Genomic DNA, 57671 nt, shown 5'->3' with positions numbered 1-57671 from the left:
CCGACTTCGGGCTCGCACGTCTGAAGGGTGAGAGCACCTTGACCGCGACCGGGGCGCTGGTCGGGACGCTTCGGTATCTGAGCCCCGAGCAGGCCCTCGGACGTCGCAAGGTGGTCGACGAGCGTGCCGACGTCTATTCACTCGGAGTGACGTTGTATGAGCTCATGGCCTTGCAGCCGGCGTTCGCGGCCGAGGATCGGCAGGAGCTGATCCGCGAGATCGCCCTCGAGGACCCCACACCGCTCCGCCGAATCGACCCGGCGACACCGCGTGCGCTCGAGATCATCCTCAACAAGTCGATGGCCAAGGACCCGAAAGACCGTTACGGGCAGGCGTCAGAGCTCGCCGAGGATCTGACTCGGTTCCTCGAGGACCGCCCGATCCTGGCCCGACGTCCCGGCCCCCTCGCCCGTCTCGCGCTCTGGGCGCGAAGACGTCCGACCCTGGCGACGTCCCTCGTCCTGTTGCTCGTCGTCGCAGCCCTTGCGTCCACCACGGTTGCCGTCTTACTTGGTCGCGAGCGGATCAAGACCGACACCCAACGCCAAGTGGCCCTCAAAAACCTTGGCCTGGCCGATCAACGGGCGGACGCCCTCGGGTGGGAGCTCTACGTCAGCCGAGTCAACCTGGCCTATGGTGAGTGGGTGAACAACAACGTCGCCCTCGCAAGTCGCCTGCTCGAGGAATGCCCCGAAAGCCGTCGGGACTGGGAATGGCGGCTCTGTTGGCGGCTCTGCCACTTCGAACGGCTCACCTTGCGCAATCATCGGGGGCGAATCACAGGAGTCGCCATCAGTCCGGACGGAGCCTACGTAGCCACCTGTGCCCGCGCCTTGAACGGAATTGCGTCCGAGCTCAACGTCTGGGACGCGAAGACCGGCCGAGAAATCACCGCGCTGCGAACGTCCCCGGCCGACCCGAACTTCAACGCGGCCGGGGTCGCCTACAGCCACGATAGTTCCCTTTTGGCCTCCTACGATAGCTTCGGCAATGTGCAGTTCCGGACTCCGACCGGGGAACGTCTCGTCCGCTCGTTCAGCTCTCCATCGTTCATTTATCGGAGCATGCTCTTGAGCCCTGATTTTCGGAAGCTCGTCGCAACCTACGATCGTTGGGGGCCGCAGACCCCGGTGGGTGATGGGGCTCCCGGGGTCTTCCGCGTCTGGGACGTCGCAAGCGAGCAACCCCGGGACGTCCCCAAGGCCGCGGCCGCCCCCGCCGCGCTATCCAACGTTGAGCGGAGCACCTTCGATGCGCTCGACGTGGCCTTCAGTCCCGACGGCCGACGCCTTGCCACGGCGAGTCGGGATGGGACGATCCGAGTCTGGGACCCGACGAGCCACGCCGGGCTGCTGGCGATGCGCGGGCACCGTGGCCAGGCTCATGCGGTCGCGTTCAGCCCCGACGGGAGCGTCCTGGCCTCGGGCGGCATGGACGCAACGGTCCGCGTCTGGGACGCGGCGACCGGGAGCCCCCTCGATAAACTCATGGGCCACATGTCGTTCGTCAACGACGTCCAGTTCATGCCTGATGGGAACCGGATCGTCAGCGCCGGGGACGACAATACGATCCGCGTCTGGGACCGCACGCAGGGTCGCGAGCTCTTCCGGCTCCCCGGCCACTCGAACCGGGTCGAGTACCTGGCGGTCGCGGGCGACGGACACACCATCGTCTCCGGGGGACAACTCGAGGCGAAAGTCTGGGACGCGGAGAGCGACCCCGCATCCTTGACTCTTCCGCATCCAAGTTGGGTCAACCACCTGGCGTTCAGCCCCGACGGTCGGCAACTCGTCACCGCGGGCCAGGACGGCAAGGCCAGGACCTGGGAGTCGGCGACCGGCCGTCCTCTTAAGGTCTTTCCCGCCCACACGGACGCCTGCTCCTCGGTGGCCTTTCGCCCCGACGGCAAGGAGATCCTCTCCGCGGGGATGGACAATACACTGCGGCTCTGGGACGTCGAGGACGCCACACCGTCTCGGATCCTGTTTGAGGCTCCGAAAAACCCCGCCTTCAGCACGTTCGCCGCCGCGTACAGTCTCGACGGTCGTCGCGTCGTCTCGGCCGGTCGTTTTGCGCCCGTCCGGCTGATCGATGCGGTGTCGGGGAAGGTCGAGAGGACGTTTCCCTTCGGGGGCCGGTACGTCGTCAGCGTCGCCTTCCGACCTGGCCATACCTCCTTCGCGACTGCGGAATCCTTCCAGGCTCCCACGGGACAGTTCGTCCGCCTTTGGAACATGGAGGACGGTCGCGAGCTGTCCTCGTCCCCTTTCGGGGTCGATGAGGACAACTATTCGAGAAAAGTCGGTTCGCTCGCCTTCAGTCCGGACGGCCGAAAGCTTGCCGTCGGCCTGGAAATGGACGGCCTAACTGGGGGAGTCATCGCCGTCTACGATGTGGAGACCGGCCGGACCCTCATGACCCTCCGCGATCACACGTCGGCCGTGACCTCGGTCAGCTTCAGCCCCGACGCGAGACGAATCGCCACCGCGAGCCTCGACAAGACCGTGAAGATCTGGGATCTCGCCCACGGCCGAGTAGTCTTCACCCTCCGCGGCCATTCCGCGGGCGTGGTGAGCGTCGCCTTCAGCCCAGACGGCCGGCGACTTGCCACCGGGAGCCTCGATAAAACCGCGAAGATCTGGGACGCCCCGAATCCCCGATGATCTGGGATCCATTCGGATCTCGTTGGAGGCCTCTTCCGTCGCCGCCATCGGCCAACCGAGGTCGATACTCTCGATTTCACTGAATCCCTCATGACTTGCGTCGTCGGAATTGGCCCGATTCGTCGCGAACCATCGCGATCATGCCGATCAATTAAGGTGTTGGATTGGGTTAATTTGCTGTGTAGTGTTCGCTCGGAACTTTCCTTATAATCTACACGTGGCGATATGTCGTCGTGGCAAGTGGGTGGGTCTTCCGTGTTTAATTGGGCGGCCGGGACGCCGAGAGAGTTCTTGATCGTGTCGTCCCGCGCCTTTGCTGCATATCGTCCGGAAAGCACGGGAGGACCATTCGTGATCACATCTTGGCTCGGCGGGAGTGCTCCAGGGCTCACCGATCCAGGTCGACCAGATCGCGAACACCGCGTCGACCGTGCCGAGTTTCCCGGCCGTCGCCATGAATGCGTCCGGCGCCTTCGACGTCGTGTGGGTCGACCCGTCGAACAACGGAGTCGTCGATGCTCGACAATACAACGCCTCGGGTGTTCCTCTGGGCAACGTCTTCCAAGTCAGTGGGACAGGGACTCGAGTCGATCAGGAGTTCCGCCCGGCGGATGTCGCCATCGACGCCGGCGGCAACTTCGTCGTCACGTGGTCGGCCCTGCCGAACCTGACGGCCACCAGCCACACGATTTATATGAGCTTGTTCAATTCGAGCGGGGTCCTGGTCAACACCCTCGTGGTCAACACAGACGTCAATGACGACGACGTCAAACCCGCCGTCGCCATGGACGGCTCCCACAGGTTCGAGATCATCTGGGAAAGCATCAATCAGGACGTTGATCCGGCGCCTTACGGGAACTCGCCCGGAATTTACGGCCAGGCCTATCACTTCTGATCGGGAATCCAACGGATCGCTGTTCGATCGGGCGAGCCTCTTGCGAGTCTCGGCCGATCGGACGGGTCACGGCTGTTTTGACCCCCACCTGATCTTTCCGCCGACCCCTTCTCGCAGGAGTCGGCAAGTTCGGCCACGGATGGCGCAGATCAACGTAGATGGAATGTCAAAAATCGTTGATTGGATCTGCGCCCTCTTCGGTTGGTTTCAGCACCCTGTTTTGGCCCGGAGACGGCTCGCGGTTTCCGGAAGGCCCCATAATGGAGAGAGATGATCTCTCCCGTTGGGGCCTTTCGACCATGCTGAGCGAGGAAACCCGAGAAACCCCGGCCTTCGCATGCTGTTCCGCAGGGATCGGCCGATGGTTCTGGATCGCGTGGGAGAGCGAGGCCGATGCGCGAGCCTCGTCGCCCCCCTTGGCTTCCGGATACGAAAAATCCGCCGATCGTGCCGAGGCGAAGGCCATCGAGCAGCTCGGTGACGGAATGACGCGCCTCCCCACGAAGTGGGCCTCGGCCTACCTCCGTGGCGGCAAGGTCAAGTCCCGCACACCTGAGACGGGTCGAGGGAGCGACGACACGCGTGAGGATCGTCCCCGGTCCCGGTTCGGCCGGGGGCCCGTTCCGCCCAAGCGGAGCGAGGCCGCGCCCCGACTCGCATTTCTTTATAGCGCGGCCATGCGAGAGCCGCCCGATTCGCTCGGCCATGTCGCCGTCACCCGACATCGGATCGTCAAGCAAAACGCCCGGAAAATCTACGTCGAGTGCAATCCGTTCGACGAGGACGAGTGGGCCCGCCGATCGGAACTCGACGAGGGCTCGACCGAGGAAGGGCCCAAAACACGGACACTGACCGTCGATCGCACCACTCTGAGGAAAGAGGGGCGTTTCCAATCCGGCCGCACGCATCAGTGGAAGACCTTCTACGCCAGCGAGGATGACGGGATCCGCGACGTCGAGGCCGCCTTGACGGCGAAGTACGCCTGGTGCGCCGAGCTCGGGGTGCGATTCCCCTGCTCGGTCGACACCATCAAAGCCGCCTACCGAAGGCTGGCCAGGGGCTCGCATCCCGACGCCGGTGGCAACGCCGAGGATTTCCGCACGCTCGAACAAGCCTACCGCGAAGCCCTCGCCTACTTCTCGCAAGGCGAGGGCACCAGCGTGTGATGCCTGTTCGAGCGAATCCTCGGCGTTCGGGGAATTCGATCCCGGGGATTGACTTGGCGATTCGGTGTCGCCATCATGGCGACATCCTGTAGCCGTTGGAGCGTTGAAATGAGTCTGCCCGAGGAATCCTTGTCGCCGGCCCAGCAGGAGATCATGGAGCTCATCTGGGAGCGGGGCGAGGTCGCGGCCGTCGAGGTCCGGCAACTCCTGGCGGGTGGCCGCGAACTCGCGAGAGAGACCGTACGCACCACGCTCGAGAGGATGGAAAACAAGGGGTGGCTCAAACACCGAGTGGTGGGGCGAACCTTCTTCTATTCAGCGGCCGTCCCGCGCGGGGCCACGGCGGGTCAGAAGGTCATCGAACTGATCGACAACGTCTGCGGCGGCTCGCCGGAACGGCTGATGACGGCCCTACTCGAATATCGGGGACTGTCGGATGACGAAGCGACTCGAATCGAGGCCTTGATCCAGCAAGCGAGAGACAAGAAACCAGGCCGGCGGAGCTGAGCGCCATGCCGACACTGACCGGAATCGGACTCGCGATCGCGGTTGATGTGCTGCTGCGGATCAGCGTCATCCTGATCGTCGCACTCCTGCTCGCCTTCGCCGCGAGACGGAGTGCCGCGATGAGGCACGCGGTCCTGGTCGCCGGGCTCGCCGCGGCCTATCTCATGCCGATGGCTGTGCTGCTCGTGCCGATGCTGCCTGTGTCTCGACGACCGTTCGAGTGGTTCGGCCGAGTGGGAACCGGAGGTCCAACCCCAATCGACTTGCGATCGGTGAACAGGCCGCAACAACACCCAACGGTCCTCGACCTCCCTGCCCCCGCGTTCATTCATTCGGGAGTGCGCGAGGGCGAGGTCATTGCAAAGCCCGGTGCCTCTTCGCAGCGGGTTGAGTCGTCCCTCGAAGGTCGCCGCGAAGGTTGGTTGGACGGGTCCCAAGGACGTATGACGGCTCTGGGACTGGTCTCGATCTGGATGTTCGGGGCGCTCGTCAGGTTGGCCGGGCTCGGGATCTCGTTGGTGCGTCTGCGTCGGATCGTGGCGCGGGCCCACCCCGTCGCCGGCGATCAACTCCTCTCGATGCTCCCGTGGGTCCAACGACGAATCCAGATGCGCGAAGCGCCTCGATTGTTGGAGAGTGCCGAGGTCGATGCCCCCGTCGCAACGGGCGTCGTCGGAAACGCGGTCCTTCTGCCAAAAGGATGGGCCGGGCGGTCAGGCCTCGACGAGACGTTGGCGATCCTCTGCCACGAATCCGCGCACCTCGCGAGACGTGATCATCGCGTGGTGATCCTCCAGGAGACTCTCGCGAGCGTCCTCTGGTTCCACCCGCTCTTGCTTCTGTTCAATCGTGTGTTGAATCGAGCGAGAGAAGAGGTGTGCGACAACTATGCGATCGCGGTGGTCGACCGTGCCTCCTATTGCGAAACCCTCCTGCTCCTCGCCCTCGGCGGCCAAGGCGATCCTCTCCGAGGCGCCACCTCGATGTGGTCACCTCGATGGTCCCTCGAGGACCGAGTCCGGGGGATCCTCGACGAGCATCGCCCGACGAGCACCGAGATTTCGACGGGCGCCCGCTGGCTGATCGCAATGGGATCGCTGGTGATCTGCGGCCTCGTGGCCATGCCTCGCTCGGCTGCAACGGCGTCCTCCCCTCCACCCTCGCGCGTCGGTCGCGTCGCCAGCGTCTCGACGAGAATGATCCACAAATCCTTTCCGATCGATGGGAGAGAGTGGCTCCGCGTCGAGAATCTCGCGGGGCGTGTCGAACTCGTCCCGGGGAAAGGTCCGGAGGTCGAGGTCGAAGCGATCGTCCGCGTGAGCGAACTGCCAGTGCAAGATGCGAGACGCCTGATCGACGACATTCGATGGGTCGAGGCGCCGGCCGGAGGTAGCGGATCCCGATGGGGCTTGGCCCTCCCGGAAGGCCGATACGCGATGGTCCGATACCCCGTCTCGGGGGAGTCGCCGCCCGGTATTGCGACCGTCGACCACCTTGGCCGCAGGGTCCTCCTCTCGGACCGGCCGGGCGAGTCGATCCCGGCCGTGGAATTCGACCTTCGCATCGCCGTCCCACCTCGGGCACGGTTGGCGATCGACAATGCGGTCGGACCCGTCGTCGGCGCGGATCTCGAGGCGTCGATGCGGGTGACGACTCACGCCGGGAGCCTTCAACTTCGGAACGTCCGGGCACCCGTCAACGCCGCTTCAGATCTCGGCCCCATCATGATCACGGACCTCGAGAGCGACGCCACCCTCCGCGCCGGCAGCGGGGGCATCGAGCTCACGCGGATGACGAGTGGTCGTGCGGATCTCGTCTCGCGTTCCGGCGGTTGCCGAATCGTGCAGCCGGCGAATCTTGCATTCACCTTGAAGAATCGCGGCAAACATCCGGTCATCGATTTCGCCCAAGGCATGCGGCGGGATCGAACCCCCTCCGATGGTCAACGACTTGAGTCGCTCTCTCGCGGATCGGGCGGACCGGTCATCACCGTCGATGCGGGCTTGGGCGAATGTGTCATCGAATCTGATTTTCAATAAAATAAGCTTTAATAAATAAGTCGATGTCCCGAAACCTGTTTTCTTCTTGGAAAACGGGTTTCTGATGCATTCGACGTCGACAACCCCTCGTGGGGTCTCGTTGTGGCCCGCACAGAAACCCGTTTCTAAGAAGAAAACAGATTGCGAAACGAGTTATGAAGTGGGCTTTGCATCTCCTTCCGGCACCATCACAGGAGGCAATCTCATGCAAGCGTTGCACCGGTCCGGCCGCAGAGCGGCTCGAGTCATTCTCTTTTGCCTGGTTTCGGCAGGTTCGTCGGCAATACCTGCCGGTGCCGATGCTCAGGAAGCGAAGTCGACTCCGAAGGGGACGCTCCTTCGGGCCGCGCGCCTGTTGGACGTGAAAGCGGGCAAGGTCGTCACGGATCGCGGAGTCTGGATCGAGGGAGATCGCATCAAAGAGGTCGGTCCGATCGAGGAATTACGCCGGCATGCGCCGAAAGACGTGAAAGACGTCGATCTGGGTGATGCAACGATCCTGCCCGGCCTGATCGATTGTCATACCCACCTGCTCATGAATTACTCGAAGCAGATGGGGGACGACGTCAGCATGCTGGTGACGGTCGCCCAACTCGGGACGACTCGTCGCGTCCTGCTCGGCGTGGCGATGGCACGCGAGGATCTGGAGGCGGGCTTCACGACGGTGCGCGACCTCGGCAATTCGGGCATCAACGGCGACATTGCCCTTCGCGAAGCGATCCAGGCCGGTTGGGTCGTCGGACCGAGGATTGTCGCGTCGACTCGGGCCCTGTCGCCCCCCGGGGGGCAGTTCGGCGACCTCACGACCGAGGCCCAGAAGCTCATCGAGCAGGAATACGTGGCGATCAGCGGCGTCGAGGAAGCCCGACGCGCCGTGCGGCAGGCCATCTACGACGGTGCGGATTGTATCAAGGTCATCGTCGACACAGGCCCTCGGATGCTTTCGCTGCCGGAACTGGTGGTGATCGTCGAGGAGGCCCACCGCGTCAAGAAGAAGGTTGCCGCACACGTCGCCAGCGAGCAGGCCGCGAAAATCGCTGCCGAGGCGGGCGTCGACTCGCTCGAGCACGCCTACGGCGTGCCCGACGACGTTTTGAAGATCATGGCGGAGAAGCACATCTTCCTCGTCCCCACCGATTTCCCGACCGTCGAAAGCTATACGACTCCCCCCGTCCCAGCTGAGGTGGCCCAAGGCATTCAGCACTTCATCGACGGCAACCACGACCGACTCAGGCGGGCGATCAAGCTGGGCGTCCCGATCGCCACCGGGTCCGACACCTACTTCCAAACGCCTGGGAAGACGCGCGGTCAGGCGAGCCTCGCGATGCTCCGTTCCCATCACGCGGCCGGCATGACCGCCGCCCAGGTCCTCCGAGCGGCCACCGCCGACGCCGCCGAGTTACTCGGCCTGGCCGACCGGATCGGCTCGATCGAGCCCGGGAAGCTCGCCGACCTGATTGCCGTCCCCGGCAATCCCCTCGAGGATGTGACCGCGATCGAGCGTGTGACATTCGTGATGAAGGGGGGCGTCGTCGTACCACGTCCTTGAGTCGAATTCGGTCCAACTCTCGAGGTGTGCACCCGCCCTCGGGGATCGGGATCAGGACGGTCCTGGATCGAGTGGTGGGTCCGAAATCCTTGGTTTTCGCAGGGAATCGTGCTTGGTTGACCGGATTCTTCACGCCGGGGTGAGCCACGCATAGCAATACTTCTGGGCACTCCGGGTGCCACTGCCGGTCCCGTCAGCCGAGGGAATGGCAAGGACCAAAGGGCGGCGCTATCGCCGAGACTGTTGTCAAATCCTAGATTATTGGTCGATCCGCTTGCGGCCTTTATGGTGAAGATATTGTGAAAATTTAGACCATTTTGGTATCCGTATATCTCCCGGATCGTCGGTTCTTTGAAAAAATCGAAAAGTAACGCTTTCGACGCTTGCGTTACCCCGCTTTCCACGATAACCTATCGAATTCGCGGGATTAAGCCGCATCAGACATCTGGATTTGCCATAAACGTCATATTTCCCGGGCAAGCCCCTTGCTCGAGGAGTCTACGGAAGCCAAAGGGAGGTGTCTGGTCAACTCCTCCGACCACCTTGGCGGGCATGGCAAGCTCCTTTGAAGCACGGACTTACAACAATGAGGAATATCGGCGTGGTCATCGTAGCCCCGCAGGACTTGGGACTTCCGGAGGTCGCCGTCGACCATCCCCCCCCGTCCTCGTCGATTCACCCGTAGCGAGGTTCGGGACCGAATCCCCGACGCGTCACGAATCGTCTCGCCAACCGTACTTCATCGCCTTGCCACATCCCTTCGACCGCGGTGGGGATGGAGTCGTGCAGGACGCCTAGCGTCCTCGGCAAGCGAAGGTCGGTCGGGACTCCACCTCTCGGAAGGAACGCATGCCGGCCCTTCCGGGCAGCGGGCAGTTTTGCCGAGGAGCCTCGTAACCGACAGGCGTTCTTCACCCCCCCGGATGCGATTTGGTCAGTCCTCGTGACGCATGAAGAATCCATGCGGCGATGGACTTGCGTATATCGGTGACGAGCATCCGAAGAACAAGGACCTACCCGATGCACCAGTTTGGCTGGCTCAAGAGCCTGAGATCCGTCTTGGCCGCAGGTCGCGTGTCCTCTCTCGGGAGGACGCCGGGTCGGTTGCGCGGCTCGCAACGGACCGCTCGACGATTGGCGACGCTGGAGTCCCTCGAACAGCGCCTCGTGATGAGCGCCTCCGCGGGAGACAACCGATACTTCGGTGCCATCGCGACGTCCGGCCAGATCAATACCTATACCTTCACCCTCGCGGCACCGACGCCGGTCTGGTTCGACAGCCTCACGTCGTCGAACCGGTTGACCTGGAGCGTTTCCGGGCCGCTGGGGTCGTCCGACACCCGGACGTTCGATTCGGGCGACGCGTATTTGGGGTTGGAACCCGCGGGGACCTATACGGTCACCGTCGCCGGTAAGGGTGATTCGACGGGGTCCTTTGCCTTCCGCGTGCTGGACATGTCCGCGACCGCGACGTCGCTAACGCCGGGGACGGCCACCACATCCGCTTTGAGCCCCTCCAACTCGGCGAATCTCTACAAGTTCTCGGGGACCGCCGGGTCGACGATCTTCCTCGACAATACGGCGTTCACGACGACCGATCCCGGCGGAGTCTCGGGGAATTGGACGCTCGTCGACCCGTTCGGCGCCGTGGTCTTCAGCGACACCATGAAGACCGATTCGGGGCGGTTAACCCTCGCCTCGACGGGCAACTATACGCTCGTCGTGGCGGGTGACATCGCCGCCACCGGGACGGCGAGCGATAGCTTTAACGTCCGCCCCGTCGCCGACACGACGGCCGCGCTGAGCCTGGGCACGACCGTCTCGGGCAACGTCGCTGCGGTGGGGCAGGTCAAGAACTACACGTTCACGCTCGCGGCGCCGACGCGGGTGTGGTTCGACAGTCAGACGAGCGACAGCCGGCTCTCCTGGACATTGAAGGGGCCGCAAGGGACGCTCGCCAAGTCGATCCCCTTCTCCTCGGGTGATCAGAACCCGGGCCTGCTGCCGGCGGCCACGTACACGCTCAGCGTCGCCGGCACCGGCGACTACACGGGGGGCTTCTCGTTCAACCTGCTCGACCTCGCGAGCGCGACGTCGATCACCGCGGGCACGTCGTCAGTCCCGACTGGCGCCACGGTCGCGGGGACGCTGCCCGCGTCGGTCCCGACGAAGCTGTACAAGTTCAATGCGTCGGCGGGCGATAAGCTGTCGTTCCACAACGTCGGCTACGCGGGAGACCCTGCGACCTGGCAACTGCTCGACCCGTTCAACAAGGTCCTGTTCAAGTCGGGGATGGGGAGCGACGTCGCCAACTTGGCGATCGGCGCGTCAGGGGCCTACACGCTCGTCTTGTACGCCCCGCTCGGTACCTCGGTCACGCCGACCTACAGCTTCCAGGTGAACTGGCAATCCAACACGGCCCCGGCCCCGATCACGGGTACGGCGCTGACGCTCGGCAACCGTGTGGCGACGACCGTTGGGGTGAGTGGCGTCGACTCGTACAAGTTCACGTTGGGGTCGCCGAGCCGGCTCTGGTTCGACAGCCAGACGAATCAGAGCGTGTCCTGGACGCTGGTCGGCCCGCAGGGGACTGTTGTCAATATCCGGCCGTTCGCTTCCGACGACCTGAATCTCGGCCTGCTGCCGGCGGGGACGTACTCGCTCAAAGTGAGCGGCGGTAGCGGGACGGATTATTCGTTCAACCTGCTCGACTTCGCGGCCGCGACCCCCGTCACGACGGGGGCCGACGTCTCGGACACGCTCAATCTCGTCGGCCTCACGAAGCTCTACTCGTTCTCGGGGACGGCAGGGTCGAAGATCTTCCTCGACAATACGTTCTACCACAATACCCAGTTCTTCCCCGACGCGGCATCCTGGACGCTCATCGACCCATTCGGCGCGACGGCCTACTCCAACGGCCTGGCCAAGGATTCGGGTCGACTGACCCTCGGCACGACGGGCACGTACACGCTCGTCGTCCAGGGCCGTCTCACGGACCCCGGCGCGACGAGCTATACCTTCAACGTCCGCCCCGTCTCCGACACGACGGCCGGCTTGACCGTCGGCACGCCGGTCACCGGCACCCTCGCGAATCCAGGGCAGGTCAACAACTACACCTTCACGCTCGCCACCCCGACCCACCTCTGGTTCGACAGCCGGACGTCGGGCGGCAAACTCCTCTGGACGTTGAAGGGGGCGCAGGGGACGATCGTCAAAGGGACCTCACTCCCTTCCGGTGACCTGGATGTGGGACTTCTCCCGGCCGGCAGCTACACGCTCACCGTCCTCGGCTCGGGCGACTACACGGGCAATTACGACTTCAACCTGATCGACTTCGCGACCGCGACGGCGACGACCATCGGTACCGACGTTTCAGGGACGTTGGACCCTGCCAATTCCGCGAACCTGTACCGGTTCTCGGGGGCGGCCGGATCGACGATCTATCTCGACAGCTTCGACTTCTCCACGAGCGATCCCTCGGGGTTCGCGGGGACCTGGACGCTGATCGACCCGTTCGGAAACGTGGTCTTCAACAACAGCTTCAAGACCGACTCGAGCCGGATCACCTTCGAGACGTCGGGCACGTACACTCTCATCGTCCAAGGGCATGACGACTCGACGGGGACCGGGGGCTTTGCGTTCAACGTCCGGCCCGTCACGGAGACGTCGACCGCATTGACCATCGGCACGGCCGCGACTGGGAGCATCACCAGCCCCGGTCAGAGCAACAACTTCACCTTCACCCTCGCCACGCCGACGCGGCTCTGGTTCGACAGCCAGACGTACGACAGCAACCTGATCTGGACCTTGAAGGGGCCGCAGGGGACGGTCGTCTTTTACAGGGCCTTCTCCTGGAACGACTCGGTCGTCGGGTTGCTGCCGGCCGGCAGCTATACGCTCTCGGTCTACGGCGTGGGCGACTACACGAAGAGTTATGCTTTCAATCTGCTCGACATCGCGGCCGCGACGCCCATCACCCCGGGGACGTCGAACTCGGGGACGCTGAATCCCGGGACCTCGACCAGGCTGTACCAGTTCTCGGCGACCGCCGGGTCCACGATCCTCGTCGACTTCACCGCCTTCTCCACGACCGACCCGATCGGATATTCCGGGCGCTGGGCCCTCTACGACTCGTTCGACAACTTGGTTGTCGAGAACGTCTTGACTGACGACTCGGGGCGATGGACCGTCCCCAGGACGGGCACTTATACACTTGCGGTTCAGGGAGAAATCTACTCGAGTGGCAACGCGAGCTATACGTTCAACGTCCGGCCGGTCACCGACACGACGAACGCGTTGACCCTCGGCACGGCCGTCAACGGTAACATCGGCAGCCCCGGTCAGGGCAACGACTACACGTTCACGCTCGCGACCCCGACCCGGCTCTGGCTCGACAGCCGGACGAACGACGGTAGCATGACCTGGGCCTTGAAGGGGCCGCAGGGGATCCTCGTCTACGCGACGTCGCTTGCTCAGGACGACCAGAACCTCGGGCTGCTCCCGGCCGGCTCGTACACGTTCAGCATCCGCGGCATCGGCGAACATCTCGGCAACTACTCATTCAATATCCTCGACCTGGCGAGTGCGACGTCCATCACGGCCGGGACGGCCTCGGTGCCGACCGGGGCGACGGTCTCGGGAACGCTGGGCGCGTCGAGCCCGACGAAGCTGTACAAGTTCACGGCGTCGGCGGGCGACACGATGGCGTTCCACTCGCTCAGCTACACGGGGGACGCCGCGACCTGGCTACTGCTCGACCCGTACAACAAGCTGCTGTTCCAGTACGGCATGGGTAACGACATCGGCGTGGGGCAGTTCGCTTCCTCGGGGACGTACACGCTGGTGCTCTTCGCGAAGCTCAGTGATACGGTGGCCCCGAGCTACAGCTTCCAGGTGAACTTGCAATCCCACACGGACCCGGCCCCGATCACGGGTACGGCGCTGACGCTCGGCAACCGCGTGGCGACGACGGTGGGGGCGAGTGGCGTCGACTCGTACAAGTTCACGCTGGCGTCGCCGACCCGGCTCTGGTTCGACAGCCAGTTGGGCGCGAGCGTGACGCTGACGTTGGTCGGGCCACAAGGGGCGGTCGTCACGAATCGTTACTTCTATTACGACGACCAGGACCTCGGGATGCTGCCGGCCGGGACCTATTCGCTTAAGGTGAGCGGGTCGGCCGGGGTGGCTTATGCCTTCAATGTGCTCGACTTCGCCGCCGCCACCGCGGTCACGCAGGGGACTGCCGTCTCGGACTCGCTCAACCCCGCGAATTCAGCCAAGATCTACCGATTCTCGGGGACCGTCGGATCTACGGTCTTCATCGACAACACCTCCCTTTCCTCCAGCGATCCCAACAACCCCGTTGGTAGTTGGAGTCTCTTCGACCCGTTCGGCGCCCAGGTCTTCGACAACGCCTTGAATGTCGATTCGGGTCGGATCACGCTCGGTGCGACGGGCACTTATACCCTCGTCGTCCGAGGGTATCTCAACGCCTCGGGTTCGGTGAACTATGGCTTCAACGTCCGACCCGTCAACGATACGACGTCCACGTTGACGATCGGGACGCCCGTCACCGGCAACGTCGCCAGCCCCGCGCAGAACAACAACTACACGTTCACGCTCGCCGCCCCGACCCGGCTCTGGTTCGACAGCCGGACGAACGACGGCAGCCTGAGCTGGTATCTGTCAGGACCGCAGGGGACGGTGCTCGGCGGGGGCGCCTTCTCGTACGATGACCAGAGCCTCGGCTTGCTGCCGGCCGGTAGCTATACGCTCACCGTCCCGGGCGGGGGCGACTACACGGGCGGTTACACCTTCAACCTGCTCAACCTCGCGACCGCGACGGCAATTACCCCGGGCACCTCGGTCTCTGGGACATTGAACCCGGCAAACTCGACGAACCTGTACCAGTTCTCGGGGACCGCCGGGTCCACGATCTTCCTGCAGAACACGGCCTTCTCCACGACCGACCCCAGCGGTTTCGGGGGTGTCTGGAGCCTCCTCGACCCGTTCGGCTATCAGGTGTTTAATAGCTCGATCGGTAACGACTCGGGTCGGATCACCCTCGGCGCCACGGGGACCTATACCCTCGTTCTCCAAGGGGCGGTGAAGGCGACCGGGACCGAGAGCTACACCTTCAACGTGATCCCGGTCACCGACGACCTCCTCCAACTCTGGGGGACCACCGGCGACGACAACATCACGGTGCAATACCTCGACGCCACGACCCGGGATGTGTACCTGAATGGGTATCTCCAGGGGACTCTCACTGGGACGGCCCCGCTCACCATCAACAGCCGATCGGGCAACGACACGGTGACGATCATCGGCACGAGCGCCGCGGATACGTTCACCGTGACGCCCAATTCGGTGTCCCTCGGCGGTGCCGCGATCGTGTTCGCGAACAACCCGAATCGGATCGTGGACGGCTCCGGGGGTGATGACGTCTTCAACTACAGCGGCGTCAACTCCAAGCTCCAACTCCTGGGGGGTGCTGGTCTGGACACGTTCAAGGCCGCCGACGGAGCAAGCGTCCTACGGATCGATGGAGGTGCGAATGGTGGGATCCTGGACGAGTCGTCGAGCAGCGTGGGGGTTGTGCTGGACGTTGCGGGCGGTAAGGTGACCGGCGTGAGTCAGGTCGCGAACATCACGAGCGTGGTGGGAAGTCCCCGCAACGACGCCCCATTGGGGATCCCTAAGACGGTGGCGACGCCCAAGAACGTGACATACGTGTTCACGGTCGCGGACTTCGGTTTCATCGATCCCGGCGACACGCCTGCGAATGCGTTGCTGTCGGTGAAGGTTGTGAGCTTGCCCGGAGCGGGGAGCTTGACGAACAACGGAGTCGCCGTCGCTGCCGGGTCGACGGTGCTGGCGAGCGACATCGCCGGGGGCAAACTGAAGTTCATCCCTGCGTCGAACGCGACGGGCGCCCCGTACGCGAGCTTCACGTTCCAGGTTCGGGACAACGGTGGGACCGCCAACGGCGGGATCGACACTGACCCGACCGCCAGGACGCTCACGATTACGGTGAGCTAAGCAGAACGGTCTCGTCCCCCTCGGACAGCCCGAGGCAGTACCAAAGGCCCGCGGCCCGTCTACCATGACGGCCCGCGGGCCTCTTCGTTGCCATCGGCCGCGTCGACAAGGCCAAGGGGGTGGGATCGTCAGCAACGCGTCGGAGCCTGGAGTCGTACCGGCTGTCGCCGAAGCCGATTGGGGAGGCCGAGGGCGAGGAGGCGGGATCCTCCGTTGTGGCTGAGCGAGTACTTCATGCCTCCCTTCCCCGGACCGGACGTGGTTCCGCATTGCATTCGTCGGTTGTCACGCCCCTTTCACGATTCATAAATTAACATATTCCTGAATTAATGCGAACAGGTGGGGTTGCTTGCCATCAGTAGCCTAGCTTCGGTAGAATTGCCGTTTTTCATAAAGACTTGAAGCTGAAGGATCTTCCTTGATGTGCCGACTTGGCTGGCTCGAGGGTCTGAAACACGTCTTTGCGGGTGATCGCGCGTCCTCACGCGTGAGGCCCGGCGGGCGGCCCCGCGGCCTGCGACGGTCGGCGCGGCGATTGGCGACGATCGAGGCCCTGGAGCGACGTCTCGTGATGAGCGCCACACCGGGAGACAACCGCTTTTTCGGCGCCGTCGCGACGCCCGGTCAGGTCGACACCTTTCATTTCACGCTTGCCGCCCCCACTCAGCTCTGGTTCGACAGCCTGACCGCGTCGAACCGGCTGACCTGGAACCTGTCCGGTCCGCAGGGGACGTCGGCTACGAAGACGTTCGACGAGGGGGACACGTTCCCGGGGTTGGAGCCGGCGGGCACGTATACCGTCACGGTCTCCGGCCTAGGCGACGCGACGGGATCTTTCGCGTTCCGCGTGGTCGACATGTCGACCGCGACGCCGCTCACGCCGGGGACCGCCACCTCGGCCTCGCTGAGCCCCGCGAACTCGACGAACCTGTATCAGTTCACGGGGACGGCGGGGTCCACGATCTTCCTCGACAATACGGCGTTCACCACGACCGATCCCAACGGGGCCTCGGGGACCTGGACCCTCGTCGATCCGTTCGGCGCGGTGATCTTCAGCAACGAGATGAAGACCGATTCGGGACGCCTGACCCTCGGCGCGACGGGTACTTACACGCTCGTCGTCGCGGGCGACGTCGCCGCCACCGGCACTGCCAGCGATACCTTCAACGTCCGTCCCGTGACGGACACGACGGCCGAGTTGAGCCTCGGGACGACCGTAACGGGCAATGTCGCCGTGCCCGGGCAGGTCGACAATGTCACGTTCACGCTCGCGACGCCGACTCGGGTCTGGTTCGACAGCCAGACGAACGACGACCAACTCTCCTGGACTTTGAGGGGGCCGCACGGGACGTACGACAATTCGATCCCGTTCTCCTCGGGGGACCAGAACCCCGGGCTGCTTCCCGCGGCGACGTACACGATCAGCGTCGTCGGCGCCGGTGACTATACCGGCGGATACTCGTTCAACCTCCTCGATGTGGCGGGAGCGACGTCTATCACGGCCGGGACGGCCTCGGCCCCGACGGGTGCCGTGGTCACGGGGATCCTGTCCGCGTCGGTCCCGACGAAGCTCTACAAATTCGACGCATCGGCGGGGGATACGCTGTCGTTCCACAACATCAGCGATGCGGGGGATGCCGCGACCTGGCAGCTGCTCGACCCGTTCGGCAAGGTGCTGTTCAAATCGAGGATGGGGAGCGACTTCGGCGGCGTGGCGATCGGGGCGACGGGGACCTATACGCTGGTGCTCGTCTCCGCGCCGAGTCTTGTGGTCGCGCCGAGCTACAGCTTCCAGGTGAACTTTCAATCGGATTCAGGCCCAGCTACGGTGACGGGGACGGCGCTGACGCTCGGCAACCGGGTGGCGACTACGTTGGGAGCGAGCGGCCGGGATAATTATCAGTTCACGTTGTCGTCACCGAGCCGGCTCTGGTTCGACAGCCAGGCGAGCACGGATGTGTCTCTGACGTTGGTGGGGTCGCAGGGGACCCTCGTCGAGGACCATCCGTTCGCTTCCGACGACCTGAATCTCGGCCTGCTGCCGGCCGGGGCGTACTCGCTCCGGGTGAGCGGAGCGAGCGGGACGGAGTATGCATTCAACGTGCTCGACTTCGCGGCGGCGACCGCCGTCACACCGAATGCCGACGTCTCGGGCACGATCAACCTCGTCGGCCTCACGCAGCTCTATTCGTTCTCGGGGACCACGGGCTCCAAGCTCTTCCTCGACAACACATTCTCCTCCCCCAACGCCGCCGACTGGACGCTCATGGATCCGTTCGGCGCGACGGTCTTTGTCGGCGATTTGTCCACGGATTCGGGTCGTCTGACCCTCGGCACGACGGGCACCTATACGCTCGTCGTCCAAGGCCATGTCGACATCCTCGACGAGTCGAGCTATACCTTCAACGTCCGACTCTTCTCCGATACGACGGCCGAGCTGACCGTCGGCACGCCGGTCATCGGCGACCTCGCGAATCCGGGGCAGGTCAACAACTACACCTTCACTCTCGACACCCCGACCCACCTCTGGTTCGACAGCCGGACGACGGACGGCGAGCTCCTTTGGACGTTGAAGGGGTCGCAGGGGACGGTCGTCAACGGGACCTCGCTGCCATCCGGTGACGTGAATGTGGGGCTGCTCCCGGCCGGCAATTACACGCTCACCGTCATCGGGTTGGGCGACTCTACCGGCAGCTACAACTTCAACCTGATCGACTTTGCCAAGGCGACGGCCATTACCACCGGGATCAACGTTTCGGGAACATCGGATCCCGGTAATTCTGCCAATCTCTCTCAATTCCCGGAGACGGCCGGATCGACGATCTATCTCGACAGCATCGACTTCTCGACGACCGATCCTTCGGGTCTTGCGGGGACCTGGACGCTGATCGACCCGGTTGGCAAGGTGGTCTTCAACGACAGCGTGATTTCCGATTCGAGTCGGATCATCCTTGGCGTGTCGGGCACGTATACCCTCGTCGTCCAGGGGAATGACGACTCGACGGGGACCTCTCGCTATGCGTTCAACGTCCGGCCGGTCGAGGATACAACGACGGAATTGACCCTCGGCACGGCCGTCGACGGCAACATCGCCAGCCCCGGACAGGCCAACAACGACACCTTCACCCTCGCGGCGCCGACGTGGCTCTGGTTCGACAGCCGGACGGACGACAGCAATCTCGTCTGGACCCTGAAGGGTCCACAGGGGACGGCCGTCTCTTCCCAGGCATTCTCCTCGGGCGACTCGAAGACCGCGTTTCTGTCGGCCGGAATCTATACGCTCACGGTCCTAGGCGTGGGCGATCACACGAACGGTTATGCTTTCAGATTGCTCGACATGGCAGCCTCGACGCCCATCACTCCGGGGATGTCGGCCTCGGGGACGCTGGGCCCCGCGAACTCGACAAATCTGTATCAGTTCTCGGAGACCGCAGGGTCCAAGGTCTTCGTGAATTTCACCAATTTCTCCGCGACCGACCCGAGCCGGTATCATGGGGTCTGGGAGCTCTTCGGCCCGACTGGCAACTGGGTCAACGAATACGGCTTCACGGAAGACGCAGCGCCGCTGACCCTCCCCGCGACCGGCACTTATACACTTGCCGTTGAGGGAGATCTCCAAGAGAGCGGCACCGCGAGCTATACGTTCAACGTCCGGCCGGTCACCGACACGACGACCGCGTTGACCCTCGGCACGGCCGTCAACGGTAATATCGGCAGCCCCGGTCAGGGCAACGACTACACATTCACCCTCGAGACTCCGACCCGGCTCTGGCTCGACAGCCGGACGAACGACGGTCGCATGGCCTGGGATTTGAAGGGTCCCGAGGGGTTCCTCGCCTACTCGACGCCGCTTTCAAAGGACGACCAGGACCTCGGCCTTCTCCCGGCCGGCGACTACACGTTCACCATCCATGGCGTCGGTGACCATATCGGCGGCTTCTCATTCAACATCCTCGACCTGGCGGGCGCGACGACCATCACGGCAGGGACGGCCGCGGTGCCGACCGGGGCGACGGTCTCGGGAACGCTGGGCGCGTCGAGCCCGACGAAGCTGTACAAGTTCACGGCGTCGGCGGGCGACACGCTGGCGTTCCACTCGATCAGTGATGAGGGGGATGCCGCGACCTGGCAGCTAATCAACCCGAGCAACGAGGTGCTCTTCCAGGCTGGCATGGGTAGCGATGTCGGCGACGTGGCGATCGGTTCGACGGAGATGTATACGCTGGTGCTCTTCGCGAAACTTGGTGATGCGGTGGGCCCAAGCTACGGTTTCCAGGTGAACTTGCAGTCGCACGCCGACCCGACGCCCGTCACGGGCACGGCTCTGACGCTCGGTTCACCGGTGACGGGCACGGTGGCGGCGGGTGGAGTCGACTCGTACACGTTTACGCTGGCGTCGCCGAGCCGGTTGTGGTTCGACGCCCAGACAAATGAATCTGTATCGCTGACGCTGGTGGGGCCGAAAGGGATCGCCCTCATTAGTAGCGATACTCACTTCGAGAACAACGACCAGAACCTCGGATTGATGCCGGCAGGGACGTACTTGCTTCAGGCGAGCGGGTCGGCCGGGGCGGCTTATTCGTTCAACCTGCTCGACTTCGCCGCCGCGACCCCGGTTACTCCTGGGACTGCGGTCGCGGTTTCGCTCAACCTCGGCGATTCCACCGAGCTCTACCGATTTTCGGGTTCCGTCGGAGCGACCTTCTACTTTGATAACATATCAACCGACGTTTATGACAGTCCCTATGGTCAGTGGAGTCTACTCGACCCATTCGGCAACCAGTACTTCGACGAAGACTTGTATCAAGATCCTGGGCGAATCACCCTCACTTCGTCGGGGACCTTTACCCTCGTCGTCCAGGGGGAAAGTTATGGCCCAGGCACGGCGAGCTTCGACTTCAACATCCGACCCGCCGATGATACGACGACCGCGTTGACACTCGGGACGCCCGTCACCGGCAGCGTCGCCAACCCCGGCCAGGACAACCACTTCACGTTTACGCTCGCCGCCCCCGCGCCTCTCTTGTTCGATACTCGGATCGACTCCGGCAGCAACCTGACCTGGGATTTGACTGGGGCGGCGGGAGGAATGGTCAACAACGGCTACTTCTGGGGCTATGTCTTTAGCCTCGGGTTGCTGCCTCCCGATACCTACACGCTCACCGTTTCCGCAGACGGGGACTACACGGGCAGTTACCTCTTCAACCTGCTCAACTTCGAGGACGCGACGACCATCACGCCGGGGACGACGACCTCCGGGTCGCTGAGCCCCGCGAGCCCGACGATGTTGTACCAGTTCACGGGGACCGCCGGGTCCACGATCTTCCTGCAGAACACCGCCCTCTCCACGACCGATCCCGGCGGGATCGGTAGCAGTGTCTGGACCCTCATCGACCCGTTCGGCAACCAACTGTCTAACGACACCCTCAGCGACGACCCGGGGCGGATTACCTTGGACGCGTCGGGGACCTATACCCTCGTCCTCCTTGCGGATAGTAAGGCGGCCGGTACCGAGAGCTACACCTTCAACCTCATCCCGGTCGTCGACAACCTCACCCAGCTCTGGGGGACCACCGGCGACGACGCGATCACGGTGCGATACCTCGACGCCACGACCCGGGACGTGTATCTTAACGGCGACCTCCAGGGGACGCTGACCGGGACGGCCCCGCTCACCATCGACGGCCGAGGGGGAAATGACACGGTGACGATCATCGGGACGAGCGCCTCGGATACGTTCACTGTCACCCCGACCCGGGTCTCGCTGGGGGGCGTCGCGGTCGCCTTGGCGAAGGTCCCCAATCTGATCGTGGATGGCTCCGGCGGTGACGACACGTTCAACTACAGCGGAGACAACGCGGGCCTGCAACTCCTGGGAGGGGCGGGGCTCGACACGTTCAAGCCCGCCGACGGTGCGAGCGTGCGGCGCATCGACGGCGGGGCTGACGGCGGGATCCTGGACGAGTCCGCGAGCAGCGTCGGGGTCGTGCTCGACGTGGCGGGCGGGAATGTGACCGGTGTGAGCCAAATCGCGAACATCACGAGCATGGTGGGGAGCCTCCGTAACAACGCCCCGGTGGGGATCGCGAAGACGGTGACGACTTCCCGGAACGTGGCGTACGTCTTCACGGTCGCCGACTTCGGCTTCATCGACCCCGGCGATACCCCTGCCGATGGACTCCTTGCGGTGCGGATCGCCAGCCTGCCGGGGGTTGGGATCCTCTCGGATGACGGAGTGTCGGTGTCGGTGGGCGATCTGGTGCTGGCGTCGGACATTGCGTCGGGAAAGCTCCGGTTCATCCCCGCGGCCGGTGGTACGGGTGCTCCGTATGCGAGTTTCAAGTTCCAGGTCGTGGATAACGGCGGAACGGCGAACGGCGGGATCGACACTGACCCGATCGCCAGGACGATGTCGATCGTGGTGAGCTGAGCCGAGCAGGACGGGCTCGATCACTTCGGATACCAGTGATCAAACGAGAGGCCCGCGACCCGTGGTGGACAACGGGTCGCGGGCCTCGTTGGTTGCCTGGCCCGGGTGGGTTATTTCGAAGGGGTGGAGTTGTCTGCGTCTTGGCCGAGCTTGGTGTGGTATCGGCTGTAGCCGAAGTAGATGAGGAGGCCGAGGGCGAGCCAGGCGATGAGGCGGATCCAGTTGTCGGGGCCGAGGGAGAACATGAGTCCTCCGTTGACCAGCACGCCGAGGGTCGCGACGACGGGTAGGAACGGGGCCCGGAAGGGACGCTCGATCTCGGGGCTCTTGTATCGGAGCACGCCGACGGCGGCGCAGACGATCACGAACGCGAAGAGGGTGCCGACGCTCACGAGCTCGGCGAGGAAGTTGAGCGGCGCGAGGGCCGCTCCCAGTGCGACGACCACACCCACGAGGATCGTCGACTTCCAGGGGGTCTTGAATCGCGGGTGGACGGCGGCGAAGAACGACTCGGGGAGCATCCCGTCTCGGGCCATCGCCATCAAGATCCGGGGCTGGCTCAGGTTCCCGACCAGCAGCGAGCTGGTCACGCCCGCGAGGATGCCCGCGGTGATCAGGCCGGTGGCAAACGTCAGTCCCTTGTGTCGGAAGGCGGCGGCGAGCGGGGCGGCGACGTCGATCTGCTGGTAGGGGACCATCCCCGTCAGCACCGCCGCGACCGCGATATAGAGCACGGTGCAGATCAAGAGCGCACTGATGATGCCGATGGCCAGGTCGCGCTGGGGGTTACGGGCCTCCTCGGCGTGCGTCGAGATCGAGTCGAACCCGATGTAGGCGAAGAAGACACGGGACGCCCCCTCGGCGACCCCCGTCCAGCCTTTCTCCTCATGCAGGAACGGGTGCCAGTTCTTCGGGTCGACGTAGGCCGCACCGACCCCGATGATCGTGAGGATGATCCCGACGTTCAACAGCACCATCGCCGCGTTGAACCCCGCGCTTTCCCGGATCCCGATCACGAGGATGACGGTGATGATCGCCGTGATCCCGATTGCCGGCAGGTTGAACCAGGCGTTGGCGGTAACTCCCGACGCGAGCTCGACCGTCCTCCACGAGAACCCCTCCCCGATCTTGAAGTCCCAGGGAGAGGCCAATAATCGCGGGTCGAGATTGATGTGGAAGAGGTGTCGCATAAGGTCGACGAAGTAGTTCGACCAGCCGTTGGCGACGGCCGCCGAGCCGATCGCGTATTCGAGGACGAGGTCCCAGCCGATGATCCACGCGAGGAGCTCGCCGAGGGTCGCGTACGCATACGTATAAGCACTCCCGGCGACGGGGACCATGCTCGCGAGCTCGGAGTAGCACAACGCCGCGAACCCGCAGCCGATCCCGGCGAGGAGGAACGAGAGGATCAGCGAGGGGCCCGTGTAGTTGTGCGCGACCTCGCCGGTCAGGACGTAGATCCCCGTGCCGATGGTCGCCCCTACGCCGAGCGAGGTCAGGGCCAGGGGGCCGAGGACCCGGTGCAGCCGCTCGCCCCCCGACAGCTCGCGGAGGAGTGTCTCGATCGGCTTGCGCTGGAAGGGGCTGGAGGGGCCGTGTCTCATCAGGCGGATCCTAGGGGGGATTGGTGTGGTGCTAGCCGACGAGGGATTGAAGACGGGAACGATTTGGCCACGGATTGAACACGGATGAAACACGGATAATTATGAAATTAAAAATAAATTATCGAATTGTTGGTGTTCGTAAGTTTCCGATTTGTCTCTTGCTGTCTTTGCGCCTCTGCGCCTCTGCGCCTTTGCGTGAGATTCCCGGTCTCACGCAAAGGCGTAGAGGGGTGATCAATATTAGAAGATCAAGTTTCGGGACAAGCCCTTGCTTGACTACTCCTTGGCGACGGCAGCGGCTTCGAGCAGGCGGAGGATTTCGGCGCGGACTTTCGGCTCGGCATCGACTTCGAGGCAGCTCGAGCGGGCGCGCCAGGTCTCGTAGCCGCCGAGCTTGTGGCGTTCGGGGGGCGGGAGATAGCCGTTGTAGCCGTTGGCGAGCTCGATGGTGAAAGTCGGCTTCAAGGGGCTGAATTTCTTGATGGCGAGGCCGGTCTCGGAGAAGACCTCGCAGGGGATCGCCGCGATCCCGAGGTCGCCGATCCGGACCGCCTGGAGTTTGAGCTCGGCCTCAGGAGCCCCCTGGCTGAGGAGGACCGTCTCCCTCGCGTAGATTTCGCCGAGACCTTGGAGGGCTCGCCCCGAGGCCTTGGCCAGGACGTCCTTCGCGCGGGCGACCTCGCCGGCGTCCGGCATCCGGAGCTTCAAGGGGAGCAACGATTCTCGTACCACGATCGGGGCCTGGTCGCGGAATCGGATCGTCTTGTAGGCCGCGAAGGCGGCGTTCGCCACGCTCTCGGAGACCGTGTCGATCGTCACGGGTTGTCGAGGCTTGCTGTAATCATAGCAGTGCATGTTGGCGGCCGTCCCGTTCGACAGGATCCCGACGAACGGCCGGTCGGAGGCCTGGGCGCCTGCCGTGACGAGTGCCTTGATCTTGTCGGCGAACCGGCCGAAGTAGTCGGCGGAGGCCGTGTTGGCGGGGATGCCGTAGCCGGCGTAGTGCATCGAGTAGTTGGCGAGGAGTGCGATCGGCCTCCCCCCCGTCGACCGGACGGCGAGGATGGAGACCTCGGGGTCGACCGGCGAGGTCGGCTCGAGCGCGTTCGGGTTCTGATAGCCGGGATGCATCTGGACGCGGTCGTCGGTGGTCCCGCCGAACGGGTTGGTGGGGGCGGTCCCGGGCTTCATGATCCAGTCCCGGCAATAGACCTGCGTCGGGTCCTGCGCGACGACCCAGCCGACCTGGGCCGGCTCGAGGTTCGCGGCGGCCCGCTCGACCCCCGCGACGATCGTCTCGACGAGGAACCGGGAATAGGCCGCGTCGGGCTCGGTCTGGAAGACCCCCGTGACCGCCGGGGCGGTGTGGGTGTGGGTCGCCGACATGAGCATCCGGTTGGCCGGGATCCCCGTCGCCCGGCTCGCCCGCGCCTTCGCCTCGTCGAAGAGGGCCCGAGTCACCATGCAACTATCGACGACCACGATCGCGAGCTTGGCCCGGCCGTCGTCGAGTACGAGGCAACGGGCGTGGAGCGGGGCCTCCGCCGATCGGGCGATCTGATCGCCCATCTGGCCGTTCATCGAGATCGGGAACCTCGGCGTGATATCCGCGGCAAACGCCCCGGCGCGGAAGGTGGACGCACCCGGCTCGACCCCTTTCGCGGTGTGTTCGCCGTAAATTCCGGCCCCGGACGTGACCAGGGCGGCCAGCAAGACGCGACACCATCCGTTGCGAAAGGATCGCCTTCGGCCAATCGACGCGCTCATTCCGATCGACTCCTCGTGATGCGAACTTCGCGGCCCCGCCCGATCGCCGGGAAGACCCGGATCCTCCGGCCGTTCGGGGCGATCAAGGGTATCAGCTCCCCCTTCGCGATCCCAACGGTTTCCTCCCCCCGTTGAAGAAGCGAGGTGAGAGGCTTTGGGCGTTGCGTACTCGATCCTTAAAGGAGGCCACCTGGGCTTTGAGAGAATTCGGAACGGCCAGGGAGTGGCCCTCACTTGACCGGCCTGCGCCGGGGGTCGAGAATGCCGCTCGCGGGTGGATCTGCGGTTTCCGTATATCGAGTGCCATGGAAGTTCTGAGGTTTTTATGAAAACCAAAGATTCCGAGAATCACGTCGAAGCAACGAGCCACTCTCCCCATCCCGATCCCAATGGCCTTTCCAGACGCCGGTTGATGGTGGCGGGTGGAATGGCGGCGACCGCGTTCACGATCGTGCCAAGGCACGTCCTGGGAGGGGCGGGATTCGTCGCCCCCAGCGAGAAAATCACCCTGGCCTGCGTCGGCTTCGGGACCCAGGCGATCCGAGAGATCGGCGGGATCCTCGCCAGCCCCGACGTCCAGGTCGTCGCCGTCTGCGACGTCGAGAAGGACGGCGCCCACTACCTCGAGTGGGGCAAGAATCAAATCCGCGACGAGATTCGCAAACTGATCGGCAACCCGACCTGGCGAGAGGGGATTGATCACGTCCCCGGCGGGCGCGACGTCGGCAAGGAGGTCGTCGAGACATACTACGCCAAGCAGCGCGGCAAGGACCAGTACAAGGGCTGCGCCACGTATGCGGACTTCCGCGAGCTGCTCGATAAGGAAAAAGATGTGACCGCCGTCAAGGTCATGACGCCGGATCATACCCACGCGCCGATCTCGATCGCGGCGTTGAAGAAGGGGATGAACGTCATCGTCCACAAGCCCCTGGCCAACCGGGTCCTCGAGGCCAGGGCCGTCATCGACGCCGCGCGCTCCCGGAAGATCGCGACGCACTTCATGCCCGCGAGCGAAGGAGCCGCGCAGAAGCAAGCCATCGAGATGATCAAGAACGGGGCGATCGGGACGCTTCGGGAGATCCACAACTGGTCGATGCGGCCGATGTGGCCCCAGTTCCCGACGGTCCCCACCGGCACCCCCCCGATCCCCTCTGGGTTCGACTGGACCCTCTGGCTCGGCCCCACGCCCGATCGCCCGTACCACCCGGACTACACGCACACCAATTTCCGAGGGTGGTTCGACTTCGGCGGCGGCTCCATCGCCGACATGGGCCACTACAGCCTCTGGCCGATCTTCCAACTCCTCGACCTGGACGCTCCGACCAGCGTCGAGTCCACGCCCACCCACATCAGTATGGTTGCTGATGACATCTGCCGGCGGATCCGCAACGACTACTCGTTCCCCGTGGCCTGCACGGTCCGGATGCGGTTCGCTCCCAAGGGGGACAGGGCGGGGCTGGACCTCTTCTGGTACGACGGCGGGATCAAGCCTCCCGTGCCCGAGGAACTCATGGCCGCGGATCAGGAATTCGCGGCGGAGGGGATGCTGTTCGTCGGGGAGAAGGGGAAGCTCCTGGGCGGATTCCGGAGCGAAGACCCGCGCTTGATCCCCGACGCGAAGATGCGAGCCTACCGGACGGAGCACAACCTGCCCGATCCGGGGCCTCGTCGAGGGGGCGGGCGACTGGGGGGCGACCCCGTCGCGCGGAATGCGGCGTGGATCAACGCCTTCAAGGGGGGGCCGGCGAGCTACGGAGACTTCCAGTTGGCCGGCCCGATCAGCGACGCGGTGAACCTGGCCGCCATCTCGTTGCGGCTCGGCGGTCGGAGGCTCCACTGGGATTCCGCCGCCGCGAAGATCACGAATATCTCCGAAGCGAACCGACTCCTGACCCGCGAGTATCGCCCGGGTTGGGAAATGGCCTGACGCTGACAGGATCAAAACAAAGGGGTATGGGTATGATTTCGCGAAGAGGTTTCCTCAAGGGCGCCGCGGCCTTCGGTGCGGCCGGGGTCCTGCTCGGCGAGTCGAGGCTCCGGGCGAATCCCCTGGGCCTGCCGATCGGTTGCCAGGTCTATCCCATTCGCACGATGCTCGCGGACCTGCCGGCGTTCGCCAAGACATTATCGGGGATCGGCGTGACGAGGCTCGAGCTCTGCTCGCCGATCGGTTACGGCAAGGACTTCGCCTCGCTCGCGGACGGCAAGGAGGTGAAGAAGATCCTCGACGACCACGGCATGAAGTCCGAGAGCTCCCACTTCAGCATGCGAGAGCTGCGCGGGAGCCAGGAGAAGAGCATCGCCTGGGCGAAGGAGGTCGGCATCACCCAGATGATGACCGCGTCGTTGGGCGAGGGGAATAGCGGCGACGGACCGACCCTCGACCAGGTGAAGAAGGCCGCCGACGAATACAACAAGATCGCCGAGGTTGCGGCCAAGGCCGGCATGCAGCAGGGCCTCCACAACGAGGGCTTCGAGGTCTCGATGGTCGACGGCAAGCGGACCTACGACATCCTGCTCGAGCGGCTCGACCCGAAGCTCGTGACCTTCCAGTTCCAGATGTCGACGATCACGGCCGGCCTCGTCGCGGCCGACTACTTCGTGAAGTACCCCGGGCGCTTCCGCTCGATGCACTTGCAAGACATCGATATGAATGCTCCCGTCCCGCCCCCGAAGACGACCAAGTCGGGGCGCCGGGGCGGCGGCCGACGTCCCCAGGTCGCCATGGGGAAAGGAACCATCGACTGGGCGAAGACCTTCGAGGCCGCCAAGGTGGGGGGCGTGACAAGCTATTACGTCGAGCAGACCTGGGAACTCACCCAGGAGAGCGTCGCGTATCTCAAGACCCTGAAGGCCTGAATCCTTGACCGAGACGGGCCGGAGGCGCTGGGTCGTCTCGCCTGCGAGAGCTCCGGGAGCGTGAACACCCTCAACTCGCCTTCATTCCAGCCCCGGAAGGGCGAGAGGGTGTCAGCCCGTGGTACGAGCCCCAGAGATCGGGGATTCCCGAGCCCCGCGACTTCTGAAGTCGCGGGGCTCTTTGTGAAGACGGCGTCAAGACACGTCTCCGGTCGAGGACGTGGTCTGGCCCTGAGGTCTCATCGATTGTAAAATGAATGTTTTGCCGCGAGCCGTGACTCGCGATGAACTGGCGTCGAAACTCCAACGGACAAGGATCTCGGATGAAGGTTTTCATGGTCGCCCTGGCGGGCTTTGGCGTTCTCGTCGCCTCGGTGTTCGCCGACGAACCGGCCGCTCCCAAGGCGGGTGCAAGCCAGTTCAAGGATTTGAAGCAGAAGGTGAGCTACAGCATCGGCCTCCGCATCGGGAAGTCGATGAAGAGCCAGTCGGTCGAGATCGACGCCGACATGCTTGCCAAGGGGATCAAGGATGCTGAGGCCGGCAAGGCGCTGATGACCGACGAGGAGATGCAAGCGGTCCAGCTCGAGTTCCAGAAGCTGATGGCCGAGAAGCAGACGCAGGTGGCCGACAAGCAGAAGAAGGAAGGCGAGGCGTTCCTCGCGGCGAACAAGAAGAAAGAAGGGGTGAAGACCCTCCCGAGCGGGCTCCAGTACAAGGTCGTCAAGGAGGGGAACGGCAAGTCCCCCAAGGTGACCGACACGGTGACGGCCCACTATGAAGGCCGGCTGATCGACGGGAGCGTGTTCGACAGCTCGATCAAGCGCGGCGAGCCGGCCGACTTCCCGGTGAACCGGGTCATCAAGGGCTGGACGGAGGCCTTGCAATTGATGAAGAAGGGGGGCAAGATGCAGATCTACGTCCCGAGCGACCTGGCCTACGGCGCCAGCCCGCCGCCGGGGAGCATCATCCGCCCGAACGATCCGCTGATTTTCGACATCGAGTTGATCGACGTCAAGTAAGGCCGACGATCCGCCCGCTCGCCGACGAGTCTTTCGCCTGCCCCTACCATCCCCCGGGCCCTGCCCCGGGGGTTCGGCCAGGCTCCCGGGATCCGCATCCGGGAGCCTCGATCTCTCGAAACGCCGGAGGCCCCTCATGCCGCGCGTGATCGGACGCCCTCGGACTCGATGTCGAGTCCATCCCTGGGGTGTGCTCAGGCTCGCTTTCGTGGCCACCCTCGGCGTCTTGCCGAGCGTCGGCGCCCGCGCGGAGGACCCTCCCAAGGCCTCGCCGGGCCTGGACCCGGCGGCCCTCGAGTTCTTCGAGAAGGAGGTCCGCCCGCTCCTCGCCAACCGCTGCCAGCAGTGCCACGGCGACTCGAAACAAAAGGGTGACCTTCGCCTCGACTCCCGCGAGGCGATGCTCTCCGGCGGCACGACCGGCCCCGCCGTCGTCCCCGGCAAGCCCGCGGAAAGCCTCCTGGTCGACGCCATCAACTACGGGGACGTCTACCAGATGCCCCCCAAGTCGAAGCTCCCCGCGCCCGAGATCGCCACCCTCACCCGTTGGGTCGAGATGGGGGCCCCCTGGCCCGCGCAGACGACGGCCAAGTCGTCGTCCTCGGGCAATGGGTTCGACCTCAAGGAACGCGCCAAGCACTGGAGCTTCCAGCCGATCAAGCCGGCCACGCCCCCGGCCGTCAAGGCGTCGAGCTGGCCGAGGACGCCGGTCGACAACTTCCTCCTCGCGACCCTCGAGTCCCGAGGGCTGACCCCGGCCGCCGAGACCGACAAGCGGACGCTCATCCGACGAGTCACCTTCGACCTCACGGGACTCCCGCCGACGCCCGCCGAGATCGACGCGTTCCTGGCCGACGCGTCGCCGAATGCGTACGAGTTGCTCGTCGACCGCCTCCTCGCCTCGCCCCGATATGGCGAGCGCTGGGCGAGGCACTGGCTCGACCTGGCCCGCTTCGCGGAGACCGCCGGGCACGAGTTCGACTACGACGCCCTCGACGCCTTCCGCTATCGCGACTACGTCGTGCGCGCCTTCAACGCCGACCTCCCCTACGACCAGTTCGTCACCGAACAGGTCGCGGGCGACCTCCTCGAACACCCGCGGAGGAACCTCGCCGAAGGGTTCAACGAGTCGATCCTGGGCACGGGTTTCTTCTTCCTCGGCGAAGGGACGCACTCGCCGGTCGACCTCCGCGAGGACGAGGCGACTCGGGTCGATAACCAGATCGACGTCTTCTCCAAGGCGTTCCTCGGCCTGACCGTCGCCTGTGCCCGTTGCCACGACCACAAGTTCGACGCCATCTCCACCAAGGATTACTACGCCCTCTACGGCTATTTTCAGAGCTCACGCCATCAGCATGCGTTCATCGACGACCCCGGGCGGATCGGCGGCAAGGTTGCCGAGATCCGGGCGCTCAAGGAGGCCGTCCGGGCCTTGACCGACGTCCCGGTCGCCTCCGCCTCCCATACACCTTCGGGGTCCGACTCCTCGTCCGTCCTCTTCGAGGACTTCGAATCTCCGACGTATCGCGACTGGTCCGTCGCGGGGGATGCCTTCGGCGAAGGGCCGAGCCGGCAGGGCGACTTCGTCTTGAAGGCGGACGGGGCGAATTGGCTCGCGACCCCCGTCCCGCCCGGCCAGGTCCACAGCGGGCTCGTCTCCGACCGGCTCCAGGGCGTGCTCCGCTCGCGGACGTTCCCGATCGAAAAGAAGCTCGTCCACTACCTCGCGGCGGGCCGCGGCGGCCGCCTGAACCTGATCATCGACGGCTTCGAGAAGATCTGCTACCCGATCTACGGCGGCCTGACCACCGAGGTCAACGACGAACGTCCGCGCTGGTATACCCAGGACGTGAGCATGTGGATCGGGCATAATGCCTACATCGAGATCGCCGACGGGGCGGTTGCCCTCTATGCCGGGGCCAAGGCCCAGTACATCGACGGTTCGAGGTCGTTTGCGGTCGACGAGATCCGATTCTCCGACCAGCCCGCGGCGAGCCAGCCCGTCATGGTCCCCCTCCCGATCGAGCTCGCGACGGGTAACAACCCCGCCCTCGCCGCGACTCTCGAACGCTATCGCGAGGTCGATGCGAAGATCCCGCCGCCGAACCTGGCCCTGGCGATCATCGACGGGACCGGCGAGGACGAACGCGTCCACATCCGGGGGAGCTCGAAGAATCTGGGCGACGTCGTCCCTCGCCGACTGCTCGAAGCCCTGGCCGGTTCGACCCAACCGGCCCCGGCGCAGGGGAGCGGCCGCCTCGAGCTGGCCGAGCGGATGGTCGACCCGTCGAACCCGCTCCTCACCCGGGTGATCGTCAACCGAGTCTGGAAACACCACTTCGGCCGGGGGATCGTGCCCACCGTCGACGACTTCGGCCTGATGGGCGAGGCGCCGACATCCCCCGGATTGCTCGACTACCTCGCAACTCGGTTCGTGGCCGACGGCTGGTCGATCAAGGCCTTGCATCGCCTGCTCGTCCTCTCGAGCGCGTATCGGATGAGCAGTCGGCCCGTCCCGCAGGCCGAAGCGATCGACCCGGCCAATCACCTGCTGCATCGGATGAACGTCAAGCGGCTCGAGGCCGAGGCGATCCGCGACTCGCTGCTCGCGGCCTCCGGACGCCTCGAACCGACGTTGTTCGGGCCGAGCATCCCGGCCTATCTCTCTCCGTTCATGGACGGGAGGGGCCGCCCGAAAACCTCGGGGCCGCTCGACGGCAACGGCAGGCGCAGCCTGTACCTCAACGTCCGGCGGAACTTCCTGAACCCGATGTTCCTCGCGTTCGACTTCCCCTCGCCGTTCTCGACGATGGGCCGGCGGAACGTCTCGAACGTCCCCGCCCAGGCCCTCACGCTCCTCAACGACCCGTTCGTCGTCGAGCAGGTGACGCTCTGGTCCGAGCACGCTCTCGGAGCCGCGAAGGGCCGACCCCGGCGCGAGGTCGTCGAGTCCCTCTATCTCACGGCCTTCGGTCGGTCGCCTTCGGAGCTGGAAGTCGCGGAGAGCCTGGAATTCCTCGACGCCCAGGGGCAATCCTACGGCAAGGGCGACGACCCTCGGGTCTGGGCGGATTTCTGCCACGTCCTCGTCAACGTCAAAGAATTTATCTACGTCAATTGATCGAACGGCGAAGGCCACCGCGCGCCCTTGCTGGGCGCGGGACGATCCGACACGCCGCTCTCGATCGAGGTATATGTCGATGACTCTACGATTGGTCGACAGGGTCCATCGCCGCTCCGAGAGTCGGCCAACGTGCCGGCTTCCTCGGCGCGGATGGTTCGTGATCGCCTTGGCGGTCATGGCGATTCCACTCCCCTGCCCGGCCGGGCCCCTTACGGGGACGAACGCCCTTGAGAAACGGATCCGGGAGTTGGGGGGGAGCGTCGTCCGGGACGACTCCGCACCCGACAAGCCCGTGGTGGCGGTGGAGTTTGCAGGGACGGGGGCGACCGAGGCCGAGGTGGCCGACCTCGTCCAGTTCCCGAAGCTCCGCTCCCTCGGGCTCTCCGAGACCGACGTCACCAGCGATTGGCTCGTCCATCTCAAGGGGCTCGCCGAGCTTCGCGAGCTCGACGTCTCTTCCTCGAACGTGGATGACGGGGGAATGGCCCACCTCAGCACGCTGACGGGCCTCGAGACGCTTGACGTGTCCGATTGTCCGGTGAGCGACGATGGGGTCGTCTCACTCAAACCGATCGAGGGCCTCAAATCCCTGGACCTCTCCGAAACCGACCTCTCCGACAAGGGGGTGGCTCATCTCGCCGACTTCGGCCGCCTGGAGCACCTGGGACTCTCCGACACGGGGGTGACCGACGCCGGGCTGAAGTCCCTCGAGGGGCTGACCGAGCTCAACCATCTGGAGCTCTCGAACCTTTCGGTCACGGACGCCGGGGTGGCCCATCTGAAAGGGCTGACGAAGCTCGAAGTCCTCGACCTCTCGTTGACCGAGGTTTCCGTCGAAAGTCTCCCGATCCTGGTCAAGTTTTCTCGGCTGAAGACGCTCGACCTGTTCGACACCGACCTGAGCGACGACGGCCTTGCCCCGATCGCGAAGTTGACAAGTCTGGAGTCGCTCAGGCTGGGAGGGGCGATCTCGGTCACCGACGTCGGACTTGCCCACCTGGCCGGGCTGGTCCGCCTCCGCGCTTTGGACCTCTCCGAGCTCGAGATGACGAACGCGGGCCTGGCCCACCTGAAAGACCTGACCCGGCTCGAGTCCCTGGATCTCTCGGGCACGGGGGTGTCCGACGCCGGGCTGGCCGAACTCAAGGCCATGTCGGCCCTCCGAGAACTGCTCCTGGTCGAGCTCCACGTGACCGACAAGGGGTTGGAGACGATCGGACGCTTCGCCAAGCTCGAGGCGCTCGACCTCAGCGAGACCGAGGTCACCGACGTGGGCCTCGAGGCGCTCCAACCCTTGAAGTCGCTCCAGGACCTCCTCCTCGATTCCACCGAGATCACCGACGCCGGGGTCCGGCAACTCGCGAAGCTCTCGGGGCTGCGGACGCTCGACCTGGGACTCACGGAGGTCACCGACGCCGGTCTCGCCCCGCTCCGCACCCTGACGAAGCTCGAGGTCCTGGGGCTCGCCCGGACGAAGGTCGGTGACGCGGGGCTCGAGCATCTGAAGCCGATCAAGACGCTCAAGTCGCTCTATGTTTCCGAGACCCAGGTGACCTCGGATGGGGTCGAGCGCCTGGAGGAGGCCTTGCCGGATCTCGACGTCAATCCGCTCGTCTTTCGCCTCGCGACCGACCGTCCGTTCATGAAGATTCGCAACGAACCACCGATTGCCGTCCCCGCCCCGGCCGTGCCCGGGCAGGGTGGTTGACCAACGTCGTCGGGCTCCCGTGCGGTTCCGCCACCATCGAAGATCGAGGGCCGAGATGCACTGCAATCATTTTCAGGCCGCGCCGCTGTCCCGCCGAGAGATGCTGCTGCGGTGCGCGAACGGGTTCGGCGGCCTCGCTCTGACGTCACTCCTGGGCGACCGGGCCTTCGGCGAAGTCGTCACGAGCGGCGATGTCTCGAAGTCCCCGTCCTCGACGACTCGCCCGTCGCACTACGAGGCGAAGGCGAAGAGCGTGATCTTCCTGTACATGGACGGCGGACCATCCCAGATGGACACGTTCGACCCCAAGCCCCGGCTCGACCGCGAGCACGGCCAGCCGATCAAGGTCAAGACGCAGCCGACCCAGTTCAACAACGTCGGCAGCGTCCTGAAGTGCCCCTGGCGTTTCCGGCAATACGGCGAGAGCGGGATCCCGGTCAGCGACCTCTTCCGGCATGTCGGCCAGTGCGCGGACGACATCGCGGTCGTCCGCTCGATGGTCTCGAACTTCTCCGAGCACACCGCCGCCAATTACTTCATCCACACCGGAAGCGGCATCCAGGGTCGGCCGAGCCACGGGGCCTGGGTGACTTACGGCCTGGGGAGTGAGTGCCAGGACCTGCCGGGGTTCGTCGTGTTGAACGGCGGCCTGATCCCCCCGGGGGGAATGGACTGCTTCAACAACGGGTTCCTGCCCGCGACGTTCCAGGGCTCCCTCTTCAACGCCAAGGGGGAAGCCGTCTCGAACATCCGGCCGACCGAGCCCACGCCCGACGCCCAGCTCCGGAAGCTGTCCCTCCTGCGCTCGCTCGACAAGGGCGTCCTGGGCCGGATGGGGAACCACGACAGCCTCGAGTCGTCGATCGCCAACTACGAGCTCGCCTTCCGGATGCAGGCGGCCGTCCCCGACCTCCTCAGCCTCTCGGGCGAGTCGGACGCGACCAAGGATCTCTATGGGCTCGATGACCCGTATGAGCATACAAGGGCCTATGGAAGGCAGTGCCTCCTCGCCCGACGGCTTGTCGAGCGCGGGGTCCGCTTCATCGAACTCCTCTGCCCGAACGTCGGCGGCGACCGCTGGGACCAGCACGGTGATCTGAAGAACGGTCACGAGCGGAACGCCCTCGCCGTCGACAAGCCGATCGCGGGCCTGCTCAAGGACCTCAAGGCACGCGGACTCCTCGACTCGACCCTGGTCGTCTGGGCCGGCGAGTTCGGCCGGACCCCCATGGCCCAGGGGAGTGACGGTCGTGACCACAACCCCTACGGGTTCTCCATCTGGCTGGCCGGCGGCGGCATCAAGGGGGGGACCATCTACGGCGCGACCGACGACTATGGCTATCACGCCGTCGAGAACAAGGTCGAGATCCACGACCTCCACGCCACGATGCTCCACCTCCTCGGCATGGACCACAAACGCCTCACCTACCGCTTCGGCGGGCGAGACATGCGGCTCACCGACGTCCATGGCGAAGTGATCAAGCCGATCCTCGCCTAACGGAAAGACAAACCTATCCGCAGATGACGCAGATTGACGCAGATAAAATATCGGAGATTTTTATTTATCTGCGTCAATCTGCGTCATCTGCGGATGAGTCTCAGATTTCTCATCCCTCCGGCTACTCGGCGAGTCGGACGTGTTGGACGCCCTTGTCCTTGAGCCAACCGAGGAACGACTCCTGCTCCTCGCTCAGCTCGACCTCGGTCATGTTGGCCGTGTCGAGCGGGGAGACGAGGTAGATCACGCCGTCCTCGACCCACTTATCGACCTCGTTCGTGGCGAACCAGAATTCGTTCTCGCCCAGGGGGGGGACCCCCGGCGCCCCCTCGGAGCTCATGAAGTAGACGAGCTGGGAGCGAAGTCGCGGCGAGATCGCACGCGGGGCCACCTCGGGGCGGTCCAGGGGGATGAGTTCGGGGCGAGCCATTCGTAACACCGGGTGATGGAGAAACGTCGAGGAATCCGCCCGGATTTTCCCGCACGACGACCCCAGCCGTCAAGCTGGGGACCGAGGGGTTCGGTGCCCCAAGCTCACAATGAGTCGATAATCGTCTGAGATTCTCTTAAATTGACGTAGGAGATCCGGCCGAGCGGCCGGGAGACGTCGAGGAAGGCTGGGTCGACGAGGCCGAGCCGGGCCGCTTCGGCTCGCCCGACTCCGGCTGGGAGGGATCGGCTCTTCAAGAGGACGAGCTCGCTGGCCCCGAGGAGACTGGCGACCCGGGCGGCGATCGAGTCGGAGGTGACGTCCCAGTGCGCCTCGAGCGGTTTGGCGGATCGGGCGTCGACTTCGAGCAGGAATCGACGCGGGGCGAGGATCGGGACCCGGCCCTGCTCCCAGGCCGGATCGAGCTCATCCGGCCGCTCGACCACCGTCGACCTGGGCAGTAGCGTTTCGAGGACGTATGCAGTCAGGTCGAGCGAGCGCAAGGCGAGGTGGTGCGACCGGGCCTGTCCCAGGTTGTGGATCTGATCCAGGTCGCGGATGACGTCCGTCGTGCCTCCACCGCCGACGATCAGGAGGCAACGCTCGGACTTTCGCGACGCCATGAAGTCCTCGAGCCGTTCGGAGAGCTCCGGCCAGCCGAGGAGGCTTCCCCCGACCTTGATGACCACGGGCCCGGTCATTGGGCGTCGGCTCCTCCGCTCGGCCCGAATTCCTCGAGTGCCAGCACGAGCAGAGCGTGGGCGCACCCCGCGCTCGAGGCGAGCGTCCCCCAGGCCTCCTCGAGCCCGACGACAGTCGCCCCGGGTTCGAGAATTTGAGGGGCGAGGCGCCTGGCGAGGAACTCGCCCGATCCGGCCACGACGGCGGCCCTGGGCCGTCCCACCGTCGCCAGGCAGGCTCGATCGGCGGCCGAGGCGAGCCGGGCCAGGAGGCATTCGTCGGCCGCTTTCGCGAGGGCCTGGGCATCTTCGGTGGTGAAGCCGTCATGGTCGGCCCCGACCATCCGGGCGAGCCGTTCCCGGGCGGCCCAGGCCGTCGCCGGCTGGCCGTCGGCCGTGCCGTGGTCGTCGGGGTGGGATGGGATCTCGCCCAGGGTCAGGTAGACGTCCAGGGTCGAGGCGAAGTACTCGGCCGCCAGGCCCGTGGGACGGCCTCGGTGGGGGAGTTCAGTCGCGAGGGCACAGATCGGCGTCCTCCGGACTCCGGCGTAGACGAGCTCGCCGGTCTGCAGCCGCTCCGTGTCGGTCCGGCCTCGGGCCGCCGCCCGTCCGTCGCAGAGCGGGATCAGGTCGGTGGTCGTGGAACCGATGTCGATCAAGATCCCGGGGCCTTCCGGGATCTGTCGGGCCGCAACCTGGGCCAGGGCGAGCCAGTTGGCCGCCGCCGCGACGAGCGGCGTCTTGCGAACGTCCGCCACGTCGCGGAAGCGGCCATCGGTCCCCCAGACGTGGACGGGACGTTCCGGAAATGCCTTGAGTGTCGCGTCCAGGACGGCCAGGACCCCCACCGTCTTGGTCGGGTAGCAGTCGCAGAGCTCGGCCGTCATCGTCAAGGCGACCTGTCCCGACGCGGGGAAGGTCGACGCCAGTTTGGCGAGCACCTGGGCGAGGTCGTCGGGGCGTTTCCAGAGCTCGAAAGGAAGGATCCTCGCCTGCCCGGACTCGTGCGCGGCCTTGATATTGGCCCCGCCGACGTCGAGCGCGATCCAGGGGCCGGGCACCTCAATCACGGTCCACTCTCTCTTCCAAGGTTCGAGTCTCGATGATCTGTCCGTCGGCCATGAAAGTCAGCGGTCCCTGCGCGTGGACGACTTCGGCGAGGCCGCCGGCGTTCAGGTCGCCGGTCCCCCCCACGGCTTCAAGCCAGGCGTCCGCGAGCGTTCCCGGCGGTAAGAGCCGGACCAGGCCGACGTACGAGGTTGTCGGCCTCGGGTTGATATCCAACACGATCGGCCGAGGCTCGCGTTCGTCCCAGAGGTAGTCGACCCCGACGAAGCCCCGGAGGCCCGGGATCGACTCCGCCGCCCGTCGGACCGAGTCGTCGAACATCCTCCTCGGGCCTGGGAGGACTCCTCCTCGGTAGACGAATCGTTGATCTTGGATCTCGATCGTTTGTCGGCCGACCGCGAGGAGTTGGGCCCCGGCCCGCCCGACGAGGAAACTGGCGCTCAAGGGGACCCCGACTACATACGGCTGGAGCACGGCCCCGGACATGCTCCGGGCCTCCCGAGGGATCGAGTCTCGGTCTTTGAGGAAGAAGGTACAAACCGACCCCGCACCGTCGATTGGCTTGAGCACGGCGGGATAAGAAACGTCGGACGGCCAGGGCTCGCCGGGGTCCACCTTCCGCCCCTCGGGAGTGGCGATCCCCAATAGGCGGAGGGCCTGGGCCGTCCGCAGCTTGTCGCCGGCCGTCTCAATCGCGAGGGGCGTCGATCCGAGCGAGCGTGCCTGGATCCGTTCCAGGCGCCTCGCCAGTTCGGCGAGGATCCCATCCGTCTCCGGCGCGATCGGCGCGGTAAACTGAGCTCGGGAGGCGAGGTCTTCGAGACGGCCCGACTCCTCCCCCGGCCCGATCCGGGCGACCGTCCAGGGGCCGGGCTCGTCGGGCAGGCTCGCGTCGAGGGTCATCACGACCTGGACGCCAGGGAGTGAGGCGAAGTCCCTCGCGATCGCCCGGCGCATGGCCCCCCCTTCGGCCGCCCAGGAGGCGGGCAAAGTCGACCCGGCCAGGCCTCCGCCGGTGACCCACTCGTGGACCAGGACCGTCGTCGTTGCCATCGGAGCCCTTGCACCCATGCCCTTGCGGGTGATCCCCGTCCTCGACCTGAAATCCGGCCAGGCCGTCCACGCCATCGCCGGGGCTCGCGACCATTATCGGCCGATCCGGAGCGTCGTACACCCCGATTCCGACCCGGTTGGCCTGGCCAGGGCCTATCGAGACGTCCTCGGGCTCCGCGACCTCTACCTGGCCGATCTCGACGCCATCGCGGGGGCGCCCCCCGCCGAGGGCCTGTATCGGAGCCTCGCGTCGCTCGGCCTGGTGCTCTGGGTCGACGCAGGGATTCGCGATGCCACGTCAGTCGGCCCCATCCTCGAGGCGGGAGTCGATACGTTCGTCGTCGGCCTCGAGACCATTCGAGGTCCCCACGCCCTGGCCGAGGTTCTCTACGCCGTGGGGGCGTCGCGCGTGACCTTCAGCCTCGATCTCCGCGAGGGTCTCCCGCTGATCGCCCGAGGCGCGGATTGGGGAGGAGACGATCTGGCCGTGATCGTCCGGACGGCCGTCATGCTCGGCGTCCGGCGATTCCTGGTCCTCGACCTCGCCCGCGTTGGCACGGGCCGGGGGCCTGGCACGTTCCCCCTGATCCGCGAGTTCTCCGCCGGATATTCCGGGACCGAGTGGGCGGTCGGGGGCGGCGTCTCGGGGATCGACGACCTCATGAACTTGCGTCGGCATGGGATCGGGACGGCCCTCATCGCCTCGGCGTTCCACGACGGCCGGATCGGCGTCGACGACCTCGCGACCTTGTCCGACGGACCTTCTGACTTCTCGGTTCCGGACTTCTCCCCAACGCCTCCCTAAAAGCGAAAGCGCGGGCGGAACGATGAGACTTCCCCGACTGACGATACGCCGGCTCTCGGCCCTGATCTCGGTCGTCGGCGTGGCGGTCCTGGCGATCCTGTCCATCTCCCAGCCCGGAGATGAAGCCCTCCTGATCGCCGGCACGGGCCTGCTGGGGCTCCTCGGCCTCGCGACCCTCCTCCCGTTCGTCGGGTATCGTCTCGAGGTCACGGCCGCCGAGCCCGGTGCTCCCGACCAACATCCGAGGCCCCCTCGCCTCGCCCGGAAGACCACGCGCCGATTGATCGAGATGATCGTGGTCCTGGCCGTCGTCATCGGGCTGACGATGCTCATGGGCCATCGTCGCGACCGATTCCGACGCCTCGCCGAGATGCACTCGAGGCGCTCGCTCCACGAGCTGCGAGACGGTCAGGCCAAGCCGAGCCAGGCCATGGACATCCTCGACGATCGGGCTCGTCGGTCGAATCTCCTGGCGGAGTATCACTACCGACTCGCCACGAAATACCGCCGTGCCGCGGCCCGACCATGGATGCCCTTGCCCCCGGACCCTCCGGCCCCGAAGTGACGGCTCGGTGGGCAGTGCCCACCCTACAAAGAATGTTTTTCTTTCCCCGTAGGGTGGGCATTGCCCACCATGGTTTGTGATTTCGATGAAGGAATGTAGCGACTTGGACGATCATCGCGATGGATTCCGCCACTCGACCTCCGCCGATAGGCCGAAGCTCTCCTCCACATCGACACGCATCACGAGGGGAAGGTTCAACCCTCGCTCGGTCAGCGCCTCGCGGAGACGACCGGCGACGTAATTCGCGAGCAACTCGGTGGTCGTATTGGGGATCGGCAGAACGACACACTCGTCCTTGGGAAAGCTCCAATAGCGGTCGCCATAGACGGCCCGCCAGTTCGGCCCGTCGTCTTCCAGGCGGATCAACGAACTCTCGCCCGGCAAGAGCATGCGGTGGTCGAGCTCGTCCGTGATGGCCCGGGTCAGGTCCCTGAGCGCGATGAAGTCGAAGACGTAGTGATTCTCATCGAGGTCGTCCTCCACCTCGACGGCCGCACGATAGTTGTGGCCGTGGATCCGCTCGCACAGTCCCCCGGCGAAGGTGATGAAGTGCCCCGAGCTGAAGACGAGATAGTCCTTGGTGACGCGGACCTTATATCGCGAGCCGGACACGTGGCGTTGCTCCTGGACGAGTAGGAATCGGGAGGTGTCTCTGGGTTAATCAATGAAGGATTTAAATGATTGAGGATATTTATTAAATGTTTAAAACAATGTCTAAGTCGCGAAGGTCCGCTCGGACCAGTCGCCCGGGCCGACCGGCCTGGGGAGTTGGATTGTCCCATCGTGGAGCGCGACGAACAAGGCGGCCGCGATCAGGTCGGCGGTCGCGCCGGGGTTCCGGGAATGGCCCTCGGCGCGGAGCCAATCGTCGAGAGAGAGGCCATGGCATCGACCCTCCTCGGTGTCCGGCCAACCGGCGTCGAGCGCAGCCCTGGCACGTCGCGAGGCCTCGGCGGCTTCGGCGGGCCCACGCTTGCGGTCGATCAAGGTATCGGGATGAGTCGCAAGGACTTTCAGGAAGCTCGCGACAATCGCCGACTCGAGGGGGAGTCCGCGGTGGAGCGACTCGCGGAGACGGGGCAACGCGAGGTCGAACACGTCGGCGAAGCCGTTGGCGTACTGTCTGGCGATCGCGTCCCTGTCGGCGGCGAGTTGCATGGCTTCGAGAAGGGTGACGGTGGGCTCGCCGGCGACGTCCTGATCCGAGGCGCTGCCGAGTCCCCCCGGGCGAGCCGCGCGGATTGCGCGGTAGACGTACCGGGCGTCTTCGACTGTCAACGAGTTGAGGACCTCGGAGACTCCTTCTCGCAGGGCTCGCCCTTCACTCGCGGCGGCTAGGGGGGCGAGGAGGAGGATCATCCCGAGGTTCGTGTTGGTCGACACGACGCGTCTGGTCGCCTCGACGGCTTCGAGGATGGCGGCACCGACCCCGATCGTCCTCGCTCGGTCGAGGGGAGCCGCGATTGCCGAGGCGCTCAGGTAGAAGTCGAGGGCGTGGGCATCGTCGAAGGCTCGACCCGGGTGGACGTTTCCCGGCTTTCTCGCCGTGACTTCCAGGAGGCAGGCGATCTGTGCGAGCTGGCCGGGGGTGAATCCGTCGTGGTTCATCGGCCAAGGTCTCTCAGATAATCCAGGATCTCCGAGGCCACGTCCACGCCGGTTGCCTCGGACAGGGCCTTCCAGCCGGGGACGGCGTTGACCTCGATCACGACCGGGGTACCTCGGTCGAGGTCCGGCAGGAGGTCGACGCCGGCCAATGGGGCGCCGACAGCCTCCGCCGCGCGGAGGGCGAGCCGCTCGACTTCGGTGTCGACCTGGCAACGCTCCGGGCGACCGCCGACGGCGACGTTGGTCCTCCAGTCATGGTCGGGAGCGTAGCGCCGGATGGCCCCCAGGACTCGGCCGCCGAGGACGAAAACCCTGAGGTCGTAGCCGGGGTGCCGGACGGCTCGTTGCACGTACAGGACCGACCCGAGTCGCTCGAGGGTGCGGAAGGTCCGTCGGGCGAGCTCGAAGTCGGAGACTCGGACGAGCCCCCGCCCCTCGGAACCGAAGAGCGGTTTGACAACGACGTCGCCTCCCAGGGTTGGGAAGACCTCGAGGGCCTCGTCCGACGACTCGCCGACCCACGTCGGCGGGACGGCAAGCCCCGCCGCCTCGAGTCGCGCGAGGGCGAGGTACTTGTCGACGGCCGTCTCGACCGCCCCGGGAGGGTTCAGCAGCGGGACACCGGCCGAGGAGAGTCGGTGGAGGGCATCCATCCGAAAGACGACCTGTTCGAGGCTGCCGGGGGGCATCATTCGGGTGAGGATGCCGTCGGCTGCCGATAGGTCGATGCCGCCGGCCGACACCCGCGAATCACCAAGGCCGACACGCCCCGTCACGGTCGGGAACGGGACCGCCTCGAGGTCGACCCCCAACCCTTGCGCGGCCCTGCGAAGGTCCTGGACGTGCCAGCCGAAGCCGGAGACGAGGGCAACCAGCTTCGACATGGTTCCGGGGACGCTCGAGGAGGAATCGGACGGGGTTAGAAAACCGTCCCGGAACCTGTTCTTTTCTTAAAAATCGGGTTTCTGTGGGAGTTCACCCGGACATCCCGGGAGGGGAGTCGATGGCGAGTCCGTCAGAAAACCGATTTTTAAGAAATAAACAGGTTTCGGGACAGGGGCCTAGGCGAAGAACGAGCGGGCTAGAACTTCCGGGGCGAGCTTCCCGAACGCGTGGACGCGGCCCGACTCGAGGTTGTGGAAGACGACTTCGGCAGGGCTGAACAAGTGAGGATCCACGGCATAAAAATCATTGTTGTATCGGGCGAAGATCGTCGCGAAGGGCTCGCCGTGGTCGGGCGACGCAGTCGAGGGGACCTTCGGGCCGATCTCTTCCAGGCTCGAGTCGTCTCCGGTGACCGAGAGGACGACGCGGCCGCCATACAGGATCGCGTCGTTGGTCCGGCCGATGGCGGCGAGGTCCCCCGAGGCGACCGGCGGCAACGGGGCCGAGCCTTGCGCCGACTCGATCCGGGAGAGGTCGAAGTCGAGCTCCGCGAGCTTGTGCAGCGCCGTCTCGACCGAGCGGGCGACGACCTGCAGGCCGCCCGCGAGGCTGGCCGTGGGGGCGACGAGGAGCGTGACCGCCGAAGGAGGCACGTGGCAGGCCGAGGCGATCTTGGCCACGACTTCGGGCGTCGGCTTCTTCCGGGCTTCGAGGACCCCGACGACGGCCTCGGCCTCCTCGAGACCATGGATCTTCGAGAGGATCGGCTCTTCGCCCCGGGCGGCCCGCATCGGGCCCGAGCCCATCGCGAAGTACTTTCCCTCGCTGATCGCCCAGCCGGCGTACTGGCTGCCGAGGCAGGCACGGACGGGGTGGTCGGTGACGACCTGGACGACCGGGCAGGACCGCCCCGCGACGTCGCCGGGGACGATCGAGACCTCGGCGAGGTCGGCAAGGCAGACTCGGGCGAGGTCGAGACCGGCCAGGAGTCCGCCCCGGACGGCGATCCCGCAATCGACGAAGCAACCCCCCCGCTCGATCCGGTGCGCGGCCACCTTCCGCTCCTCGGCGCGGGCGAGCAGGCCTTCGACCACGCGGTGTGCCCGCTGATTCAGATTCATCGCGCCGTCTCGTTCTGGGTTCGGATCAGGACCAGACCAGGATCTCTCCCTGGCCTCGTTCGACCAGGTCACCATTGTATCGGTCGACCGCGCCAGAGAAAGTCGCTTCCGGTACCGGGAAGCCCCAATCCCGCAGGCGTCCGAGGTAGATCGTGAGGAAGTGCGGGCGCTGTCGGCCGCTGGGGGCGAACGTGGGGAGGAAACCCGGGTCGGCCGGATCCTCGAGCCCGAAGAGGGCGAGCGTCCCCCGTTTCATCCCCGCCCCTGCGCCACGACCCACCGGGCCGAACGCGAAGAGCGAGCCCGCGACCAACCCGCGCCCCAGGCCTTCGCCCGCGGTCCCCGCGATCGCGATGAGGCCTCGGCGCATCGCCAATCCGGCGTCATCCCCAATCGAGCCGTGTACGAGGATGACCCCGTCACGCATCCCGAGGCGACTCCCCGGATAGGCCGCACCGAGGAACTGACCGGCATTTCCCCGGATCTTCAGCAGTCCACCCTTCATCTCGGCGCCCGACCAGTCGCCGACGTTCCCTTCGACCTCGATCGTCCCGCCGACCATCTCCGATCCGAGCTCGGGTCCGACGTCACCAACGACGGTGAGCGTCCCGGAGGCCATCCCCTGCCCGATCCGCCGGACTCGACGCAGGTCCCCCTCGATCCGCAGGTGTTGATCCGAGAGGTCGCCCTCGACCTGAAAGACGTGGCCGAGCTCGACCGTCGTGTTCCCGGTAGGCAAGGGCTTGCGGGTGATCTCCTCGACCGAGCAAGCCGCCAAGGTACCCGGGTCGACCCCCTTGGCGTCGATGCCCGGGACGTCTTCACCTCGCCAACGAAGGGTCAGCGCCATTGCGGGGGAATCCTCAAGGGTAGCGTTCGAGGGTCTCGCGGAGCCGGAAGTGGAACGGCCCGAGCTTGCCGCCGTAGTTGCCCGCGGTAATTGCGACGATGCCCGGCAACGCCCCCGCGCGGATCCCGACCGCCGTGGCCCGCTCGATCGCTTCGGGCGTGAGCCCGTCGATCACAATCTCGTAGACGCACTGGACCTCCGGCGGCAACGCCGACTCGACGAGCCCTCGGAGCGTCGGCGAGAACGCCGTGTTCGTGCTCGCGCGGAGCGCCTTGTACTTACTCCCGACCTTGGAACCCGACCTGGCGATCCCTCCCGGGAACGGCAGGATGACGTCGGGGCAGTCCCGCATGGCCTTCACGGCCGTCTCCGTCGCGGCCAAGGTGACCGAAGGATCCGTGCCGAACAGGATGATGTTCCCGCCGCCGACCCCTTTGGTCGTGCCGAAGGTCTCCTCGCAGGTGAACTCCCCGTCCATGACGGGGATCCGCCAGTATCGACGCCCTTCGAGCCGTTTCGAGATCTGCCGGCCATCGCCGAAGTAGCGGAGCCGTCCCCCCACGGCGATCGTCTTCTCCCCGAGGGGGAGCCCATTGTAGCAGGCGGTTGTCGGGCACGTCATGACGCATTGGCCGACGCGATTCGACAGGGCCTTCTCGAGCGCGTCCCGGCTGAACGCGAAGACGAGCACGCTCACCCCGGGCCGGCCGTCGGGGGTTTCTTCGGGAGACATCGTTCGCTCGATCGCCGCCTCGGCGTCGCAGGCGATGACGCTCGTGGCGTAACCACTCATCGTCCGCCCGGCAATCTCCGCCCACCCCGCCGTCGCGGCCGTCACGATCGCCCGCGCGGCCGTCATCGGGAAGGCCTCGGCAAATGTGTCGTCGATGGGGACGCCGTTGATGATCATCGGGGCTCGTTGGGAGGACGAAGAAGGTGTTCACCACGAAGACATAAAAACATAAAGGAATTTCTCGAACGAATTTAAAAAGACGAAATTCTTGATGATTATTCTCTTGAAATGGTTTGTCCCTTTGTGTCTTTGTGCCTTTGTGGCGAGTACTCCCCCAAGTCATCATCACGCACCGAAAAATTGCTGAATCGAAACGAATGTTCTCGGTCGAATCGTTCTTTGAGCCCGGGGAGGATACCCGGGTCGTATTCCCGTTCGGCGACTCGCGTGAGCCCGTCCGGGACGTATCGGAAGTCGCCGTCGTCGAGGACAATCTCACCGGCTTTGATCAGGTAGCGGGGGATCGAGAACATGCGTTCTTTGTCGTCGTCCGGCGCGTAGATCGCGACGTCGCCGTCGGCCCCTTCGCCGAGGTGGCCTTTGCCCGAGAGTCCGAGCATTCGCGCGGGGGCGGCGCGGGTGATGATCGCGATCTCGGCGAGTGTGTACTCACGGGTCAGGTCGCCCAGTCCCGAACGGGCGCGGACGCGTTCGGGGAGCCGTTTGAGCGTGTCGGCGCGGTGGCCGCGGTCCATCAGCATCGCGATGATCTGCGGGTACGCCAGGAACGACCCGCCATTGGGATGGTCCGTGCTCATGGCGACCCGCCAGGGGTCGTCGACGCGGAGGTACCACTCGAGGCCGATCGCCCATTGGAGGGCATGGACGTAGTTCTTGTCGTCGTAGGTGATCGGGACGACCCCGCATCCCGTCTCTTGCTCGATATCCTGGCTGATCCACTTGCGACCCGTCACCGAGTGGAGGTATTGCCCCACCGCGCCATCGGCCGTCATGCTCGTCGTGTCGCCGAACACAACCTGACCAACGTCGACCGTCAGCCCCTCGTGGGAGTTGATGTACTCGGAGAGCGCCGGGACCTGGGAATCGAACCCGCCGGACTTGTCGGGCGATCCCCCGTAGCTGTGAAACTGGATGTGGGCCAGATGGGCGCGGTGGCCGTCGAGGGCACGCAGGGTCTCCAGGGTGGTCGACCAGTTCCCGGGGATGCCCAGGTTCTGCGTGTGCAGGTGGATCGGATGCGGGAGTTCGAGCTCGTCGATGGTCCGTGCGAGCTCGACCATGATCTGGCGAGGGGTGACTTCGAAGTGCGGGACGACGTCGTCCAGGCTGGAGACGTTCCCCTTCCCCTGCTTCCAGGACTCGACGCCCCCCGGGTTGACGACCTTGACCCCGTACCCCTTGGTCGCCCCCAGCATCCAGGCGACGTGGTTGCGGAGCCCGACCCGGTCGTTTTCGCGGATCCGATCCATGACCTCGTGGTTGTTCCCCATGAGGATCAGGATCGCCTTGTCGATGACGGGCGTGTCGCGAAGCTCGTGGTGGGCGTGTCGGGCCCCCAAAGGGGCGATGGCCGCGTCGACCGCCGTCGAGTATCCAAGCCCCGCGTACTGGTAGCCGGTCGTGAACGTGCTCGGGACGCTGCCGAGCGTCCCCGACCGCAGGCCGGGCCGCCTCTCGAACCCTTGCCCGCGCTTCTCCTCGGGCCGGAGCATCCGCGCGGCGTTGACCTTGGAGCCGGCGATGTGGCAGTGGACGTCCACGCCCCCGGGCATGACCACGTAGCCCCGGGCGTCGATCGTCCGATCGGGTTTGATCTCAGGGTCGTCCGGAGGCGCGATCACGCGTCCATCCTCGATCCAGAGATCCCGGACCTCATCGTCGATGCCGTTCGCCGGGTCCACAACCCGCCCGCCCGCGATCCGAAGCCTCGTCATCGCCGGAAGACCTCGGCCAAGGGGATCGCCAGGCCCGGCAAGAGGACCGTTTCGTAGGTGTCGGCCACGGTCAAGACTCGCTCCCGTACGACGGCTTCACCCTCGCGAGTGAAGATCGTGACCCGCTTCTTGAACCGATCGACCACGACGTATTCTCGGATGCCCAGGCGATGATATTCTGCTCGCTTCTCGATGTAGTCTCGCTTCCGAGAGTCGCTGCCTGGGCTGACGATCTCGAACATGAGCTCGGGGGTCCGGTCCGGGATCCTCTGATTCGAGGATTGGCCGATGAGATAAATGCCGATATCGCCAATCCTGTCGGTCCCGTCATCGATCCGGACCCAGGCATTGGGGACGACGATCTCGACGATCTCCGGGTGTTGCACGCGATAGAGGATGAGACGCTCGAGCCACGGCGAAGCGGTCTCGACATGATCTCCACCATCAGGCGCCATGACGACCAACCTCCCGGCGACCCGCTCATAACGCCAGGGTTCGAGGTAATCCGCGTTCGCGAACTCTTCGGCGGAGACCGAACGCCCATTATCCTCGAGGTCGAGGGTCAGTTGATCAGTGATCTCTGGCTCGTGAGTTGCCATGACCAACCTTTCCTTTCCTTACCGATGAGTTTCGCGTTCGTGGCCTTCGCCAAGCTGATCCGGTGGGCAATGCCCACCCTTACAGGAAAAACTGAGCAATCTTTGTAGGGTGGGCATTGCCCACCGAGGCGCCGCGGTTCATCTCGACTCGACCGGCAGATCTCCGGAGACAGGCCGCTTTGCACTCGCTGCATCATACACTCTTCCCGCGATCCGGGCCGAGGGCGAGTCGGTCGTCGATCCTCCCGAGCCATTCGAGGTCGGATGAGACGGTTGCCTTGAGCGGAGGCCTGAGCGTTAAGACGACACCGTCCGAGCGCATCACCGTGCCGGGCGAGTCGATTCCATACGTCGCCGAGTCGAGCGCGACCGTGGCCGAGTTGCCGGGTTGGGTGGCCTTCGGGCCGATGACGACGGTGGGGATCGCCCTCAATCGTTCGTTGGCCTCGTTGGTGAGACCCGACGGGAATCCTGGCGCGACGACGAGTGCGGCGTCGGCCTCTCCTCGCGTGAGGAGCGATTCCGCCGAGGTCGAGCCGGGACGCGATTCGGGGAAGCGACCGGCCAGGCTCACGGCGCAAGGGAACCCGGTCTGCCAGGTCAGGGCGGCCTCGGCCCCGACCGCGTTTCCGGGAGAGCCGAGGCCCAGGATCACAAACCGAGTGAAGGCGTTCAGGTCGCGGACCAAAGTTAGCGCTGCCTCGAACGCCTTCGGGCCGCCCGGGGGGTCGCCGAGGAACCAGGCCCCATAGTGTGCCGCCCTGAGTCGTTCCGCCAGGCCTTGCAGGGCCGTCGGGTTGAGGCCCGTGGAGCGTTGGACCCGAGCCGGATCGAGTCGGACCCCGCGGACCAGGGCCCGAAGCGTCCAGAGCGTTTCGAACCAGGCCGTCTCCTCGACTTGGAGGAAGAGATCGGCACGCTCGGCGGTGGCGGTCCGCTTGGAGTCGACGACGATCACCGTCCGACCCGCGCGACCCTCCGGGACGAACCGGCCTTTCGGCTCGACCGAGTACCGCTCCCAATGGCGAGGGTGCGTGGTGACCGGGTCGACCCCCCAGAACACGACGGTGTCGGCACGGTCCTTGACCTCGCCGAGCGTGGCCGAAACTCGGCCGACTCGCTGGACGGCGAGGATCCGCCCGGTCGTGTCCCGCCCGATCGGCCCAGGGTCGACGACGGCCCCGATGCGATCGGCCAGAGAAAGCGCGGCGGCTACGGCCTCGGTACTCGTACGCGTCAACCCGAGCACGATCGGGGCCCGAGCGTTGCGGAGGATCTCAACGGCGCGATCGACGGCCACTTCCGCCGAGGCCGGCCGGCCTTCGATCGTCGCCACGGGGATCCCCTGGTGCCCGTGGTCGGCGAGGAACCACCCACGACCTAGTTCGCAGGCGTTCGTGGCTTCGACGATCCTCTCCCCGTCGGTCTCGAGGATGAGGTCATCGCAGAGGCAGCCGCACGCGGTACAGGTCGCGTCGGCCACGCGAAGACGGGTCTCGGTGCCCGAGGCGTCGGAGGACTGAGGATCGATCGAGGAGGACATCACGCGGGGATTGCCCTGGAGAGTCGAAGTCGGACGGTCGCTCGGGCCGCCGCTCGACCCGACTGCGATTTTCCCAGATGGCCGCCGAGGCTGTCAAACGCCCGGCCCCCTTCGACGTCGCAAGCCTTGAGAGGAGCGAGAGAAACCGCTAAAACAAAGGGAAGAACGGCCCGTAGGCCGAGCGAAGTGCGACCAACAAGGCGACGACCCGGATTATGTCCACGTTTTCCGACGTTCGAGAATTGCGTGGCCTGCGCGCCGCGGTCCTGGGTTCGACCTCGGGGATCGGCCGCGCGACGGCGCGTGCGTTGGCGACGGCCGGGGCCGATGTCCTGATCCACGGCCGCTCGTCCCGCGAAGCCGCCGAGGAGGCGGCTGCCGAAGTAAGAGACCTCGGAAGGCGGTCGCACGTCGTGATGGTCGACCTCGAAGACCGTGCGGCCGGGGACCGACTGGTGGATGAGGCCTGGGACCTTTGGGGTGGGCTCGATGCCTGGCTGCACGTCGCCGGGGCCGACACACTGACGGGCCGGGGGGCCCGGCTCGGCTTCGAGGAGAAGCTCGACCGGCTCTGGGCTGTGGACGTCGTCTCCACGATCCGCCTGACCCGCGAGGTCGGCCGGCGGATGAAGGAGCAAGGCCACGGGGCCATCGTGACGATGGGTTGGGATCAGGCCGAGACCGGCATGGAGGGGGATTCGGGGGAGCTCTTCTGTGCGACGAAGGGGGCCGTCATGGCCTTCACACGCAGCCTCGCTTTGAGCCTCGCCCCGACCGTGAGGGTCAACGCGGTCGCCCCCGGCTGGATCAGGACCGCCTGGGGTGATACGGCCTCGCCCGATTGGCAGGCCCGTGTCCTGCGCGAGACCCCCATGGCCCGCTGGGGGACTCCCGAAGACGTCGCCAGGGTCGCCAGGTTCCTCGTCGGGCCGGACGCGAGCTTCGTCACCGGGCAGATCCTTCGGATCAACGGCGGGGCCATTCGGGCCTGATCGTCGAGGAGAGTCGAGTGGGCGACGGTGTCGAGTCGGACCGGCCTCGTTTGCTATTTGTGACAGGGCGGCTGGCCGAGTTTTCCTTGCGGCAGGTCCTCGACGACCTTGCGCCTCGGGCCGGGTTCTCGGCCGAGGTCGCGGTCTTGCCGATTTCCGTCGCGGCGCTGATGACGCCCCGCTGGGTCGCCCGGAACCTCAAGGTCCCGCCGGGGATACAGCGGGTCATCCTCCCCGGGCATTGTCGCGGCGACCTCTCGGCCGTCGTCGAGAAGGTCGGGACAGCCGTCGAACTTGGCCCTGAGGATATGCGAGACCTCCCCCGCTACTTCGGCCATTCCGACCGTAGGCTCGAGGGCTACGGGGTCTACGACATCGAGATCCTCGCCGAGATCAACCACGCCCCGAAGCTGAGCAGTGTCGAGATCCTCGACTTCGCCCGACGATTCGCGGGCGAAGGGGCCGATCGGATCGACCTCGGCTGCGATCCCGGCGGCCCCTGGACCGGCGTAGGGGACGCCGTCGCGGCGCTCCGAGACGAGGGGCATCGCGTCTCCGTGGACAGCTTCGATCCGACCGAAGTGGCCTTGGCCGTGGCCGCCGGGGCAGACCTCGTCCTGAGCGTCAACGCGACGAATCGCGAGCGCGCCCCGGACTGGGGCGTCGAGGTCGTGGCGATGCCCGACCGCCCGGGGTCGCTCGATGGGCTCGACGCTACGATCGAATTCCTCGACCGCAAGCGTGTCCCCTACCGGGTCGACCCGATCCTCGAGCCGATCGGCTTCGGGTTCGCGGCCTCGCTCGGACGCTATCTCGAGACGAGGACCCGCTATCCCGACGCGGCCTTGATGATGGGAGTGGGAAACCTGACCGAACTGACCGACGTCGACTCGAGCGGGGTCAACACCCTGCTCATCGGGTTTTGTCAGGAGCTCTCCGTCGGCAGCATCCTCACCACGGCCGTGATCAACTGGGCGCGCTCCTCGGTCCGGGAGATCGACCTGGCACGTCGGCTGATGTATCATTCGGTGCGCCGGAAGATGCTCCCCAAGCACCTCGAGCCCGGCCTGGTGATGCTCAGGGATCCGAAGGTCCCCCGGTTCGGGCCCGAGGCCCTGGCCGAGCTCTCGAGGAGGATCAAGGATCCCAACTGGCGGATCTTCGCCGAGGATGGGATGATCCATGCCATGAATGGCACCCACTTCCTCAGCGACCCCGACCCCTTCGTCTTGTTCGACCGCATGGGGGTGACCGACCCTTCGCATGCGTTCTATCTCGGCCACGAGCTGATGAAGGCGAAGACGGCGCTGACTTTGCACAAGGCCTATCGCCAGGATCAGGCGCTCGACTGGGGGTTCCTCACCGAGCCGGAGGTCAGCCACCGAGAACGCAAGAAGGCCCAGGCGGGCGAGGCCTCACCGTGATCCTCGAAGGTGTCGTCACGACGCTCAATCCGCAAGGTGTCCTCAACGTCGCCCCCATGGGCCCGAAAGTCGAAGGGACGCTGGACCGGTTCGTGCTCCGCCCGTTCAAGACCTCCACCACCTTCGGGAACCTGAAGGCGAACGGCGAGGGCGTCCTGCACGTCACCGACGACGTCCTGCTCCTGGCGAGGACGGCGATCGGCCTGCGCGTCGACCCGGAAACGCGACCGGCGGAGGTCGTCCGAGGGCGGATCCTCTCCGACGCCTGCCGGTACTACGAGTTCCGCGTCGTCGAGCTTGATGATCACCAGGACCGATCCACAATCCTGGTGGAGACGGTCGCACAGGGTCGTCATCGCGACTTCTTCGGCCTCAACCGTGCAAAGCACGCCGTGGTCGAGGCGGCGATCCTCGCGACTCGGGTCGATTTCCTCCCGGTGGAAGAGATCCTGTCCGACTACCGCAAGCTGGCCCTCCTCGTCGAGAAGACCGGGGGCGAGGCCGAGGAGCAGGCCTTCGCTCTCTTGCGGGACTTCGTCCTCGAAAGGGCCCACAGACGAGGACACGACGGGGGCGATGCCGCGCCATGACCCGGATCCGGATCGTGACCCCAAGCCGTCTCCACTTCGGCCTATTGGGTTGGGGCCCGCAACTCGCGCGACAGTTTGGCGGCGTCGGGCTGATGATCGACGCGCCGGGGCTTGAGCTGACGGCCAAACCCTCGGACCGCTGGCAGGCCGAAGGGCCCTTGGCCTCGCGAGTGATCCAGGTCGCCGATCGCGTCGCCTCCCGCATGTCAGCGATGGGGCGACTGCCTTCGCCGTCGTTCCTTCGCGTCGGGCATACTCCCCACGAGCACGTCGGCCTTGGGGTGGGGACGCAGCTCAGCCTCGCCGTCGCCCGCGTCTTGCTCGCGCTCGATGGGCAGCCGGATCCGCCGATCGATGTGGTCGCGGACCTCGCGGGGCGAGGTCTTCGGTCGGGGATCGGACTGCACGGATTCGCCCGGGGAGGGCTGATCGTCGACGGTGGTCGAGGGTCCTCCGAGGGGATCCCCCCCCTGCTCGTCCACCAGGCCTTTCCCCCCGAATGGGCCGTCCTGGTCGTGCTCCCCGAGAGGGTTACAGGACTTCACGGCCCTGACGAGCTCCACGCCTTCTCCGAGCTCCCCGCGGTCCCGGACTCGCTGACCGATCGTCTTTGCCGCCTCCTGCTCCTCGGCCTCTTGCCGGCGATCGTGGAACGCGACCTCCGAGCCTTCGGCTCTGCCTTGACCGAGATCCAGGAGAATGTCGGTCGCTGCTTCGCCCCCGCTCAGGGGGGGATCTATGCACGCCCCGAGCTCGGCGAGATCGTCGCCGAGCTCCGATCCCAGGGTCTCCACGGCGCCGGCCAGAGTTCCTGGGGGCCCACGCTCTACGCCTTCAGCGACGAGCCGGCTGATCGCCGCGAGCGGATCCTCGTACGACTCCGCGACCGATTCGGATTCTCAGACACGTCCGTGTTCTGGACGTCGGCCAGCCCTCGAGGGGCCACCGTGGACGTCCACTTGTCGGAGTGACCCCGCCGGATTCGGCGGGGTGGTCGTCGAGAGGACATCGAAGCGACGACGATTCGTCGGATTACTTCAGCTTCGGGGCGATCTTCGCCTCGATCTCGGAGTCGCTGCCGACCGTGCCCAGGTCCCCGAAGAGGCTCCACCGCTCGGTGTGCTCGAGCGAGGCGCCGGGGGCGAGCTTGTACAGGGGGCTCAGGGACTCGAGCTCGAGCATGTTTTGATCGGTGTACGTTTCGTAGTTCACGCCGTGGTCGGGGTAGAGCTTCCCCGCCTGGTAGTCGAACTTCTTGACGAAGAGGGTCCCGCCGTTGAGATAGCCGACACCGCCGGAGGTCTTGAGGAGGCCGAACTTGGTCGACTCCTTCGTCGAGTCCTGCCGCAAGGTGATGAACTTGGTGCCGAAATGCCATCGAGGGTCCTGGAAGTCGAAGTACGACCAGGCCGTGAACACCTCGTCGGACGCGAAGTCGGCCGCGGACCGGGCGTCCTTCGGGCTCGACGGGTGGGGACGCTTGGGGGGGAGCGGGATGACCTCGACGCCGCCGGGGGCCATGACCGAGAGCGACCACGCGGCCAGCTCGGTCTCGGCCGTCCCGATGTTCTTGATTCGCTGGACGACGGTCACCCCCGTCCCTTTGGAAGCGAGGTGGATGTCGATCTCTTTCTGGAGGCCGAACTCGGTGTCGGCGGGCGGGATGAACCGGACCACCCCCGGCGCAAGCTCGGAGTAGGAGACCGGCTTGTTGTCGAGGGCGTAGGTGCGCGCGGGATCTTCGGGGGCGTACCAAAGGCGGTGCCCGCCTCGGATCATCCACTCGGACTCGTCCGACTTGCCGAGCCCTTCGGGATATTCCTTGAACACGTTCTTCCCGCCATTAAGTCGATAGCTGATGATCCGAGGGCCGACGTCGAGGGTGACGATTAGCTCGACCTCGCCGTTGTCGAGTTTCAGGTTGTTCTTCCAGCCTCGGTATTCGACCTTCGAGACGGTGACCTTCCCCTCGGCGGCCGGCACCGCACCCGGCCGGCCCAGCAGGGCCAGGATCCCCAGGACCGCCGGCGCGAGGATACCCCGTGATCGCTTCGCCATGAGCATCGAACCTCGACGTTGTAGTGTGGACGTTGGACCTTTGCCTCGGCGGGGCCATTCTAGCGGGCGCCTGGGGGCGAAGGTAGCGTCCAACTTCGGTCCGGGGGAGAGTCGGGGAAACGAGGGTGGACCCATGCCAAGGGGCGACTTGGCGTACTACACTGGAAGGGGTTCGGGCTTTCGTCAACGGCCAGACGGAGCCATCAACGGCGAAGAGGTTGCTGCGGGGTTTCGGTCCTGTCGGAAGGGAGACTGCTGTGCTGAGGTCCTGGCGTCGCACCTTGCTTGGCTTGGCGGTCGTTCTTGCTTTGCCCCCGGGTTTCTCCGTCGCTCAGCAAGCCGCGGCGAAGCCGTCGAGTGGCGCCGAGCGAGCCGGTCGTTTCGAATTTACTCTGAAGACGAAATCGACCACGAGCGCCGGGGTCTATGACTCGGCGGGCCGCCTGATCCGACCGCTCTGGTCGTTGAAGACGCTCGACGCGGGTCCCCATTCCGGACGTTGGTATGCACAAGACCAGTTCGATCAACCCGTCTCCGGCGAGGGCTTCGAGCTTCGCGTCGTCGTGAACAACGGGTCATATACCAACGTCGGGATCATCGGCAACTCGGGCAACGACCGGAAGACGCATACGCCCGGAAACATGCGTTCGGTGGCCGTCGACTCGGACGGGGCCGTCTATACGGCGAACGACTGGGAGGAGGCCGGGGCCGATTTCAAGAAGTGGGACAAGGACGGGAAAAGCGTCTACGACGCGGATTTCCAGATCCGCAACGGCGACCCGAACGGAGCCCCTTACGCCGTCGCCGTCGACGACCAGTACCTTTACTGTACGATGGCGAGTTGGCCCCGGGATCCCTACAACTCCAAGCAGCAGATCCAGCGGTTCCGAAAGTCCGACGGGAAGCTCGAGCCGTTCACGGGCATTACTGAGAACCTCGGCCATATCCAAGTCTACGAGTGGCCCGAGAAGCAAATCCCCAAGGGAACTTCGAAGGTCGAGTACGAGCTCAAGAAGGGACCGCTCCACGCTTTGGCCGTTTCGGGCGAGACCCTCTACGTCTGCGACGCCCTCGGTGGTCGCGTCCTCCTTTTCCATAAGGTGACGGGCGAGAGCAAGGGTGAGTTCCCGGTCCCCCTCCCGACCGCGATCGCCATCCGGCGAAATGGGCAAGTCTGGGTTGGTCACGAACGGACGAGAGTCTCGGCGTTCGGTGCCGATGGGAGTGCCCCGACGCAGAAGATCGCGGACATCGGAGAGGTGAGAGCCCTCGCGTTCGGCCCGGATGACCGGCTGTACGTCGCCGATGGTGCATCGGCCCAGGTGAGGATCTACGCGACCACCGACGGCGCGGCGAAGCTCGTCGGGACGTTCGGTAAGAAGGCCACGCCGGGCGACTCCGCGCCCGACCGGTTCTACGACCTCAAAGGAGTGGCTGTCGATCGCGAGGGGGGCCTGATCACGATCCAAACCTTGGCTGTCGGCAGTGCACGGCTGGCCCGCTGGTCGCCCCAGGGCACGTTCCTCTGGGAGCAACTCGGCCTCGAGTTCGGCGGCCTCGGCAATTACTCCCGGCGGAAGCCCGACGAGTTCCTCTCACTCCAGTTCAATCGCTATCGCCTCGACCGCGCCAAACCCGCGACCTCGGAATTCCGCGGGAACCTGTTCGTCGGCGATCCTCGGTACTCGACCGACATCCACGGTATCCCTCGGGTCGTCACCCTCGGGTCGAACGAGTTCTTCTACACCGGCCAGGGGGACGGGATGCAGGTCTACCGACGCGAAGGCGAGACCCTCCAGCCGTGTACTCGCGTCGGCGGACGTTGGCCGACGGTCGACGGTCGTCGCGACGAGAAGGGCCCGCTCGGTCAGTGGACCTGGCACGACGCCAATGGTGACCGTCTGGTCGATCGGGGCGAGATTGCCTGGTACCGGGCACCGGGCTCCGGCAAGTACTCTCTATTCGGGATGAACGTCGACGCGAAAGGAAACCTTCTTTATTGCGACCAGGAGACCCGTTCGATCTGCGAGTTGCCTCTGACCGGCGTAGACCCGCGCGGAAACCCCGTCTACGACTGGGCGAAGCTCCGCGTCCTCGTCCACCGCGATCGCTCTCGGGCGAAGATGATCCCCCACATGGCCGTCCGCGCCGACGACGGGACCCTCTACGCTTTCGGCAAGAGCGAGACGTGGAAAGAACCGACCAACCATGGCGCATGGATGGGGGGCTGGGCGTTGGCCCGTTACGACAACCGAGGTCGAATGTACTGGGCCGTCCCCTTGCCCGAGGTCTGCGTGGGTATGGATAGCGTCCCGGGCGGCGGCGTGATGCTTGGCTGGTTCCAGAAAGCCCACGTCTTCCACTACAACGGCGACGGCCTCCACATCGGCACCGCCGTCCCCGGCCCGGCCTCCGGCGGCCTCACCGGCTGGCTCGACAACACCGCCTCCCTCGCCGCCAACCGCGACCCGCGCGACCGGATCATCGATGTCTTCACCTCCGACAACTACCTCTACCGCATCCTCTGGTATCGCATCGACGACCGAAAGATTGAAACCATCCGTGCCAAGATTGTCTTCTAAACCGGAAGGGGAGACTGTTCACCACAAAGGCACAAAGGCACAAAGCCACAAAGGAAAATCAAAAAATGAGAACTTCATTCTTGGTCTTCTTTATGCCTTTGCGGTGAACAATCCACCTTCGCGCTCACCGCGCGCAAAAAAACACCCCCGTGACTCGGATGAGTCACGGGGGTGTTCGTGGAAGATTCCGGCGATAACCGACTTTCGCGCCAAAGGCACTATCATGGGCCTGGCGGGCTTAACGGCCGTGTTCGGGAT

Annotated in this window: 38 protein-coding genes (1 of these 38 running past the window's edge); 22 read left to right on the top strand and 16 right to left on the bottom strand. The window is 65.4% G+C overall.

Annotation, left to right across the window (positions count from 1 at the left end; genetic code table 11):
• The 8 genes from ACYOEI_RS39085 to ACYOEI_RS39050 all read left to right on the top strand — a co-directional run.
• Positions 1-2663, top strand: partial view of a WD40 repeat domain-containing serine/threonine protein kinase gene (locus tag ACYOEI_RS39085; RefSeq protein ID WP_462855962.1) — the 3' portion only. It extends 787 nt beyond the left edge of the window; the window shows 2663 of its 3450 coding nt (coding positions 788-3450); the start codon falls outside the window, past its left edge; the stop codon is at positions 2661-2663.
• A 376-nt stretch (positions 2664-3039) separates the two neighbouring features.
• The gene (locus ACYOEI_RS39080; protein WP_462855961.1) at positions 3040-3558 is read left to right on the top strand and encodes a hypothetical protein; all 519 of its coding nucleotides are present in this window, start codon (positions 3040-3042) and stop codon (positions 3556-3558) included.
• A gap of 260 nt (positions 3559-3818) precedes the next feature.
• Positions 3819-4724 carry a hypothetical protein gene (locus tag ACYOEI_RS39075; RefSeq protein ID WP_462855960.1) on the top strand — a complete coding sequence of 302 codons (906 nt, stop codon included), beginning with the start codon at positions 3819-3821 and terminating at the stop codon, positions 4722-4724.
• A 108-nt stretch (positions 4725-4832) separates the two neighbouring features.
• Complete coding sequence (locus ACYOEI_RS39070; protein ID WP_462855959.1) at positions 4833-5231, top strand: BlaI/MecI/CopY family transcriptional regulator; 399 nt, start codon at positions 4833-4835, stop codon at positions 5229-5231.
• 5 nt (positions 5232-5236) lie between these two features.
• Positions 5237-7270: a M56 family metallopeptidase gene (locus ACYOEI_RS39065; protein ID WP_462855958.1), complete on the top strand. Its 2034-nt coding sequence runs from the start codon at positions 5237-5239 to the stop codon at positions 7268-7270.
• Between the two features lie 205 nt (positions 7271-7475).
• Complete coding sequence (locus tag ACYOEI_RS39060; protein ID WP_462855957.1) at positions 7476-8819, top strand: amidohydrolase family protein; 1344 nt, start codon at positions 7476-7478, stop codon at positions 8817-8819.
• 1020 nt (positions 8820-9839) lie between these two features.
• Complete coding sequence (locus tag ACYOEI_RS39055; RefSeq protein ID WP_462855956.1) at positions 9840-15860, top strand: beta strand repeat-containing protein; 6021 nt, start codon at positions 9840-9842, stop codon at positions 15858-15860.
• Positions 15861-16281: 421 nt separating this feature from the next.
• Positions 16282-22290: a beta strand repeat-containing protein gene (locus tag ACYOEI_RS39050; RefSeq protein WP_462855955.1), complete on the top strand. Its 6009-nt coding sequence runs from the start codon at positions 16282-16284 to the stop codon at positions 22288-22290.
• Positions 22291-22400: 110 nt separating this feature from the next.
• Here the strand turns inward: ACYOEI_RS39050 and ACYOEI_RS39045 are convergent, their stop codons facing one another.
• Both ACYOEI_RS39045 and ACYOEI_RS39040 read right to left on the bottom strand, forming a co-directional pair.
• A complete protein-coding gene (locus tag ACYOEI_RS39045; protein ID WP_462855953.1) occupies positions 22401-23894 on the bottom strand; it encodes an amino acid permease in 1494 nt (497 codons plus the stop codon).
• 276 nt (positions 23895-24170) lie between these two features.
• Complete coding sequence (locus ACYOEI_RS39040; protein WP_462855952.1) at positions 24171-25661, bottom strand: hypothetical protein; 1491 nt, start codon at positions 25659-25661, stop codon at positions 24171-24173.
• Positions 25662-26088: 427 nt separating this feature from the next.
• On the opposite strand from ACYOEI_RS39040, the gene ACYOEI_RS39035 reads away from it, so the two are divergent.
• The 6 genes from ACYOEI_RS39035 (at position 26089) to ACYOEI_RS39010 (ending at position 35872) form a co-directional block, all read left to right on the top strand.
• Entirely contained in the window at positions 26089-27588 is a 1500-nt protein-coding gene (locus ACYOEI_RS39035) for a Gfo/Idh/MocA family protein (protein WP_462855951.1), read from the top strand.
• 32 nt (positions 27589-27620) lie between these two features.
• Complete coding sequence (locus tag ACYOEI_RS39030) at positions 27621-28520, top strand: sugar phosphate isomerase/epimerase family protein (RefSeq protein ID WP_462855950.1); 900 nt, start codon at positions 27621-27623, stop codon at positions 28518-28520.
• A gap of 323 nt (positions 28521-28843) precedes the next feature.
• On the top strand, positions 28844-29542 hold the full coding sequence (gene bamJ, locus ACYOEI_RS39025; protein WP_462855949.1) for a BamJ family beta-barrel-assembly machinery protein: 699 nt from the start codon (positions 28844-28846) through the stop codon (positions 29540-29542).
• 136 nt (positions 29543-29678) lie between these two features.
• Entirely contained in the window at positions 29679-32663 is a 2985-nt protein-coding gene (locus ACYOEI_RS39020) for a PSD1 and planctomycete cytochrome C domain-containing protein (RefSeq protein ID WP_462855948.1), read from the top strand.
• Positions 32664-32823: 160 nt separating this feature from the next.
• Positions 32824-34374 carry a leucine-rich repeat domain-containing protein gene (locus ACYOEI_RS39015; RefSeq protein ID WP_462855947.1) on the top strand — a complete coding sequence of 517 codons (1551 nt, stop codon included), beginning with the start codon at positions 32824-32826 and terminating at the stop codon, positions 34372-34374.
• 55 nt (positions 34375-34429) lie between these two features.
• Positions 34430-35872, top strand: a complete 1443-nt coding sequence (locus tag ACYOEI_RS39010; RefSeq protein WP_462855945.1) for a DUF1501 domain-containing protein — start codon at positions 34430-34432, stop codon at positions 35870-35872.
• Between the two features lie 121 nt (positions 35873-35993).
• Here the strand turns inward: ACYOEI_RS39010 and ACYOEI_RS39005 are convergent, their stop codons facing one another.
• The 4 genes from ACYOEI_RS39005 to ACYOEI_RS38990 all read right to left on the bottom strand — a co-directional run bounded on the left by ACYOEI_RS39005 (position 35994) and on the right by ACYOEI_RS38990 (position 39103).
• Positions 35994-36302, bottom strand: a complete 309-nt coding sequence (locus tag ACYOEI_RS39005) for a hypothetical protein (protein ID WP_462855944.1) — start codon at positions 36300-36302, stop codon at positions 35994-35996.
• Positions 36303-36406: 104 nt separating this feature from the next.
• Complete coding sequence (locus ACYOEI_RS39000; RefSeq protein WP_462855943.1) at positions 36407-37003, bottom strand: amino acid kinase family protein; 597 nt, start codon at positions 37001-37003, stop codon at positions 36407-36409.
• Complete coding sequence (locus ACYOEI_RS38995) at positions 37000-38052, bottom strand: hydantoinase/oxoprolinase family protein (protein ID WP_462855942.1); 1053 nt, start codon at positions 38050-38052, stop codon at positions 37000-37002. The genes ACYOEI_RS39000 and ACYOEI_RS38995 overlap by 4 nt, the downstream gene beginning before the upstream one ends.
• On the bottom strand, positions 38045-39103 hold the full coding sequence (locus ACYOEI_RS38990) for an ATP-grasp domain-containing protein (protein WP_462855940.1): 1059 nt from the start codon (positions 39101-39103) through the stop codon (positions 38045-38047). The genes ACYOEI_RS38995 and ACYOEI_RS38990 overlap by 8 nt, the downstream gene beginning before the upstream one ends.
• A 16-nt stretch (positions 39104-39119) precedes the next feature.
• Here ACYOEI_RS38990 and ACYOEI_RS38985 point away from each other — a divergent pair, with 16 nt between their 5' ends.
• Positions 39120-39908, top strand: coding sequence for a HisA/HisF-related TIM barrel protein (locus ACYOEI_RS38985; RefSeq protein WP_462855938.1), 789 nt, complete (start codon positions 39120-39122; stop codon positions 39906-39908).
• Positions 39909-39930: 22 nt separating this feature from the next.
• A complete protein-coding gene (locus ACYOEI_RS38980) occupies positions 39931-40473 on the top strand; it encodes a hypothetical protein (RefSeq protein ID WP_462855937.1) in 543 nt (180 codons plus the stop codon).
• A 111-nt stretch (positions 40474-40584) separates the two neighbouring features.
• On the opposite strand, the gene ACYOEI_RS38975 is transcribed toward ACYOEI_RS38980, so the two are convergent.
• From ACYOEI_RS38975 to ACYOEI_RS38935, 9 genes are all read right to left on the bottom strand, one after another.
• Positions 40585-41085 carry a 6-pyruvoyl trahydropterin synthase family protein gene (locus tag ACYOEI_RS38975; RefSeq protein WP_462855936.1) on the bottom strand — a complete coding sequence of 167 codons (501 nt, stop codon included), beginning with the start codon at positions 41083-41085 and terminating at the stop codon, positions 40585-40587.
• 102 nt (positions 41086-41187) lie between these two features.
• Entirely contained in the window at positions 41188-42081 is an 894-nt protein-coding gene (locus tag ACYOEI_RS38970) for a triphosphoribosyl-dephospho-CoA synthase (protein WP_462855935.1), read from the bottom strand.
• Entirely contained in the window at positions 42078-42965 is an 888-nt protein-coding gene (locus ACYOEI_RS38965) for an ATP-grasp domain-containing protein (RefSeq protein ID WP_462855934.1), read from the bottom strand. Before ACYOEI_RS38965 ends, ACYOEI_RS38970 begins: the two co-directional genes overlap by 4 nt.
• Positions 42966-43142: 177 nt before the next feature.
• Complete coding sequence (gene mch / locus ACYOEI_RS38960) at positions 43143-44087, bottom strand: methenyltetrahydromethanopterin cyclohydrolase (RefSeq protein ID WP_462855932.1); 945 nt, start codon at positions 44085-44087, stop codon at positions 43143-43145.
• Between the two features lie 25 nt (positions 44088-44112).
• Positions 44113-44937, bottom strand: coding sequence for a formylmethanofuran dehydrogenase subunit C (locus ACYOEI_RS38955; protein WP_462855931.1), 825 nt, complete (start codon positions 44935-44937; stop codon positions 44113-44115).
• Positions 44938-44950: 13 nt separating this feature from the next.
• Positions 44951-45847 (bottom strand): formylmethanofuran--tetrahydromethanopterin N-formyltransferase, encoded by an 897-nt coding sequence (fhcD, locus tag ACYOEI_RS38950; RefSeq protein WP_462855929.1) that lies wholly within the window; start codon positions 45845-45847, stop codon positions 44951-44953.
• A 98-nt stretch (positions 45848-45945) separates the two neighbouring features.
• Positions 45946-47625, bottom strand: coding sequence for a formylmethanofuran dehydrogenase subunit A (locus ACYOEI_RS38945; RefSeq protein ID WP_462855928.1), 1680 nt, complete (start codon positions 47623-47625; stop codon positions 45946-45948).
• Complete coding sequence (locus tag ACYOEI_RS38940; protein WP_462855927.1) at positions 47622-48224, bottom strand: Uma2 family endonuclease; 603 nt, start codon at positions 48222-48224, stop codon at positions 47622-47624. The genes ACYOEI_RS38945 and ACYOEI_RS38940 overlap by 4 nt, the downstream gene beginning before the upstream one ends.
• Before the next feature lie 193 nt (positions 48225-48417).
• Positions 48418-49767, bottom strand: a complete 1350-nt coding sequence (locus tag ACYOEI_RS38935; RefSeq protein ID WP_462855926.1) for a formylmethanofuran dehydrogenase subunit B — start codon at positions 49765-49767, stop codon at positions 48418-48420.
• Positions 49768-49982: 215 nt separating this feature from the next.
• Here ACYOEI_RS38935 and ACYOEI_RS38930 point away from each other — a divergent pair, with 215 nt between their 5' ends.
• Genes ACYOEI_RS38930 through ACYOEI_RS38915 form a run of 4 tightly spaced genes read left to right on the top strand, consistent with a single transcriptional unit; the run spans position 49983 to position 53744 of the window.
• The gene (locus ACYOEI_RS38930) at positions 49983-50759 is read left to right on the top strand and encodes an SDR family NAD(P)-dependent oxidoreductase (RefSeq protein WP_462855925.1); all 777 of its coding nucleotides are present in this window, start codon (positions 49983-49985) and stop codon (positions 50757-50759) included.
• A 17-nt stretch (positions 50760-50776) separates the two neighbouring features.
• On the top strand, positions 50777-52183 hold the full coding sequence (locus ACYOEI_RS38925) for a DUF6513 domain-containing protein (RefSeq protein ID WP_462855924.1): 1407 nt from the start codon (positions 50777-50779) through the stop codon (positions 52181-52183).
• Positions 52180-52773: a DUF447 domain-containing protein gene (locus ACYOEI_RS38920; RefSeq protein WP_462855923.1), complete on the top strand. Its 594-nt coding sequence runs from the start codon at positions 52180-52182 to the stop codon at positions 52771-52773. Before ACYOEI_RS38925 ends, ACYOEI_RS38920 begins: the two co-directional genes overlap by 4 nt.
• Positions 52770-53744 carry a beta-ribofuranosylaminobenzene 5'-phosphate synthase family protein gene (locus ACYOEI_RS38915; RefSeq protein WP_462855922.1) on the top strand — a complete coding sequence of 325 codons (975 nt, stop codon included), beginning with the start codon at positions 52770-52772 and terminating at the stop codon, positions 53742-53744. Before ACYOEI_RS38920 ends, ACYOEI_RS38915 begins: the two co-directional genes overlap by 4 nt.
• A 61-nt stretch (positions 53745-53805) precedes the next feature.
• On the opposite strand, the gene ACYOEI_RS38910 is transcribed toward ACYOEI_RS38915, so the two are convergent.
• Positions 53806-54831 (bottom strand): hypothetical protein, encoded by a 1026-nt coding sequence (locus tag ACYOEI_RS38910; protein ID WP_462855921.1) that lies wholly within the window; start codon positions 54829-54831, stop codon positions 53806-53808.
• A gap of 257 nt (positions 54832-55088) precedes the next feature.
• Between ACYOEI_RS38910 and ACYOEI_RS38905 the strand changes: the two genes are divergently transcribed.
• Positions 55089-57413 (top strand): NHL repeat-containing protein, encoded by a 2325-nt coding sequence (locus ACYOEI_RS38905; protein ID WP_462855919.1) that lies wholly within the window; start codon positions 55089-55091, stop codon positions 57411-57413.
• Positions 57382-57671: hypothetical protein (locus tag ACYOEI_RS38900; protein WP_462855917.1), on the top strand; the 290-nt coding region annotated here is incomplete at its 3' end. The genes ACYOEI_RS38905 and ACYOEI_RS38900, both read left to right, overlap by 32 nt.

This window comes from Singulisphaera rosea, from assembly GCF_054877945.1.
The sequence above is the reverse complement of the archived record's forward strand: the minus strand, read 5'-3'. Positions and strand labels throughout refer to the sequence as shown.

Bases quoted from the DNA above. Each gene is read 5' to 3' on its own strand.
- ACYOEI_RS39075 (WP_462855960.1), top strand. From the start codon at position 3,819: ATGGAGAGAGATGATCTCTCCCGTTGGGGCCTTTCGACCATGCTGAGC.
- ACYOEI_RS39070 (WP_462855959.1), top strand. From the start codon at position 4,833: ATGAGTCTGCCCGAGGAATCCTTGTCGCCGGCCCAGCAGGAGATCATG.
- ACYOEI_RS39065 (WP_462855958.1), top strand. From the start codon at position 5,237: ATGCCGACACTGACCGGAATCGGACTCGCGATCGCGGTTGATGTGCTG.
- ACYOEI_RS39060 (WP_462855957.1), top strand. From the start codon at position 7,476: ATGCAAGCGTTGCACCGGTCCGGCCGCAGAGCGGCTCGAGTCATTCTC.
- ACYOEI_RS39055 (WP_462855956.1), top strand. From the start codon at position 9,840: ATGCACCAGTTTGGCTGGCTCAAGAGCCTGAGATCCGTCTTGGCCGCA.
- ACYOEI_RS39050 (WP_462855955.1), top strand. From the start codon at position 16,282: ATGTGCCGACTTGGCTGGCTCGAGGGTCTGAAACACGTCTTTGCGGGT.
- ACYOEI_RS39045 (WP_462855953.1), bottom strand. From the start codon at position 23,894: ATGAGACACGGCCCCTCCAGCCCCTTCCAGCGCAAGCCGATCGAGACA.
- ACYOEI_RS39040 (WP_462855952.1), bottom strand. From the start codon at position 25,661: ATGAGCGCGTCGATTGGCCGAAGGCGATCCTTTCGCAACGGATGGTGT.
- ACYOEI_RS39035 (WP_462855951.1), top strand. From the start codon at position 26,089: ATGGCGGCGACCGCGTTCACGATCGTGCCAAGGCACGTCCTGGGAGGG.
- ACYOEI_RS39030 (WP_462855950.1), top strand. From the start codon at position 27,621: ATGATTTCGCGAAGAGGTTTCCTCAAGGGCGCCGCGGCCTTCGGTGCG.
- bamJ (WP_462855949.1), top strand. From the start codon at position 28,844: ATGAAGGTTTTCATGGTCGCCCTGGCGGGCTTTGGCGTTCTCGTCGCC.
- ACYOEI_RS39020 (WP_462855948.1), top strand. From the start codon at position 29,679: ATGCCGCGCGTGATCGGACGCCCTCGGACTCGATGTCGAGTCCATCCC.
- ACYOEI_RS39010 (WP_462855945.1), top strand. From the start codon at position 34,430: ATGCACTGCAATCATTTTCAGGCCGCGCCGCTGTCCCGCCGAGAGATG.
- ACYOEI_RS39005 (WP_462855944.1), bottom strand. From the start codon at position 36,302: ATGGCTCGCCCCGAACTCATCCCCCTGGACCGCCCCGAGGTGGCCCCG.
- ACYOEI_RS39000 (WP_462855943.1), bottom strand. From the start codon at position 37,003: ATGACCGGGCCCGTGGTCATCAAGGTCGGGGGAAGCCTCCTCGGCTGG.
- ACYOEI_RS38990 (WP_462855940.1), bottom strand. From the start codon at position 39,103: ATGGCAACGACGACGGTCCTGGTCCACGAGTGGGTCACCGGCGGAGGC.
- ACYOEI_RS38985 (WP_462855938.1), top strand. From the start codon at position 39,120: ATGCCCTTGCGGGTGATCCCCGTCCTCGACCTGAAATCCGGCCAGGCC.
- ACYOEI_RS38980 (WP_462855937.1), top strand. From the start codon at position 39,931: ATGAGACTTCCCCGACTGACGATACGCCGGCTCTCGGCCCTGATCTCG.
- ACYOEI_RS38970 (WP_462855935.1), bottom strand. From the start codon at position 42,081: ATGAACCACGACGGATTCACCCCCGGCCAGCTCGCACAGATCGCCTGC.
- ACYOEI_RS38965 (WP_462855934.1), bottom strand. From the start codon at position 42,965: ATGTCGAAGCTGGTTGCCCTCGTCTCCGGCTTCGGCTGGCACGTCCAG.
- mch (WP_462855932.1), bottom strand. From the start codon at position 44,087: ATGAATCTGAATCAGCGGGCACACCGCGTGGTCGAAGGCCTGCTCGCC.
- ACYOEI_RS38955 (WP_462855931.1), bottom strand. From the start codon at position 44,937: ATGGCGCTGACCCTTCGTTGGCGAGGTGAAGACGTCCCGGGCATCGAC.
- fhcD (WP_462855929.1), bottom strand. From the start codon at position 45,847: ATGATCATCAACGGCGTCCCCATCGACGACACATTTGCCGAGGCCTTC.
- ACYOEI_RS38945 (WP_462855928.1), bottom strand. From the start codon at position 47,625: ATGACGAGGCTTCGGATCGCGGGCGGGCGGGTTGTGGACCCGGCGAAC.
- ACYOEI_RS38940 (WP_462855927.1), bottom strand. From the start codon at position 48,224: ATGGCAACTCACGAGCCAGAGATCACTGATCAACTGACCCTCGACCTC.
- ACYOEI_RS38935 (WP_462855926.1), bottom strand. From the start codon at position 49,767: ATGTCCTCCTCGATCGATCCTCAGTCCTCCGACGCCTCGGGCACCGAG.
- ACYOEI_RS38930 (WP_462855925.1), top strand. From the start codon at position 49,983: ATGTCCACGTTTTCCGACGTTCGAGAATTGCGTGGCCTGCGCGCCGCG.
- ACYOEI_RS38915 (WP_462855922.1), top strand. From the start codon at position 52,770: ATGACCCGGATCCGGATCGTGACCCCAAGCCGTCTCCACTTCGGCCTA.
- ACYOEI_RS38910 (WP_462855921.1), bottom strand. From the start codon at position 54,831: ATGGCGAAGCGATCACGGGGTATCCTCGCGCCGGCGGTCCTGGGGATC.